Annotated in this window: 52 protein-coding genes and 1 pseudogene (1 of these 53 running past the window's edge); 7 read left to right on the plus strand and 46 right to left on the minus strand. The window is 69.4% G+C overall.

Annotated elements, in window-relative coordinates:
- The 29 genes and pseudogenes from HMPREF3121_RS07900 to aspS form a co-directional block, all read right to left on the minus strand.
- Positions 1-1,959: primosomal protein N' (locus HMPREF3121_RS07900; RefSeq protein WP_141743039.1), on the minus strand; the 1,959-nt coding region annotated here is incomplete at its 3' end.
- A gap of 51 nt (positions 1,960-2,010) precedes the next feature.
- The gene (gene metK, locus HMPREF3121_RS07905; RefSeq protein ID WP_070521934.1) at positions 2,011-3,222 is read right to left on the minus strand and encodes a methionine adenosyltransferase; all 1,212 of its coding nucleotides are present in this window, start codon (positions 3,220-3,222) and stop codon (positions 2,011-2,013) included.
- A gap of 141 nt (positions 3,223-3,363) precedes the next feature.
- Positions 3,364-4,617 carry a bifunctional phosphopantothenoylcysteine decarboxylase/phosphopantothenate--cysteine ligase CoaBC gene (coaBC, locus tag HMPREF3121_RS07910; protein ID WP_070521937.1) on the minus strand — a complete coding sequence of 418 codons (1,254 nt, stop codon included), beginning with the start codon at positions 4,615-4,617 and terminating at the stop codon, positions 3,364-3,366.
- Between the two features lie 27 nt (positions 4,618-4,644).
- Positions 4,645-4,926 carry a DNA-directed RNA polymerase subunit omega gene (gene rpoZ / locus HMPREF3121_RS07915; protein ID WP_035124002.1) on the minus strand — a complete coding sequence of 94 codons (282 nt, stop codon included), beginning with the start codon at positions 4,924-4,926 and terminating at the stop codon, positions 4,645-4,647.
- Between the two features lie 153 nt (positions 4,927-5,079).
- Positions 5,080-5,649, minus strand: a complete 570-nt coding sequence (gene gmk, locus HMPREF3121_RS07920; RefSeq protein WP_070521940.1) for a guanylate kinase — start codon at positions 5,647-5,649, stop codon at positions 5,080-5,082.
- A 5-nt stretch (positions 5,650-5,654) separates the two neighbouring features.
- On the minus strand, positions 5,655-5,978 hold the full coding sequence (gene mihF, locus HMPREF3121_RS07925; protein WP_035123998.1) for an integration host factor, actinobacterial type: 324 nt from the start codon (positions 5,976-5,978) through the stop codon (positions 5,655-5,657).
- A gap of 353 nt (positions 5,979-6,331) precedes the next feature.
- The gene (pyrF, locus tag HMPREF3121_RS07930; protein ID WP_070521943.1) at positions 6,332-7,213 is read right to left on the minus strand and encodes an orotidine-5'-phosphate decarboxylase; all 882 of its coding nucleotides are present in this window, start codon (positions 7,211-7,213) and stop codon (positions 6,332-6,334) included.
- A gap of 7 nt (positions 7,214-7,220) precedes the next feature.
- Positions 7,221-10,562 (minus strand): carbamoyl-phosphate synthase large subunit, encoded by a 3,342-nt coding sequence (carB, locus tag HMPREF3121_RS07935; RefSeq protein ID WP_070521946.1) that lies wholly within the window; start codon positions 10,560-10,562, stop codon positions 7,221-7,223.
- Between the two features lie 3 nt (positions 10,563-10,565).
- Positions 10,566-11,738: a glutamine-hydrolyzing carbamoyl-phosphate synthase small subunit gene (gene carA, locus HMPREF3121_RS07940; protein ID WP_070522065.1), complete on the minus strand. Its 1,173-nt coding sequence runs from the start codon at positions 11,736-11,738 to the stop codon at positions 10,566-10,568.
- Between the two features lie 59 nt (positions 11,739-11,797).
- Positions 11,798-13,180, minus strand: coding sequence for a dihydroorotase (locus HMPREF3121_RS07945; protein WP_070521949.1), 1,383 nt, complete (start codon positions 13,178-13,180; stop codon positions 11,798-11,800).
- On the minus strand, positions 13,177-14,133 hold the full coding sequence (locus tag HMPREF3121_RS07950; protein WP_035123990.1) for an aspartate carbamoyltransferase catalytic subunit: 957 nt from the start codon (positions 14,131-14,133) through the stop codon (positions 13,177-13,179). Before HMPREF3121_RS07950 ends, HMPREF3121_RS07945 begins: the two co-directional genes overlap by 4 nt.
- Positions 14,130-14,729: a bifunctional pyr operon transcriptional regulator/uracil phosphoribosyltransferase PyrR gene (gene pyrR, locus HMPREF3121_RS07955; protein ID WP_070521952.1), complete on the minus strand. Its 600-nt coding sequence runs from the start codon at positions 14,727-14,729 to the stop codon at positions 14,130-14,132. The genes HMPREF3121_RS07950 and pyrR overlap by 4 nt, the downstream gene beginning before the upstream one ends.
- A 121-nt stretch (positions 14,730-14,850) precedes the next feature.
- Complete coding sequence (locus HMPREF3121_RS07960; protein ID WP_070521955.1) at positions 14,851-15,060, minus strand: hypothetical protein; 210 nt, start codon at positions 15,058-15,060, stop codon at positions 14,851-14,853.
- Positions 15,061-15,313: 253 nt separating this feature from the next.
- Entirely contained in the window at positions 15,314-16,195 is an 882-nt protein-coding gene (locus tag HMPREF3121_RS07965) for a PPK2 family polyphosphate kinase (RefSeq protein ID WP_070521958.1), read from the minus strand.
- Positions 16,196-16,303: 108 nt separating this feature from the next.
- Positions 16,304-16,864, minus strand: a pseudogene (gene nusB, locus HMPREF3121_RS07970) (transcription antitermination factor NusB); the annotation flags it as partial.
- An 11-nt stretch (positions 16,865-16,875) separates the two neighbouring features.
- Positions 16,876-17,439 carry an elongation factor P gene (gene efp, locus HMPREF3121_RS07975; protein WP_035123986.1) on the minus strand — a complete coding sequence of 188 codons (564 nt, stop codon included), beginning with the start codon at positions 17,437-17,439 and terminating at the stop codon, positions 16,876-16,878.
- Between the two features lie 92 nt (positions 17,440-17,531).
- Positions 17,532-18,632, minus strand: a complete 1,101-nt coding sequence (locus HMPREF3121_RS07980; RefSeq protein WP_070521961.1) for a M24 family metallopeptidase — start codon at positions 18,630-18,632, stop codon at positions 17,532-17,534.
- A 45-nt stretch (positions 18,633-18,677) separates the two neighbouring features.
- Positions 18,678-19,130: a type II 3-dehydroquinate dehydratase gene (gene aroQ / locus HMPREF3121_RS07985; RefSeq protein WP_070521963.1), complete on the minus strand. Its 453-nt coding sequence runs from the start codon at positions 19,128-19,130 to the stop codon at positions 18,678-18,680.
- Entirely contained in the window at positions 19,127-20,224 is a 1,098-nt protein-coding gene (aroB, locus tag HMPREF3121_RS07990; protein WP_070521968.1) for a 3-dehydroquinate synthase, read from the minus strand. The genes aroQ and aroB overlap by 4 nt, the downstream gene beginning before the upstream one ends.
- A gap of 28 nt (positions 20,225-20,252) precedes the next feature.
- On the minus strand, positions 20,253-20,780 hold the full coding sequence (locus HMPREF3121_RS07995) for a shikimate kinase (RefSeq protein WP_070521971.1): 528 nt from the start codon (positions 20,778-20,780) through the stop codon (positions 20,253-20,255).
- Positions 20,781-20,792: 12 nt separating this feature from the next.
- Positions 20,793-21,986: a chorismate synthase gene (gene aroC / locus HMPREF3121_RS08000; RefSeq protein ID WP_070521974.1), complete on the minus strand. Its 1,194-nt coding sequence runs from the start codon at positions 21,984-21,986 to the stop codon at positions 20,793-20,795.
- 30 nt (positions 21,987-22,016) lie between these two features.
- Positions 22,017-22,466, minus strand: a complete 450-nt coding sequence (locus HMPREF3121_RS08005) for a prepilin peptidase (protein WP_239251274.1) — start codon at positions 22,464-22,466, stop codon at positions 22,017-22,019.
- Between the two features lie 9 nt (positions 22,467-22,475).
- The gene (locus tag HMPREF3121_RS08010; RefSeq protein ID WP_070521977.1) at positions 22,476-23,291 is read right to left on the minus strand and encodes a shikimate dehydrogenase; all 816 of its coding nucleotides are present in this window, start codon (positions 23,289-23,291) and stop codon (positions 22,476-22,478) included.
- Positions 23,288-24,493 carry an endolytic transglycosylase MltG gene (gene mltG, locus HMPREF3121_RS08015; RefSeq protein WP_083291492.1) on the minus strand — a complete coding sequence of 402 codons (1,206 nt, stop codon included), beginning with the start codon at positions 24,491-24,493 and terminating at the stop codon, positions 23,288-23,290. The genes HMPREF3121_RS08010 and mltG overlap by 4 nt, the downstream gene beginning before the upstream one ends.
- Positions 24,494-24,585: 92 nt before the next feature.
- Positions 24,586-25,089, minus strand: coding sequence for a Holliday junction resolvase RuvX (gene ruvX / locus HMPREF3121_RS08020; protein WP_070521980.1), 504 nt, complete (start codon positions 25,087-25,089; stop codon positions 24,586-24,588).
- Between the two features lie 3 nt (positions 25,090-25,092).
- Positions 25,093-27,753 carry an alanine--tRNA ligase gene (alaS, locus tag HMPREF3121_RS08025; RefSeq protein ID WP_070521981.1) on the minus strand — a complete coding sequence of 887 codons (2,661 nt, stop codon included), beginning with the start codon at positions 27,751-27,753 and terminating at the stop codon, positions 25,093-25,095.
- Positions 27,754-27,837: 84 nt separating this feature from the next.
- Positions 27,838-29,247 carry a replication-associated recombination protein A gene (locus HMPREF3121_RS08030; protein ID WP_070521985.1) on the minus strand — a complete coding sequence of 470 codons (1,410 nt, stop codon included), beginning with the start codon at positions 29,245-29,247 and terminating at the stop codon, positions 27,838-27,840.
- 18 nt (positions 29,248-29,265) lie between these two features.
- On the minus strand, positions 29,266-30,471 hold the full coding sequence (locus HMPREF3121_RS08035; protein WP_070521988.1) for a phosphotransferase family protein: 1,206 nt from the start codon (positions 30,469-30,471) through the stop codon (positions 29,266-29,268).
- An 82-nt stretch (positions 30,472-30,553) separates the two neighbouring features.
- On the minus strand, positions 30,554-32,395 hold the full coding sequence (aspS, locus tag HMPREF3121_RS08040) for an aspartate--tRNA ligase (RefSeq protein WP_070521992.1): 1,842 nt from the start codon (positions 32,393-32,395) through the stop codon (positions 30,554-30,556).
- A gap of 203 nt (positions 32,396-32,598) precedes the next feature.
- Here aspS and HMPREF3121_RS08045 point away from each other — a divergent pair, with 203 nt between their 5' ends.
- Positions 32,599-33,477, plus strand: coding sequence for a KPN_02809 family neutral zinc metallopeptidase (locus tag HMPREF3121_RS08045; protein ID WP_070521995.1), 879 nt, complete (start codon positions 32,599-32,601; stop codon positions 33,475-33,477).
- 30 nt (positions 33,478-33,507) lie between these two features.
- Here the strand turns inward: HMPREF3121_RS08045 and HMPREF3121_RS08050 are convergent, their stop codons facing one another.
- The gene (locus tag HMPREF3121_RS08050; RefSeq protein ID WP_083291493.1) at positions 33,508-34,020 is read right to left on the minus strand and encodes a DUF4112 domain-containing protein; all 513 of its coding nucleotides are present in this window, start codon (positions 34,018-34,020) and stop codon (positions 33,508-33,510) included.
- 86 nt (positions 34,021-34,106) lie between these two features.
- On the opposite strand from HMPREF3121_RS08050, the gene HMPREF3121_RS08055 reads away from it, so the two are divergent.
- Positions 34,107-34,859, plus strand: coding sequence for a CBS domain-containing protein (locus tag HMPREF3121_RS08055; protein ID WP_070521998.1), 753 nt, complete (start codon positions 34,107-34,109; stop codon positions 34,857-34,859).
- A gap of 144 nt (positions 34,860-35,003) precedes the next feature.
- On the opposite strand, the gene HMPREF3121_RS08060 is transcribed toward HMPREF3121_RS08055, so the two are convergent.
- Complete coding sequence (locus HMPREF3121_RS08060) at positions 35,004-36,515, minus strand: HNH endonuclease signature motif containing protein (RefSeq protein ID WP_141743040.1); 1,512 nt, start codon at positions 36,513-36,515, stop codon at positions 35,004-35,006.
- 404 nt (positions 36,516-36,919) lie between these two features.
- Here HMPREF3121_RS08060 and HMPREF3121_RS08065 point away from each other — a divergent pair, with 404 nt between their 5' ends.
- Positions 36,920-38,038, plus strand: a complete 1,119-nt coding sequence (locus HMPREF3121_RS08065) for a CE1758 family FMN-dependent luciferase-like monooxygenase (RefSeq protein WP_070522004.1) — start codon at positions 36,920-36,922, stop codon at positions 38,036-38,038.
- Between the two features lie 11 nt (positions 38,039-38,049).
- On the plus strand, positions 38,050-38,709 hold the full coding sequence (locus HMPREF3121_RS08070) for a CE1759 family FMN reductase (protein WP_246816109.1): 660 nt from the start codon (positions 38,050-38,052) through the stop codon (positions 38,707-38,709).
- Here HMPREF3121_RS08070 and hisS read toward each other — a convergent pair.
- Positions 38,630-39,916 carry a histidine--tRNA ligase gene (hisS, locus tag HMPREF3121_RS08075; protein WP_070522010.1) on the minus strand — a complete coding sequence of 429 codons (1,287 nt, stop codon included), beginning with the start codon at positions 39,914-39,916 and terminating at the stop codon, positions 38,630-38,632. The genes HMPREF3121_RS08070 and hisS overlap by 80 nt on opposite strands.
- Before the next feature lie 10 nt (positions 39,917-39,926).
- The gene (locus tag HMPREF3121_RS08080) at positions 39,927-40,610 is read right to left on the minus strand and encodes an MBL fold metallo-hydrolase (RefSeq protein WP_035123955.1); all 684 of its coding nucleotides are present in this window, start codon (positions 40,608-40,610) and stop codon (positions 39,927-39,929) included.
- Positions 40,611-40,902: 292 nt separating this feature from the next.
- Between HMPREF3121_RS08080 and HMPREF3121_RS08085 the strand changes: the two genes are divergently transcribed.
- The gene (locus HMPREF3121_RS08085; RefSeq protein WP_210387257.1) at positions 40,903-41,742 is read left to right on the plus strand and encodes a peptidylprolyl isomerase; all 840 of its coding nucleotides are present in this window, start codon (positions 40,903-40,905) and stop codon (positions 41,740-41,742) included.
- A 112-nt stretch (positions 41,743-41,854) separates the two neighbouring features.
- Here HMPREF3121_RS08085 and HMPREF3121_RS08090 read toward each other — a convergent pair whose 3' ends face one another.
- The 8 genes from HMPREF3121_RS08090 to ruvC form a co-directional block, all read right to left on the minus strand.
- Positions 41,855-44,116, minus strand: coding sequence for a RelA/SpoT family protein (locus tag HMPREF3121_RS08090; protein ID WP_070522016.1), 2,262 nt, complete (start codon positions 44,114-44,116; stop codon positions 41,855-41,857).
- Positions 44,109-44,687, minus strand: coding sequence for an adenine phosphoribosyltransferase (locus tag HMPREF3121_RS08095; RefSeq protein ID WP_070522020.1), 579 nt, complete (start codon positions 44,685-44,687; stop codon positions 44,109-44,111). The genes HMPREF3121_RS08090 and HMPREF3121_RS08095 overlap by 8 nt, the downstream gene beginning before the upstream one ends.
- A gap of 167 nt (positions 44,688-44,854) precedes the next feature.
- Positions 44,855-46,090 (minus strand): protein translocase subunit SecF, encoded by a 1,236-nt coding sequence (gene secF, locus HMPREF3121_RS08100; RefSeq protein WP_070522079.1) that lies wholly within the window; start codon positions 46,088-46,090, stop codon positions 44,855-44,857.
- Positions 46,091-46,092: 2 nt separating this feature from the next.
- Positions 46,093-47,973, minus strand: a complete 1,881-nt coding sequence (gene secD / locus HMPREF3121_RS08105; protein WP_246816110.1) for a protein translocase subunit SecD — start codon at positions 47,971-47,973, stop codon at positions 46,093-46,095.
- Positions 47,974-48,023: 50 nt separating this feature from the next.
- On the minus strand, positions 48,024-48,365 hold the full coding sequence (yajC, locus tag HMPREF3121_RS08110) for a preprotein translocase subunit YajC (protein ID WP_070522022.1): 342 nt from the start codon (positions 48,363-48,365) through the stop codon (positions 48,024-48,026).
- Between the two features lie 91 nt (positions 48,366-48,456).
- Positions 48,457-49,506 carry a Holliday junction branch migration DNA helicase RuvB gene (gene ruvB, locus HMPREF3121_RS08115; protein WP_035123945.1) on the minus strand — a complete coding sequence of 350 codons (1,050 nt, stop codon included), beginning with the start codon at positions 49,504-49,506 and terminating at the stop codon, positions 48,457-48,459.
- 36 nt (positions 49,507-49,542) lie between these two features.
- Positions 49,543-50,178: a Holliday junction branch migration protein RuvA gene (ruvA, locus tag HMPREF3121_RS08120; protein ID WP_070522025.1), complete on the minus strand. Its 636-nt coding sequence runs from the start codon at positions 50,176-50,178 to the stop codon at positions 49,543-49,545.
- A gap of 46 nt (positions 50,179-50,224) precedes the next feature.
- Entirely contained in the window at positions 50,225-50,719 is a 495-nt protein-coding gene (gene ruvC / locus HMPREF3121_RS08125) for a crossover junction endodeoxyribonuclease RuvC (RefSeq protein ID WP_070522082.1), read from the minus strand.
- A 245-nt stretch (positions 50,720-50,964) separates the two neighbouring features.
- Here ruvC and HMPREF3121_RS08130 point away from each other — a divergent pair, with 245 nt between their 5' ends.
- Together HMPREF3121_RS08130 and HMPREF3121_RS08135 are read left to right on the plus strand one after the other, a co-directional pair.
- The gene (locus HMPREF3121_RS08130) at positions 50,965-51,426 is read left to right on the plus strand and encodes a DUF3817 domain-containing protein (protein ID WP_070522028.1); all 462 of its coding nucleotides are present in this window, start codon (positions 50,965-50,967) and stop codon (positions 51,424-51,426) included.
- Between the two features lie 5 nt (positions 51,427-51,431).
- The gene (locus HMPREF3121_RS08135; RefSeq protein ID WP_070522031.1) at positions 51,432-52,349 is read left to right on the plus strand and encodes a phosphotransferase family protein; all 918 of its coding nucleotides are present in this window, start codon (positions 51,432-51,434) and stop codon (positions 52,347-52,349) included.
- A 7-nt stretch (positions 52,350-52,356) separates the two neighbouring features.
- On the opposite strand, the gene HMPREF3121_RS08140 is transcribed toward HMPREF3121_RS08135, so the two are convergent.
- The 5 genes from HMPREF3121_RS08140 to pdxS form a co-directional block, all read right to left on the minus strand.
- Complete coding sequence (locus HMPREF3121_RS08140; protein WP_070522085.1) at positions 52,357-53,118, minus strand: YebC/PmpR family DNA-binding transcriptional regulator; 762 nt, start codon at positions 53,116-53,118, stop codon at positions 52,357-52,359.
- Positions 53,119-53,252: 134 nt separating this feature from the next.
- Positions 53,253-53,870 (minus strand): pyridoxal 5'-phosphate synthase glutaminase subunit PdxT, encoded by a 618-nt coding sequence (gene pdxT, locus HMPREF3121_RS08145; protein WP_239252637.1) that lies wholly within the window; start codon positions 53,868-53,870, stop codon positions 53,253-53,255.
- The gene (locus HMPREF3121_RS08150) at positions 53,863-54,744 is read right to left on the minus strand and encodes an acyl-CoA thioesterase (protein ID WP_070522034.1); all 882 of its coding nucleotides are present in this window, start codon (positions 54,742-54,744) and stop codon (positions 53,863-53,865) included. Before HMPREF3121_RS08150 ends, pdxT begins: the two co-directional genes overlap by 8 nt.
- Before the next feature lie 27 nt (positions 54,745-54,771).
- Positions 54,772-56,820, minus strand: coding sequence for an acyltransferase family protein (locus HMPREF3121_RS08155; RefSeq protein ID WP_070522037.1), 2,049 nt, complete (start codon positions 56,818-56,820; stop codon positions 54,772-54,774).
- A gap of 26 nt (positions 56,821-56,846) precedes the next feature.
- A protein-coding gene (gene pdxS / locus HMPREF3121_RS08160; RefSeq protein ID WP_035123932.1) for a pyridoxal 5'-phosphate synthase lyase subunit PdxS crosses the window boundary here: on the minus strand, positions 56,847-57,671 show its 3' portion. Its footprint extends 78 nt past the window's final position; 825 of the gene's 903 nt are visible here — the last part of the coding sequence; the start codon falls outside the window, past its right edge; it ends in the stop codon at positions 56,847-56,849.

Below are 57,671 nucleotides of genomic sequence, written 5' to 3' on the forward strand. Positions count from 1 at the left end.
GGCCCGCAGCGCCCGGCCGAGCTCCCGGGCCCGCGAGCGCTCCACTCGCACGAGCAGCCGACGCACCGGCGTGCCGGGTTCGATGCCCGCCGGCGGCCGTCCCCCGGGCGGCATGTCGACCGGGCCGAGGATTTCCGCGCCCTCCGGCGGCTCGAAATCTGCCATGAAGCGCTCCACGCCCTCGGCGGTGCCGTCGATCGCCGCCATCCTCGTCGCCGGAGGCAGTCCGGCGGCGTCGCGGTCGGCGAGTTCCCGGGCGGCGGCGCCGGTGACGTCCCACGTGAGCAGGTCGCCCACCACCGGCACGGCGGCGTCGGCGTCGATGACCACGTGTCCGCCCGCGGCCGCCGGCCGCACCAGATGCACCGCCCGCGCCCACGTGGCCATCGCCTCCTCCTGTGCCCGCAGGTCCTGGCGGTTCATCGTCGCCCACGTGTCCAGGATCAGCGCCGCACCGTAACCGCCGGGCACCTTCGGCTCGGCGCCGGGAGTGGCCACGACGATCCGCGCCCCGCCCTTGACTTCGTCGAGGATCCGCTCCCCCGACGACGAGATCACCGGATGCGGCCGGAACGTGCGCCCCAGTTCCTCGGCGGTGCGGTCGGAGCCGATGATCACCGGGCGGATCCTCGTGCCGCCGCAGGAGTGGCATCGGTGCCGCACGTCGACTCGGCCGCACCAACGGCACGTCGGCGGTGCGGCGTCGCCGGCCATGTCGGGCGACGGGCCATGCGGAATCTCCAACGGCCCATTGCAGTGCCGGCACCGTGCGGGCGTCCCGCACCGCGCGCACGCCAACGTGGGCACGTATCCCTTGCGGGGCACCTGGACCAGCACCGGCAGATCGTCGCGCAGCGCCGCGGCGGCGATGCGGAATGCCGCGGCGGGCAACCTGCCGCGGGAGACGTCCTCGGGATCGGCCCCGGTGTCGGCGGTGGCGACGATGTCGGGCATGCGGGCGGTCAACGTCTCCACCGTGGGCACCAGTCCGTGGGCCCACCCGGACTCGACGAGCAACTCCACCTCGGCCGTGCGCGTCGCCGACGCGAGGATCAGCGCGCACCCCTCCAACGCCGAGCGGGTGACCAGCACGTCGCGGGCGTGGATGTACGGGGCGCGGGGATCGACGAGATTGTCGTCGCCGTCGTCGAGGATGACCGCCAACCGCAGATTACGCACCGGCGCATACGCCGCCGACCGAGTGCCCACCACCAGGCGCCCCTGCCCGTGCAGGATGTCCAGGTAACGCCGATACCGCGATTCGGGGCCGAGGCCGGCGGCGAGCGTCGTGATCTGCCGGGGGCTGACCAACTCCCGCAGAGCCGCCTCGACCGCGTCTAGCGCCCGCTGATCCGGCACGACGACGAGCACCCCACCGCCGTCGCGGGCGACCGTCACGGCCAACTCGGCCAACCGCGCGGCCACGTCCTCCCCCGGTGCCGGATGCCACGCCGCCCTGGCGTGGGCCCCGGAGCGCACCGCCCGCACAAAAGACCCTCCGAAGGCGTAGGCGTTCCATGCCGACAGGTCGACGTCGTCAAGCTCCAGCCGCCCCAACTCCTCCCACGACGGCCCCGGACCCGCGCCACGCGCCTTCTCCGCCCGCGCATGCCGCGACGGAACCGCCGAACGGATGATGTCCGACCGCACGCCCGCGTACAGCTCCGCCAGCGAATCGACCAGCGCCGCCAACTGCGGCGGATACACCACCTCCGGCGACACGACGTCCTTGATCGGCGTCAGCGCCCCCTCATGCTCCGCCGACGCCGCCCGCTCCAACACGATGCCGTTGACCAGCTGCCCCGCGAACCGGATGCGCACCCGCGTGCCCGGCAGCGCCTGCGCCGACAACGTCTCCGGCACCGAATAGTCGAAAAGCCGGTCCAGCTGCGGCAACCCCAGCAACGGCAAAACCCGGGCCACCGGCCGGTCGGCCATGGTGTCCCGGGTCGTCGTCATGGCAACCCATCTTAGAGACGGGCCGCCGCGAATGCCCCATCGACGGAGGCGCTACACGCCCGCCGCCGCACGCAGCTCCGTCACACGGTTGACCCGCTCCCACGGCAGGTCCACGTCGGACCGGCCGAAGTGACCGTAGGCCGCGGTCTGCGCGTAAATCGGGCGCTTGAGCTCCAGCTCCCGGATGATCGCCGCCGGACGCAGGTCGAACACCTTGCGGATCGCGTCCTCGATGGTGCGGCGGTCCACGGTGCCCGTGCCGAAGGTCTCCACGTACAGGCCCACCGGATTCGCGCGGCCGATGGCGTAGGCCACCTGCACCTCCACGCGGTCGGCGAGGCCGGCGGCGACGACGTTCTTGGCCACCCAGCGCATGGCGTACGCGGCGGAACGGTCGACCTTCGACGGGTCCTTGCCCGAGAACGCGCCGCCGCCGTGGCGGGCCATGCCGCCGTAGGTGTCGACGATGATCTTGCGGCCGGTCAGGCCGGCGTCGCCCATCGGGCCGCCGACGACGAACGAACCCGACGGGTTGATCAGCAGCGTCAGTTCCGACACGTCGAGGTCCGGCAGGCCCTCGGCGCCGAGCACCGGGTCGATGACCTCGCGGCGCAGGTCCTCCTCCAGCCGGGCATGGGTGACGCCCGGGTTGTGCTGGGTGGAAATGACCACGGTGTCGAGCGCGACCGGCACGTCGTTGTCGTCGTAGCCGACGGTGACCTGGGTCTTGCCGTCCGGGCGCAGGTAGTCGAGGGTGCCGTCCTTGCGCACCTCCGTCAGGCGGCGGGCCAGGCGGTGCGCCAGCGCGATCGGCAGGGGCATCAGTTCGGGGGTCTCGCGCACGGCGTAGCCGAACATGAGGCCCTGGTCGCCGGCGCCGGCGCGGTCGTCGGCCTCGATCTCGCCGCCGGAGCTGCGGGACTCCAGCGACTCGGTGACGCCATCGGCGATCTCCGGGGACTGCTCGCCGATGGACACCGACACGCCGCAGGTGGTGCCGTCGAAGCCCTTCTCCGACGAGTCGAAGCCGATCTCCATGAGGCGACGGCGGACGATGCGCGGGATCTCCACGTAACCGGTGGTGGACACCTCGCCGACGACGTGGACCAGGCCGGTGGTCACGACGGTTTCGACGGCGACGCGGCTGTCCGGGTCGACCTCGAGCAGGGCGTCGAGGATCGCATCGGAGATCGAGTCGCAGATCTTGTCCGGATGCCCCTCGGTGACGGATTCGCTGGAGAACAGGCGAAGGTCGTGAGCCACGGAAAGCCTTCCTAACCGCGCGGTGGTTTCCCGCCGCGCCGGGTTCGTTGTCTGGGTACCTGCCGAATCATAGACCAAGCGGTTCATTCGGTACCGCAGGGGGTACCGGTGACGGGTCGTGTCGCGTGACGACGCCCGTCGTCAAGCCCGAGCGGCCGCAGTGCGGGACACGGCGTCGAGGATGCGCGACGCCACGGCGTGCTTGGAACCGCGCGGCACCTCGTCGACCGAGCCGTCGGCGGAGAGGATCCATCCGACGTTGTCCTCGGCGCCGAAGGTGGCGCCGCCGGAGACGTCGTTGCACATGAGCAGATCGCAGCCCTTGCGGGCGAGCTTCGCGGTGGCATGCTCCAGCGGCGTGGCGGTCGCGTCGCCGGTCTCCGCCGCGAAGCCGACGATGATCGTGTCGGCGTCGAGCTCGCCGTCGGCGCGGCGGCGGACGGTGGCGGCGAGGATGTCGGGGTTTTCCACCAGGTCGATGCGCGACAGGGCGTCGTCGGACGCGCCCTTCTTCAGTTTGGCGTCGGACTCGGAGGCGGGACGGAAATCGGCGACCGCGGCGGCCATGATGACCACGTCCGCCCCCTGCGCCTCCTGCGCCACGGCGGCGTCGAGATCGCGGGCCGAGGTGATCGACCGCAGCGTCACGCCGGGCGGGGTGTCCAGCGCGTCGACGGCGCCGGCGATGAGGGTGACGTCGGCGCCGCGCTGGGCGGCGACGTCGGCCAGGGCGAATCCCTGGCGGCCGGAGGAATGGTTGCCGATGAAGCGCACCGGGTCGATGGCCTCCCGGGTGCCGCCGGCGGTGATGACCACCCGCTTGCCCTCGAGATCGCGGGTGAACGCCGCGGGCTCCTCCACGGCCAGCAGCGCGAACTTGGCGATCTGCTCCGGCTCCGGCAGACGCCCCGGGCCCGTGTCGACGCCGGTGAGCCGGCCGTGCGCGGGATCGAGGACGATGGCGCCGTGGCGGCGCAACGTGGCAACGTTGTCGCGGGTGGCGGGATGGTTCCACATCTCGGTGTGCATGGCCGGCGCGTAGACGACCGGGCACGTGGCCACCAGCAGCGTCGCGGTGAGCAGATCGTCGGCGCGGCCGTGGGCCGCCCGCGACATCAGGTCGGCGGTGGCGGGTGCGACAACGACGAGATCGGCCTCCTGGCCGACGCGCACGTGGCGGACCTCGTCGACGGCGTCGAACACCTGGGTCGACACCGGGTTGCCCGACAGCGCCTCGAAGGTGGCGGCCCCGACGAAGTTCAGGGCCGACGGCGTGGGCACCACGCGAACGGAATGTCCGCGTTCGGTGAAGGCCCGCACGAGGTGGCACGCCTTGTAGGCGGCGATCCCCCCGGACACCCCGACGACGACGTTGAGCCGACCATCACCCGCCATGCCGCTGCCCGCCACGTCTCAGCCCGCCTAGCCCTCGGTGTGCTCGAGCAGGCCCGCGTTGATCTCGCGCAGCGCGATGGACAGCGGCTTCTCGGCCACGCCCGGGGTCACCAGGGGGCCGACGTACTCGAGCATGCCTTCGTCGATCTGCTGGTAGTAGTCGTTGATCTGCCGGGCGCGCTTGGCCGCGAAGATCGCCAGCGCGTACTTCGACGACGCGGTCGTGAGCAGCTCGTCGATCGGCGGGTTGGTGATGCCGACCGGCGGGTCGAAGACGGCTTCGGGGGCGGCGGTGCTGTCCTGGGTCACTGTGACGATCTCCCTGTCCTGGTAGTGAAAGCCTGTATGTGAACCGCATGCGGCGAGAGCATGCGAGCCGGGTCCCGGCGACGGTGTCCGGCGTGTGAAAAACCGGCGGCGGCGTCGGAATGGCGGACCATTCCGGCTCCGACCGCCGGCGGGTCATTTCCCGAGCAGTGCCGCGCTGATCTCCGCGACCGCCCGGTCGACGTCCTCGTTGACGACCCTCTGGTCGAACTCGCCCATCGCGTCCATCTCGGTGCGCGCCGTTTCCAGCCTGCGCTTGATGTGCTCCTCGGATTCCGTGCCGCGGCCGGTGAGCCGCTCCACGAGAACCTCCCAGCTGGGAGGGGCGAGGAAAAGCAAGTGCGCGTCCGGAGAGGACTGCCGGATCGACCGGGCTCCGGCGAGGTCCACCTCGACGAGCACCGGACGGCCGGCGGCGAGGGCCTCCTCCACGGGGCGTCGAGGGGTTCCCGAACGCTGCAGGCCGCCATGGATGTCGGCCCATTCCAGCATCTCGCCGGCGTCGATGCGCCGGTCGAACTCCTCGCGGTCGACGAAGAAGTAGTCACGGCCGTCGACCTCGCCCGGGCGCGGGGCCCGCGTGGTCATGGAAACGCTGAAGTAGAGGTCCGGGACCTCGGCGCGGAGCCGGTCGACGACGGTCGACTTGCCCACGCCGGCGGGTCCGGAAAGAACCACGAGGCGAGAAGCGGAGTCCCCGGACATGGCGATTACTCGGCGGAGAAGCCGAAGCGCTCCAGCAGGGCGCGACGCTGACGGTCGCCGAGGCCGCGCAGACGGCGGGTCTGGGCGATCTCCAGGTCCGTCATGATCTCCTGGGCCTTGACCTTGCCGACCTTCGGCAGGGCCTCGAGAAGGGCGGAGACCTTCATCTTGCCGATGATCTCGTCCTCGTCGGCCAGCTTCAGGACCTCGGGCAGATCGGTCGCACCGCGCTTGAGCTTGTCCTTCAGCTCGGCGCGGACCTTGCGGGCCTGGGCGGCCTTCTCGAGGGCGGCTGCACGCTGCTCGGGGGTCAACTGCGGAAGGGCCACGGGTTCCTCCGTTAAAAAATTAGACGTTTCGGGATGGTCCGGTCATTCGGACCGGAGGTGACCGTACCTCACCAACACGATTTCGTGTCAATGCGCCGCGCGTGTCGTCCGGGTTGGAGACATCACGCGGCCCTTCGTGCGACCGGCGGCTGCTTTCCGACGACCTGCGGAATCTCCCGTGAGGAACCTCCGCGACCGTGTGAGCCGCCGACCGGCGCGACGGCCGATCAACTCCGGCAATCATAGCACCGGTTGTCTCAGCGCAAGAACCGCCGTCCCTGCGCAGCCTCCGCCTAACGGCTGGTGGCTGGGCTGGAACGGCGGTTCGCGACGTTCGGTGTGCGGCGTCTGCGCTACGCGGGATACTCCCCCGCCGCGTCGGCGACGGCGCGCGCGAGCGCCTCGGGGTTCGGCCCATGGCGCAGGATGCCGCGCGAGATGTTCGGCAGCGCCAACCGGGCGCAATCGCCGGCGAGCCTGTTCACGTCCTCCGGGCCCGCGCCCTGGGCGCCGACTCCCGGCATGAGGATCGGCCCGTTCAACTCGTCGAGGCGCGGCGCGCGGTCGAGGGTCGCGCCGACGACGACTCCAACGGGACCGCACTCGTCGCCCGCCGAGATGTGCGGCGCGTTGCGCTCGGCCGCGCGATCGACGATGTCCTGCGACAACGCCACGGACGCGCCGTCGCGGTCGACCACCGCGTCCTGCACCGACCGGCCCTCCGGATTGGAGGTCGCCGCCAGCACGAACACGCCGCGTCCGGTGTCCTCCGCCAGCGACAGGGCCGGTTCGAGGGAACCGAAGCCCAGGTACGGCGACACCGTCACCGCGTCGACGGCCAAGGGGGAACCGTCGGAAAGCCATGCATCGGCGTAAGCCGCCATCGTCGATCCGATGTCGCCGCGTTTGGCGTCGGCCAGCGTCAGGGCACCGCCGTCGGCCAAGTCCGCCAGCGCCCGCTCGAGGATCGCGAAACCCTTCGAGCCGTACGCCTCGTAGAAGGCGACCTGCGGCTTGACCAGCGCGACCGTGCCCGCGAAGGCTTCGACGCAGATGCGGGTGAAGGTCTCCACGCCCGCGGCGTCGACCGTCAACCCCCAGTCGCGCAGCAGCGACGGGTGCGGGTCGATGCCCGCGCACAGGCGTCCACGCTGCTTCGTCGCGGCGACGAGACGCGAACCGAAGCTCGCGCGCCCGGCGCCGGCCGAAGAAGCGGAGGTGGCGTTATCCGGCACCGCGCACCTACTGACCGAGGACGTGCAGGTCCTGGAGGGCCCGCACCTCCATCTCGTTGTTGCGCACCGCGGAAATGCCCTGGACCGCCGCGACGGCGCCCTGGACCGTGGTGACGCACGGGATGTTCATGGCCACCGCCGCCGCGCGGATCTCGTAGCCGTCCGAGCGGACGTCGGCGGAACCGACCGGGGTGTTGATGACCAGGTCGACCTCGCCGCCGCGGATGACGTCGACGATCGTCTTCTCGCCGGCGACCTCCGGGCCATCCTCGGTGAGCTTGTTGACGACCTCGCACTCGATGCCGTTGCGGCGCAGCATGCCCGCCGTGCCGTGGGTGGCCAGGATTCGGAAGCCGAGGCCGGCCAGGCGCTGGATCGGGAAGACCAGCATGCGCTTGTCGCGGTTGGCCAGCGAGACGAACACCGTGCCTTCGGTGGGCAGCTCGCAGTAGGCTCCGGCCTGCGACTTCGCGTACGCCGCACCGAAGTCGCCCGCCAGGCCCATGACCTCGCCGGTGGACTTCATCTCGGGGCTGAGCAGGCTGTCGAGCTCACGGCCGTCCGGGCTGCGGAAGCGGTTGAACGGAAGCACGGCCTCCTTCACCGCGATGGGTGCCTCCGGCGGCAGCGAACCGCCGTCGACGTCGCGCGGCAGCATGCCCTCCTCGCGCAGCTCGGCGATGGTGGCGCCCATCATGACGCGGGACGCGGCCTTCGCCAACGGCACCGAGGTGGCCTTCGACACGAACGGCACCGTGCGGGATGCGCGCGGGTTCGCCTCGATGACGTAAAGGGTGTCGTCGCGCAGGGCGTACTGGACGTTCATCAGGCCCTTGACGCCGATGCCGTGCGCCAGCTTGCGGGTGGACTCGCGGACCAGGTCGATGATGCCCTGGCCCAGCGTCATCGGCGGCAGCGCACAGGCGGAGTCGCCCGAGTGGATGCCGGCCTCCTCGATGTGCTCCATGACTCCGCCCAGGTAGACCTCGTCGCCGTCGCACAGGGCGTCGACGTCGATCTCGATGGCGTTGTCCAGGAACCGGTCGACCAGCACCGGGTGCTCGTCGGAAAGCTCCGTGGCGCGGTTGATGTAGTCCTCCAGCGTGGCCTCGTCGTAGACGATCTCCATGCCGCGGCCGCCCAGGACGTAGGACGGGCGCACCAGCACCGGGTAGCCGATGGAGTCGGCGATGTCGCGCGCCTCCGCGAAGGAGGTGGCGGTGCCGAACTTCGGGGCCGGCAGATCGGCGGCGGCGAGGACCTTGCCGAATTCGCCGCGGTCCTCGGCCAGGTCGATGGCGGCCGGGGTGGTGCCGACGATGGGCACGCCCGCCGCCTCGAGGCGCTGCGCCAGGCCCAGCGGCGTCTGGCCGCCCAGCTGGACGATGACGCCGGCGACGGTGCCCGACTGCGACTCCGCGTGGTAGACCTCCATGACGTCCTCGAACGTCAGCGGCTCGAAGTAGAGGCGGTCGGCGGTGTCGTAGTCCGTGGACACGGTCTCCGGGTTGCAGTTGACCATGACGGTCTCGTAGCCGACGCGGGACAGCTCGAGCGCGGCGTGGACGCAGGAGTAGTCGAACTCGATGCCCTGGCCGATGCGGTTCGGGCCGGAGCCGAGGATGATGACCTTCTCCTTCTCGGTCTGCGGCGTGACCTCGGACTCGGCGGCCGGGTCGAGTTCATAGGCCGAGTAGTGGTACGGGGTCTTTGCCTCGAACTCGGCGGCGCAGGTGTCCACGGTCTTGTAGACCGGGTGGACGCCCAGGCGCCAGCGCAGCAGGCGCACGCCCTCTTCGCCGGCGAGCTCCGGGCGCAGCGCGGCGATCTGGGCGTCGGACAGGCCCCAGTACTTCGCCTCGCGCAGCAGATCCTCGTCGACGACGGAGGCCTCGAGCAGGGCGGTGCGAATGTCCTGCAGGTTTTCCATCTCGGTGATGAACCACGGATCCAGGCCGGAGGCCTCGTGGATCTGGTCGACGGTGGCGCCGAGGCGCTGGGCCAGCTCCACGTCGTAGATGCGGCCCTCGGTCGGGCGCTTGAGGTCCGCCAGCACGGCGTCGACGTCGGTGGCGCGGTCGCCGGCGAAGTACTCGTCGGGCTGGGTCCAGAAGCCGGCGGGCTTGGACTCCAGCGAACGCATGGCCTTGCCGAGCGCGCCGATGTAATTGCGGCCGATGGCCATGGCCTCGCCCACGGACTTCATGGTCGTGGTCAGGGTGTCGTCGGCGCCCGGGAACTTCTCGAAGGCGAAGCGCGGGGCCTTGACGATGACGTAGTCCTGCACCGGCTCGAAGGCCGCCGGGGTCTCGCCGGTGATGTCGTTGGTGATCTCGTCGAGCGTGTAGCCGATGGCCAGCTTCGCGGCGATCTTGGCGATCGGGAAGCCGGTGGCCTTCGACGCCAACGCCGAGGAACGCGACACGCGCGGGTTCATCTCGATGGTGATGAGGCGGCCGTCGCGCGGATTGAGGGCGAACTGGATGTTGCAGCCGCCGGTGGCCACGCCGACCTCGCGGAGGATGGCGATGCCCTGGTCGCGCATGACCTGGTACTCGCGGTCGGTCAGCGTCAGGCCCGGGGCCACGGTGACCGAGTCGCCGGTGTGGACGCCCAGGGCGTCGACGTTTTCGATGCAGCAGATGACCACGACGTTGTCGTCGCCGTCGCGCATGAGCTCGAGCTCGAATTCCTTCCAGCCGAGGATCGACTCCTCGATGAGGACGTTGGCCTCCGGCGAGGCGGCGAGGCCGCCGCCGGCGATGCGCTCCAGGTCCTCCTCGGTGTACGCCAGGCCGGAGCCCAGGCCGCCCATCGTGAAGGAGGGACGGACGACGACGGGCAAGCCCAGTTCCTTGACGGTCTCGTGGACCTCGTCCATGTTGTGGCACACGCGGGAGCGGGCCGACTCGCCGCCGATCTTGGCGACGATGTCCTTGAACATCTGGCGGTCCTCGCCACGCTGGATGGCGGGGATGTCCGCGCCGATCAGCTCGGCGCCGTACTTCTCCAGAATGCCTTCGCGGTCCAGCGCGATGGCGGCGTTGAGCGCGGTCTGGCCGCCGAGGGTGGCCAGCACGGCGTCGATCGGGTGACCCTCCGCGGCTTCCTTGGCGAAGATCTTCTCGATGTAGGACGTCTGGATCGGCTCGATGTAGGTGGCGTCGGCGAACTCGGGGTCCGTCATGATCGTCGCCGGGTTGGAGTTGATCAGCGTGACGCGCAGCCCCTCCTCGCGGAGGACGCGACACGCCTGGGTGCCGGAGTAGTCGAACTCGCAGGCCTGGCCGATGACGATCGGACCGGAACCGATGACCAGGACGTGATTGATGTCGTTGCGGCGAGGCATGTTCTAGTTCTGGCCTTCCTGGTTGTTCGAGCCGGCGCGGTCCATCAGCGCCATGAAGTCGTCGAAGAGGTTGTGGGCGTCATGCGGGCCGGCCGCCGACTCCGGGTGGTACTGCACGGAGAAGGCCATGCCCGACTCGAGCGCGACGCCCTCGACGGTGTCGTCGTTGAGGCAGGTGTGGGTGACGCGGGCCGGGCCCCACGGGGTGTCGAAGCTCTCGCCCGCGGTGCCCTCGAGGGCGAAGCCGTGGTTCTGGGCGGTGATGTAGATGGTGCCGGTGACGTGGTCCTTGACCGGCACGTTGATGCCGCGGTGGCCGAAGCGCATCTTGTAGGTGTTCAGGCCCAGGGCACGGCCGAGGATCTGGTTGCCGAAGCAAATGCCGAACAGCGGCATGCCGTCGTCCAGGGCGTTCTTGGCCACCTGGACCATCGCGTCGGCGGTGGCCGGGTCGCCGGGGCCATTGGAGATGAACACGCCGTCCGGGTCGTGGTCCTTCTTGATCTGCGGGTACGGGGTGTTCGCCGGCACGACGACGACCTTGGCGCCGCGCTTGGCCAGCTCCCGCGGGGTGTTGGCCTTGATGCCGAGGTCATAGGCCACGACGGTCGCCGTCGGCTCGCCCTCGGGTTCGATGACGTAGGTCTCCCCCACCGTGACCTCTTCGGACAGGTTCGCGCCGGCCATCGACGGCTGCGCGCGGACGATCTCCACGAGTTCGTCGACGGGCTTGGCGGCGTCGTCGCCGGAGAAGATGCCCGCTGCGATGGAGCCGTGGTCGCGGATGTGGCGCACGAGGGCGCGGGTGTCGATCTGGCGGATGCCGATGAGGCCCTGCCCGACCATTTCGTCGACCAGCGTCCGCTTGGTGCGCCAGTTCGACGGCGCGCGGGACAGGTCGCGGATGACGTAGCCTGCGGCCCAGATGCGGCCGTCGCGGGACTCGGAGTCCTCGTCGTTCCAGCCGGTGTTGCCGCTCTGCGGCGGCGTGGCGACGATGATCTGCCGGTGGTACGACGGGTCGGTCAGGGTTTCCTGGTAGCCGGTCATGGCGGTGGTGAAGACCGCCTCGCCGAGGGTCGTTCCGGTGGCGCCGAAGCCTCGGCCGCGGAAGACCTTGCCGTCGGCGAGGACCAGGACCGCGGGGGTGTTCTTGTCCGCGGGGGCGTTGCTCACGTGGCTGCCTTTCTCGATGTTCTCCGCATGGAGCATGTCGTCTTTGTGGTGCTTGCCCATCAGGCGTCGGCCTTTCCGTCGAGGGCCGTGACGCGGCCGCGCAACACGGTGGCGGCGACGGAGACGGCCATCTCCATGTCTTCGTAGGGGGTGTTTTCGGCCTTCGACGCCAGGTCGGCGCCGCGGACCGTCCAGGGGCGGCCGGGGTCGACGACCGTGAGGTTCGCGGGCTCGCCGACGGCGATGGGGCGTCCGTGGCCGGGCAGGCGGACGATCTCCGCCGGCCGTTCGCTCATGACCTTCGCCAGCCAGCGCCAGTCGCAGGGCCCGTCGAGGACGAACTCCTTCGCGATGATCGGCAGCGAGGTCTCCAGGCCGAGCATGCCGGGCTTGGCGTGCTCGAATTCGCAGCACTTCTCTTCCGAGCCGTGCGGCGCGTGGTCGGTGGCCACGCAGTCGATGACGCCCTCGATGAGCGCCTCGCGCAGCGCCGCCGCGTCGCGGTCCTCGCGCAGGGGCGGGTTGACGCGGTTGACGCCGTCGAAGGTCTCGAGGCGGGCGTCGGTGAGGATCAGGTGATGCGGGGTGACTTCCGCCGTCAGCGGGATGTCGCGTTCCTTCGCCCACTTGACCAGTTCCACGGTGCCTTCGGTCGACGCGTGGCAGATGTGCATGCGTCCGCCGTAGTCGCGGGCCATGATCGCGTCGCGGGCGACCATGGACTCCTCGGCCACACGCGGCCAGCCGCCCAGCCCCAGGCGGGCGGCGGTCGGCCCCTCGTGGGCGACGGCGCCCTTGGTCAGGCGGGGATCCTCGCAGTGCTGGGCCAGCAGGACGTCCTCGCCGCGGGCGTACTCGATGGCGCGGCGCATGATCTGCGGGTCGTCGACGCACTTGCCGTCGTCGGAGAACATGCGGACCTTGGCCTGCGAGTCGGCCATCATGCCGAACTCCGTCAGGCCCTGGCCCTTGAGTCCCTTGGTGATGGACCCGACCGGGTGGACGTCGCACAGGCCGATGGCCTGGGCCTTGAGCCACACCGACTCGGCGATGGCGGGGTCGTCGGTGACCGGCGCGGTGTTGGCCATGGTGAACACGGCGGTGAAGCCGCCGCGCGCGGCCGCGGCCGAACCGGTCGCCAGGGTTTCGGTGTCCTCGCGGCCCGGCTCGCGCAGGTGGACGTGGATGTCCACGAGCCCGGGCAGCAGGATCAGCGAATCGAAGTCGAGCACCCGTGCGCCCTCGCCGGCCTCGACGTCGGCGCCGATGGCGGCGATGACGCCGTCGCGGATGAGGACCTTGACGTCCTCGCCTTCGCCGTAGGGGCGCACGCCGGTCAGCAGGAGCTCGCCGGGCGCGGCGGCGGCCAGGGGGCCGACGGGCGGGAACGCGGAATCGTCGTGGTGGTTCCCGGTGGTGGTTCCGGTCGTCGTTCCGGTCACTGTGCCGCTCCTTCCGGGGAGAACGAGGTTTCGGCCGTCAGCAGCGTGAACAGCACCGCCATGCGGACGTGTACGCCGTTGGACACCTGCTGCAGCACCGCGGTGCGCGGCAGGTCGGCGACGTGGTCGTTGATTTCCATTCCTCGGAGCATGGGGCCCGGGTGCATGACGACGCAGTCGTCGCGAAGCAGCTTCTCCCGGTCGCGGGACAGGCCGTACCGGGTGGCGTACTCGCGGTGCGACGGGAAGAATCCGCCGTCCATCCGCTCGGCCTGGACGCGCAGCATCATCACCGCGTCGGCGTCGGGCAGTTCCGGCTCCATGCGGTGGGCCACGCGCACCGGCCAGTTCTCCACGCCGAAGGGCAGCAACGTCGGCGGCGCGACGAAGACGACCTCAGCACCCAGCGCCGACAGCAGGTCCGCGTTGGACCGGGCGACGCGCGAGTGCAGGATGTCGCCGACGATGACGACCTTGCGGCCCTCGATGCCGCCGAGTCGCTGGCGCAGCGTCACGGCGTCGAGCAGCGCCTGCGTCGGGTGCTGGTGCTTGCCGTCGCCGGCGTTGATGATCGCCGGCTGCTGACCGTGCTTGCCGGTCCAGTCGGCGATGAGCTTGGCCGCGCCCGACGCCGGGTGGCGCACGACGATGGCGTCGGCGCCGATGGCGTCGAGGGTCAGCGCGGTGTCCTTGAGGCTTTCGCCCTTCTTCACCGACGACGACGACGCCGAAATGTTGATCACGTCGGCGCTCATCCACTTGCCCGCGGTTTCGAACGACGCGCGGGTGCGGGTCGAGTTCTCGTAGAAGCAGGTGAAGATGGTGCGGCCGCGCAGCGTCGGCAGCTTCTTGATCTCGCGGCCCGCCAGGGCCTCCCGGAAACGGTCGGCCTCGTCCATGAGGCCCACGATCTCGTCCTTGGACAGATCGGCGATGCTCAGCAGATGCTTCACGACGCCCGCGTCCTGCTCAGGATCACCGCGTCGCGGCCGTCGATGTCCTCGACGAGGACCCGGACGTCCTCGTGGCGGGCGGTCGGCAGGTTCTTGCCCACGTAGTCGGCGCGGATCGGCAGCTGGCGATGGCCGCGGTCGACCAGCACGGCCAGCTGGATGATGTCCGGGCGCCCGATGTCGTTGAGGGCGTCGAGCGCGGCCCGGATGGTGCGTCCCGAAAACAGCACGTCGTCGACGAGCACCACGATCGTGCCGTCGATGCCGGCGTCGGGGATCCGCGTCGGCTGCAGCGCGCGATGCGGGCGGTTCCGCAGATCGTCGCGGAACAGCGTGATGTCCAGGGAGCCGGTCTCCGGCTTCACCCCGGAGTACTCCTCGATGCGCTCGGCCAGCCGTTCGGCCAGGGGCACGCCGCCCGACGGGATGCCCAGCAGCACCACCCTCGGCGCGCTCGATCCGTCCAACGCGGTCTTTTCGATGATCTGGTGCGCGATGCGCGCGACGGTCCGACCGACCTCGTCGGCGTTCAGCAGTTCCGTCGTATCTGCGGAAGTGCCGTCGACCGGGGTCGCCGGGTTCGTGTTGTCGCTCATCGTGACCTCCTTCCCCGCCTCTCCGTGCGGTCCGTTAAAGGATGTCCCGTGATTGCCCACGGTTACGGCTGCGATCCTACCAGCCGCCCCGGGCCAAACCGTCCAGCCCCCGGCCCCTGAATCAGGGCGCGCCGAAGGAAACCGCCATGAGCGGCACCATGACGATGATGGGCCACAGGATGGCCACGGCGGCCAGCACGATCAGCCACGTCTTGCGCAGCCAAAGCGCACCGGCCAGTCCGACGATGTTGAGCGCCCACGCCCACGGGTTGGCGAACATGTCGGCCATGTTCCCGACCGTCTGCACCACGATGGAGGCGACGAGCAACAAGGCTACGCAAACTACGAGCCAAACTGGTATATCTCCGGATGGTTTGAACTTAATAGCCATCATTTCACACTCGTCAGCTTTGCAATTCAGTGCCACTGGCAACTCTTAACTGACAACTCTTATGAGTGGCCCAGAACAAGATAGCCTCAGCGGCGACTTTGCCCGACCATCCCACACCTGGGGCATATCGGGCCCGATCGACTTCAGCTGCCAAAGGGTGGTCTTAGCGCTTTTGCAACCGGTCAGAAGCGCACTACTTCGTCGCCTCGAGCTTCTTCTTGGCGTCCTCGACGTCGAAATCGGCGGTCGGCCACTCGAGCTCCAGCCCGCGCAGGGTGTCGAGCAACAGGCCCTTGACCACGAGGCGCGAGTACCACTTGCGGTTGGCGGGCACGCAGTACCAGGGGTTGGTCTCCGTCGACGTGCGGCGCAGCGCTTCGTCGTACGCCGCCTGGTAGTCGTCCCACAGGGCGCGGTCGGCAATGTCGCCGACGTCGAACTTCCAATGCTTGTCGTCGCGGTCCAAGCGCTCCATCAGGCGCTCGTACTGCTCGTCGGGGTCGATGTGCAGCATGACCTTGATCAAGTGGACGCCCTGCGCCGCGAGCTCGTTTTCGAACTCGACGATCCGGTCGTAGCGCCCCTCGATCTCGTCGAGCGGGGTGAGTTCCTTGACCTTTTCCACCAGCACGGCTTCGTAGTGCGACCGGTCCCACACGCCGATGCGCCCGGGTTTGGGCATGCGGATGCGCGAGCGGTAGAGGAAATCGCGCTGCTTTTCCTCCTCGGTCGGCCTCCCGAACGAGAACACCTCGACCCCCTGCGGATCGACGCCCTTGAGCACGTGGCGGACGACGCCGCCCTTGCCGGAGGTGTCCATGCCCTGCAGCACGATGATGATCGTCGGCGCCGTCCCGTCCCCGCTGCGCGACGCGGCGTACATCCGCTCCTGCAGGTCGGCGATTTCCTCGTCGTGGTCGTCGAACTGGTCGGCGGCGATCTCCTTTCCCTTCCCGTTGTTCGGCAGACCCGGGGTGGAGTCGGCGTCGACATGCGAAAGCCGCCACCCCTCCCCGACCTTCAGCGCGTGCGCGTCGTCCAGGGTGAAGTGGCGGTGCTTTCGTTTTTTGCCCATGGGGCAATGCTAGTTCGGTTGCGTCTCCGCGGTGTCGTCCCCGGTGTCCGCGGGCTTGCTTGACGACGAGCCGGCCTCGACGACCTCGACCCCGGGGTCCGGCATGGTCGGGGTGCCCGGCACGATCGGAGCGGCGTCCGCGGGGGCGGAGGTCACCCGCACCGCCGCGGCCGCCATGCGGGCCTGGTCGGCGATGTCGGCCTCGGCGTCGAGCACCGCGTTGATGTACGGCGGCGCGACGTCGGTGGAGTACTCGCTGGCCAGCTCCACGCCCTCGACGACGGCCACGCGCGGCGGCACCTCGGGGTTGTGGAACAGCTCCCACGTGCCCACGCGCAGGATCGCGCGGTCGACGGCGGGCAGACGGCGCAGGGGCCACTCCGGCGCCAGGTACGACGCGATGGTGGAGTCGATTCCGACCATCTCCAGGGCCACGCCGCGGACGATCTCCTCGGCGTACTCGGCGATGGGGGCGACGCCGGACTCGTCGTCGCGGGCCAGCTCCAGACGCTCGTCGATGAGCGCGGCGGGGTCGACGCCCCGCTGCTCGGCCTCGAACAGCAGATCCACGGCGCGGCGGCGGGCACGGTACCGCGCGCCGCGGCGCTTGTAGTTGACTTCCTTGCCGGAATCCTTGGCGGGGGTCTTTCCGGAATTGTTGTCGGTCATCGATCCCGCGATCAGTTGTTCACGCGCGACAGGTAGGAACCGTCGCGGGTGTCGATCTTCAGCACGTCGCCGGTCTCGATGAACAGCGGGACCTGGACCTCGGCGCCGGTCTCCAGGGTGGCGGGCTTGGTGCCGCCGGTGGAACGGTCGCCCTGCAGGCCCGGGTCGGTCTGGGCGACGGTGAGGTCGACGGACACCGGCAGCTCGGCGAACAGCGGCTCGCCCTCGTGGAAGGAGACCTGCACGGTGGTGTTCTCCAGCAGGAAGCGGGCCGGGTCGCCCAACAGGTGCGGGGCGAGGTTGATCTGGTCGTAGGTCTTCTCGTCCATGAGGACGTAGTCCTCGCCGTCGCGGTACAGGAAGGTCATGTCGCGGCGGTCGACGGTGGCGGTGTCGACCTTGACGCCGGCGTTGAAGGTCTTGTCGGTGACCTTGCCGGTCACGACGTCCTTGAGCTTCGTGCGCACGAACGCGGGGCCCTTGCCCGGCTTGACGTGCTGGAACTCGACGATCTGCTGCAGCTTGTTGTCGATCTTCAGCACGAGGCCGTTCTTGAAGTCGGAGGTGTTTGCCACGAATAGCTCCTGTTGGGTAGACGACGGGTCTGACCGATATACGATACCCCCGCCGCCGCCGGGACGCTAAAGGGGCGCGCCGGTCGACTCGGTCACACGGTCTTGGGCAGCGGGGTGATGATCTCCGGTTCACCGTCGGTGACGATGACCGTGTCCTCGATGCGCACGCCGCCGTACCCTGGCACGTAGATGCCGGGTTCGATGGTGAGCGTCATGCCGGCGGCCAGGGTTTCCTTCGACCGGGTCGACGCGAACGGGGCTTCGTGGACGTCGAGGCCGATGCCGTGGCCGGTGGAGTGCACGAAGTACTCGCCGTGCCCGGCTGCGGCGATGACCTCGCGGCAGGCCCGGTCGACGTCGGCCAGCGGGGTGCCCGGGCGCGCGGCGGCCACGCCGGCGAGTTGGGCGCGCAGCACGGTGGAGTAGATCTCCATGGCGAAGTCCTCCGCTGCCTCCGGGCCGCCCACGACGAGGGTGCGCGTCATGTCCGAGTGGTAGCCGTTCTTGGCCGCCCCGAAGTCGATGGTGAGCAGGTCGCCGTCGCACAGCTCCCGGTCCTCGGCTCCGGCGTGCGGCTTCGCGGAGTTCGGTCCCGACGCGACGATGGTCTCGAACGCGATGCCGTCCGCCCCGCCGACGCGCATGCGGTGCTCCAGGTCGGCGGCGATGGCGCGCTCCGTGGTGCCGGCGGCGATGATGCCGGATTCCACCAGCCCCTCGAAGGCCCGCACGGCGATGTCGGCGACGTCGCGCAGCGCCTCCAGCTCCGCGTCGTCCTTGACGGCGCGGAGCTTTTCGACGAGGTCGACGGTCTCCGTCAACTCCGCTCCCGCGGCCGGATCGAGTGCCGCGGCAATGCGGTGCATCGACGCGACGGACACGTGCGCCGCCTCGAAGCCGAGCCGGGTGACGCCCGCGGCACCGGCCCGACCGGCCAACTCGACGGCGCAATTGCGCGACAGGTGCAGCTCCAGATCCGGCGCCTCGATGCCGATCTGCGTGGTGTACCGGCCGTCGGTCGACACCATCGCCGAGCCGTCGGCGTGGACCAGGACCGCACCGTTGGAGCCGGTGAAACCCGTCAACCAGCGCACGTGCGGCGGATGGTCGACGACGATGGCGTCGCAGCCGACGTGCTCGAGCTGCTCGGCCAGGCGGGCCCGGCGGTCGGCGTAATCGATGGTGGCGGTCATCGGACGGCTCCTGATGGTTGGTTGCTGCCAGGTACGTGATGGCGGCTACGGGGTGGCGGTTGCCGCGATTCGTCGTAAAGCCAAACCGTACCCGTCCGTGCCGCAGCCCACGATGATTCCGGCGGCCAGGGGCGACAGCAGCGACGTGTGCCGGAATTCTTCGCGCGCGTGGACGTTGGAGATGTGGACCTCGTGGAAGCCCGCGCCGTCGGCGACCTCGGCGAGCGCGTCGCGCAGCACCACCGACGTGTGGGTCAAGCCGCCCGGGTTTATGATCACCGGCCAGCCGTTGTCCGCGGCCTCGTGCACCCAGTCGATGAGCTCGCCTTCGTGATTGGACTGGCGACAATCGACGGAGACTCCGAGCTCGGCGGCCAGGGACTCCAGGCCGGCGACGACGTCGGCGAGAGTCGTCGACCCGTACACCTCAGGCTGACGCTTGCCCAGGCGGTTGAGGTTCGGGCCGTTGAGCACCAGGACGGTCGGGGCGGACGTCATCGCGCCGACTCCTCGTCCGCGGGCTTGCCGGCCGCAACCAACGCCGCGTACGCCTCGCGCAGCTGCTCCTCCGACGGCCCCTCCAAACGCGTGGTCTGTCCCGGCGCCGTGAGCACCACGAACCGGATCGTGCCGCGGCGGTTCTTCTTGTCGCGGGTCATGCCGGCGAACAACTCGTCGAAACGGTCGCCCTCGTACGTGGTCGGCAGGCCGATGGACTCCAGGATCGTGCGGTGACGCTCGACCAGCTCGGCGTCGATGAAGCCGGCGATGCGGGCGAGCTCGGCGACGTAGACCATGCCCACGGCGACGGCGTGGCCGTGGCGCCAGCGGTAGTCCTCGTAGCGCTCGATGGCGTGGCCGAAGGTGTGGCCGTAGTTGAGCGTCTCGCGCAGGCCGGACTCCTTCAGGTCCTCCCCCACGACATGTGCTTTAACGCGGATCGCCCGCTCGATGAGCTCCGGCAGTGCGCCGTCGACGTCCAGGCACGCCGCCGGGTCGGCCTCGTACAGGTCGAGGATCGCGGTGTCCGAGATGAAGCCGGCCTTGATGATCTCCGCCGAGCCGGCCACCAGCTCCGCCTTCGGCAGGGTGCGCAGGAAATCGAGGTCGACGAACACGCCCGACGGTTCGTGGAACGCGCCGACGAGGTTCTTGCCCGCCGCGGTGTTGATGCCGGTCTTGCCGCCCACGGCCGCATCGACCATGGCCAGCAGCGTCGTGGGCACCTGGTAGACCTTGATGCCGCGCATCCACGCCGCCGCGACGTACCCGCCGAGGTCCGTGGCCGCACCGCCGCCGACGGCGACGATGGCGTCGGCCCGGCCGAGTCCCCGCTCGCCGAGCACGTCCCAGCATCGGCCCGCGGATTCCAACGTCTTGCCGGCTTCGGCGTCGGCGATCTCCAACGCGAAAGCGGAGACCCCCTTGGCGGCCAGAGCCTCGACGATGCGGTTTGCGGCCGGGGCGACGCTGCCCTGGTGGATGACGCAGACGTTGGCGGCCTGGCCCGCGGCGTCGGCGATCTGCGCCGTGAGGCCGGAGCCGACCAGAACTTCGTAGGGGGCGGGTCCGTTGACGGGGATGATGGTCACGGTTCGCGGGGTCCTTTCGGGGAAAGCGTCAGTCTCGTTCGTCGCCGTCGGCGGCATCCAGGTAGCCGAGGATCTCGGCGACCACGCGCTGCGGCGAACTGGAATCGGAGCGCGCCTTGAAGCTGGCGACCTCCTCGTACAGCGGGCGCCGGAACTCGTACAGGACGCGGTAGTGCTCCGCCGGATCGTCGGCGTCGAGCACCGGGCGGCCGGTTTCGCCGGAGGTGCGGCGCACGCCCTCCTCCACGCTGACCTCGAGGTAGATGACGTCGTGGTCGGCCAGGCGGTCGCGCGTGGCCTCCGACAACACCGCACCGCCGCCGAGCGAGACGATCCCCGGGCGCTGCAGCGCCTCGGCGACGACCTCCTCCTCGATCTCGCGGAAGCGCGGCTCGCCGAGCTTGGTGAATACGTTGCCGCAGGTGTCGCCCTCCCGTTCCTCGATGAGGTGGTCGGTGTCGGTCAGCGGCTCGTGCAGGGCCCGGGACAGGCGGCGGCCGATCGTCGATTTTCCGGCGCCGGGCGGGCCGACGAGGACTAAGCGGGGAGTTGCCATCGTTGCCGAAACCTACTCCCAGTCCAGACGGTCCGCGACCTGGGCGAGGTAACCGTCGACGTTGCGGCGCAGCTCGACCAGCGAGTCGCCGCCGAACTTCTCGGTGACCGCGCGCGCCAGGGTCAGGGCGACCATGGATTCGGCGACGACGCCGCCGGCGGGCACCGCGCACACGTCGGAGCGCTGGTGGATCGCCGTGGCGGCCTTGCCGGAGGCCATGTCCACGGTCTTCAGGGCGCGCGGGACGGTGGAGATCGGCTTCAGGGCGGCGCGCACCACCAGCGGCTGGCCGTTGGTCATGCCGCCCTCCAGGCCGCCGGCGCGGTTGGTCAGGCGGTCCACGCCGGCGCCGCCGTCGACGCGGACCATCTCGTCGTGGGCCTGCGTGCCACGGCGGCGCGCCTCCTCGAAGCCGTCGCCGATTTCGACGCCCTTGACGGACTGAATGCCCATCAGCGCCGACGCCAGCTGCGCGTCCAGGCGCGCGTCACCGGACACGTGCGAGCCGAGCCCGATGGGCAGGCCGTGGACGACGACCTCGACGATGCCGCCGAGGGTGTCGCCCTGCTTCTTCGCGGCCTCGATCTCGGCGACCATCGACTCCTCGGCCTCCTTCGAGAAGGCGCGCACGGGAGAGGCGTCGATGGCGTCGCGGTCGGCGATCGTCGGCAGCTCGCCCTCGTACGGCTCGGAGGCGCCGATGGAGATGACGTGGCTGACGACCTCGACGCCCAGCGCCTCGCGCAGGATCGACCGGGCGACGGTGCCGGCGGCGACGCGGGCGGCGGTTTCACGCGCCGAGGACCGCTCGAGGATGTTGCGGGCGTCGGTGTGGTCGTACTTGAGCATGCCGTTGAAGTCGGCGTGGCCCGGTCGCGGGCGGGTCAGGGTGGCGCCGCGGGCGGTGTCGAGCTCGGCGGGGTCGACCGGGTCGGCGCTCATGACGGTGGTCCACTTGGGCCATTCGGTGTTGCCGATCATGATGGCCACCGGCGAGCCGAGCGTGCGGCCGTGGCGGACGCCGCCGAGCAGGGTGACCTCGTCGGCCTCGAACTTCATGCGGGCGCCGCGGCCGTAGCCGAGGCGTCGCCGCGCGAGCTGCCGGGAGATCTCCTCCCGGGTGACGGGGATGTCGGCGGGGGCGCCCTCGACCATGGCGACGAGCGCCTGCCCGTGCGATTCTCCTGCGGTGGTCCATCGAAGCATGCGCACATCATCTCATGTCCGTAACGGACGTCACGTCATTGGTCCCCCGAGCGCGGCCCCCGCGCAGGCGATCAGCATCGACGGGCCGTGTGGCAGGGCTGTTCTCCGGGTGGCGACGCCCGCCGCCGCGGTGAGCGTACCGGCGGCGACCATGGCCAGCAGCGTCCCCGGCATCCCGGCCAGCCAGCCGGTGAGGCCGCCCAGCGTGAGCGCCAGTTTCACGTCGCCGCCGCCCATCACCCCCGGCTTGACGACGCCCACCGCCGCGTACCCGCCCGACCAGATCAGGGCGCCCGCGGCGAATGAGGCGAATGAGTCGTCGTAAAGCGAGGCAAGCGCCGCCACGGGCACCGCCGGAAGCGTCAGCCGATCCGGCAGCCGACGCGACGACAGGTCATGCCACGACAACCACGCGGCCCAGACCACGTACGCGCACGCGCACGCCAGCCACGCGACGTTCCCCCACCCCATGCACCCCATGCGGGGAAGTTAACCGGAAAACGCGGCCTCGCGCATGGCGGCCTCCGGAGCCGGACGGCCGGTGAACTGCTCGAACTGGCCCAACGCCTGATGCAGCAGCATGGTCAGGCCGCCCAGGGCGACGTGACCGGCGCGGTCCGCGGCCTCCACCAGCGGCGTCGGCCACGGATCGTAGATGACGTCGAGAATGCGCGGCGCACGCGCCAGCGGTCCGGCGTAGCTTTCCAACGCCTCGGATGGAACGGTGGAGACCAGCACATCGGCCGCGCCGGCGACGTCGGCGAGGTTCGGCGCCGTGAACGGCACCCACGTGAAGCCGACGCCGAGTTGGGCGGCCAACGGCTCGAGCGCGTAAACCCGCTCCGAGCGGGCCACCGCCGACACGTGCGTGACCCCGGCCTGCGCCAGAGCCCACAACGCCGGGCGGGCCGTACCGCCCGCGCCGACGAGCACCGCGCGGCCGTCCGGCAAACCCGTCGCCCCCAACTCGCGCAGGGCGCCCGTGACGCCGTCGCAGTCGGTGTTGTCCGCCCGCCACCCGTCGGCGGTGCGCACCAACGTGTTGGCCGAACCGATGGCGCGGGCGCGGTCGGTGGCCACGTCGGCGAACTCCAGCGCCGCGAACTTGCCCGGCATCGTCACAGAAAAACCGGCGTAGGACTCGTCGGCCTCCCCCACGATGCGCGGCAGGTCCTCCGCCGTGCACCGGAACCGGCCGTATTCCCAGTCGTCCAGCCCCAGCGCCGCATACCCGGCGTTGTGGATCAGCGGCGACCGGGAATGCTCCACCGGATCACCCAGGACGGCGGCGCGATGGGCGATCATCGGTTCGAGTCCAGGACGCCGTTGTCGATGGACTCCCGGATCGCCGCCTGGTGCTCCTCGAACGTCGTCGTGAACACCGTACGGCCGTCCTTGTCCACCGTGACGAAGTACAGCCACGGGCCATCGGCCGGGTTCTCCATCGCAGTGATCGCCTCGATGGACGGCGACGCGATCGGCGTCTCCGGCAGACCGTCCTTGGCGTAGGTGTTCCACGCCGTCTCGCGGGCGCGGTCCTCGTCGGTGGTGGCGACCTCCTGGTCCGGCAGGTCGTAGTTGACCGTCGAGTCGAACTGCATGCGCATCGGCTCGTCCAGGCGGTTGAGGATCACCCGGGCGACCTTGTCGAAGTCGCCGTCCGGCGCCTCCATCTGGATCAGCGACGCGGCGGTGATGAGCTCGTACGGCGACAGGCCCACCCGCGCCGCCGACTCCTCCAGGCCGGTCTGCTCGTAACGGGCCGCCGACTCCTTCACCAGCGTCGACAGCACCTCGCCGGCGGAGGCCTGCGGGTTGAACTGGTGCACGCCCGGCGTGATCAGGCCCTCGATGCGGCGCGGGTCGTCACCACGGGCGCCGACCTCCGCCGTGGCCCACTCGGGAACGCTCAGCTTCGCCAGGTCCATCGTGCCGGCCGCCTGCTTCAGCTCGTCGACCGTGATGCACTCGTCGTCGCCCATGCACGACGCCTCCGAAATGAGGGTGAAGATGCCCTTGCGCACGTCATCCGAGGCGACGATGTGGGTGTCGGCCAGGCGCGTGCCGGTGGGGATGTCCACCGTGCCGGCCTGGTTGGTCGGATCGAGCAACGCGTCGACCGCGGCGGCCGCCGACATCTTCTTCTCCAGGCGGTAGAACCCGGGCTGCAGCTCACCCGAACGGTCGTGGTTGTTCGCCGCGGAAATGAACGCGCCCTCGGTGGCGACGACGCCCATCTCGGTCAGCTCCGACGACAAATCGGACAGCGACGACCCCTGCGCGACCTCGACGACCACGGTTTCGCCGTTGCCCTCGCCGGTGAAGTCCCCCGCTACCCCACCGCGCATCCACAGGAAGCCGACGCCGGCGAGGATGATCACGCTCAACAACACCGAGACGACGTTGATGGCCACCGCCGTCTGCCGACGGCGAACTCGGGGGCGCCGACCCCGCGCGGGCTTCGGTGCCTTCGTGTTCCGGGTGGCCGACTTCGGGCCAGTGCTCATCTCGGTCTCCTCGGGGGACGGGGATCCGACCGCAGGCGGTGGTCGGCGCAATCTTGTTGATTCTCCCCCATATCGGCGACGATTGTCACATTTCAGTCACGAGTGTCGCGCAAAAAATCACGCCGCTGATCCAGCCACGACTGCAGAATCTCCACCGCTGCCGCCTGATCGATGACGCCGCGACCGGCCTTGACGTCGCGTCCGGCCTGGTGAAGCCGGGCTTGCGCCATCACGGTGGTCATGCGCTCATCCGCCAAACGGATGCAGACCCCCTCCCCCAAACGGCGGCGCAGCCGGAACGCGACATCCCCCGCTTTGCGGGCGGACGTGCCGGGCGTGCCGTCAAGCATGAGGGGCAGACCGATGACGATCTCCACCACGTCGAGTTCTTCGGCCAGTTCCACCAGGCGGTCGATGTCCGCCCCGTCGGGGCCCCGGCGACCGGTGTCCCGTGCGATGGTTTCCACGGGGGTGGCCAAAAGACCGTCCGGATCGGACATCGCCACGCCGACGCGCACGTCCCCGACGTCGATGCCGAGCCGCCGTCCGCGGCCCGGGTCATCGGCCCCCGGACGGTCGATCTCGAGCTTCGCCACGATCTAGCCCAGCGAGTCCGCGATGGCGGCCAGACCGGACTCGATGCCGGAGGGCTCGGAACCGGAGCCCTGCGCCAGCTGCGGCTTGCCGCCGCCCCGGCCGCCGATTCGCTCGCCGAGCAGCTTCACCAGATCACCGGCCTTGTGACCGTCCTGGACGGCCGAATCGGTGACGGCGACGGCGAACGGCGCCTTGCCGTCGCACTCCGCGGCCAGGGCGATGATCGCCGCACGGTCGTTGAGACGGCCGCGCAGATCGTTGGCCAGCACGCGAATGTCCTTGGCCTGCGTTCCGGCCGGCAGCTGCAGGCCGAGGTACGTCACGTCGCCGATGACCCGCGCCTTGTCCAGATGCGACTGCGCGTCGGCAAGCAAACGCGCCGCCTGCAGATCCGCGACCTGCTTCTCCGCCGCCTTCAGACGATCGACCAGCGAGGCGATGCGATCCGGCAACTCCGCCGACGGAACCTTGAACTCCGCGGCCAGGCGCTCCGCCAGCATCCGCTCGGTGGACAGGTACCGGAAGGAATCCATGCCCGAGTAGGCCTCGATGCGGCGCGCGCCCGAACCGACCGACGACTCGCCCAGCACCGCCACCGGACCGATCTGCGAGGTGTGTTCGGTGTGCGTGCCACCGCACAGCTCGATGGAGAACGGGCCGCCGATCTCGACGACGCGGACCTCGTTGCCGTAATTCTCGCCGAACAGCGCCATCGCGCCCATCTTCTTGGCCTCGTCGAGCGTGGTCTCGATGGTGTTGACCGCGAAGTCGGAGTCGACGGCCTCGTTGGTGATCGTGGAGATCTCCGCCAGCTGCTCCGGCGTCAGCTGCTCGGTGTAGTTGAAGTCGAAGCGCAGGTAGCCCGGGCGGTTGAGCGAACCGGCCTGCACGGCCGTGGGACCCAGCACCTCGCGCAGGGCCGCGTGGATGAGGTGCGTCGCCGTGTGCGCCTGGCGGGCACCGTGGCGCCACGCCTCGTCGACCTCGGCGCGGATGGTCTGGCCCAGCTCCACGCCACCGGCGGTGACCTTCGACTTGTGCACCCACAGCTTCTTGCCGATCTTCTGCACGTCCTCGACTTCGAGGATCGTGCCTTCGGCGACCAGGCGACCGCGGTCGGCGGTCTGGCCGCCGGCCTCCGCGTAGAGCGGCGACACGTCCAGGATGACCTCGACGTCGTCACCCTCGTGGGCCTGCGTGACGGACTGGCCGTCGATGACCAGGCCGAGGATCGTCGCGTCGGCGGTCAGCTCGGTGAAGCCGACGAACTCGGTGGGGTTGTTGTCCACCCAGTCGCGGTAGACCGACACGTCGGCGTGGCCGTGCTTCTTGGCCAGGTTGTCGGCCTTGGCGCGGGCGCGCTGCTCGCTCATGGCGGCTTCGAACCCGTCGACGTCGACCTCCAGGCCGGCTTCGGCGGCCATCTCCAGCGTCAGGTCGATGGGGAAACCGTAGGTGTCGTGGAGGGTGAACGCCTCCTGGCCGGAGAACGTCGTCGTCCCCTCCTGCTTGAGGGCGGCGGCGGCCTCGTCGAAGCGGTGGGTGCCGGACTCGAGGGTCTTCAGGAACGCGCGCTCCTCGGCGACGGCGGTGCGGATGATGCGCTCGCGGGCCTCGGCGATCTCCGGGTACGACGGCGTCATGGTGTCCATGATGACGTTCATGAACCGCTCCATCGTCTCGCCGGTCGCGCCGAGCAGGCGGGCGGAACGGATGATGCGGCGCAGCAGGCGGCGCAGGATGTAGCCGCGGCCCTCGTTGGAGGGGGTGACGCCGTCGAGGATGAGCATCATGCCGGTGCGGGAGTGGTCGGCGATGACGCGGAAGCGGATGGCGTCCTGGCCGCCGCCCTCGTACTTCGCGCCGGTGATCTCCTCGGCGGCGTCGATGACGGGGCGCAGCAAGTCGGTTTCGTAGACGTTGTCGACGCCCTGCAGCAGGCAGGCGACGCGCTCGACGCCCATGCCCGTGTCGATGTTCTTCTTCGGCAGGTCGCCGAGGATTTCGAAGGAGTCCTTGCCGGTGCCCTGGCCGCGCTCCTTCTCCATGAAGACCAGGTTCCAGATCTCCAGGTAACGGGTGTCGTCGGCGGCGGGTCCGCCCTCGGCGCCGTGCTCGGGGCCGCGGTCGTAGTAGATCTCGGAGCAGGGGCCGCACGGGCCGGGCACGCCCATGGACCAGTAGTTGTCGGCCATGCCGAGGCGCTGGATCCGTTCGGCGGGCACGCCGATCTTCTTCTCCCAGATTTCCGCGGCCTCGTCGTCGTCGAGGTAGACGGTGACCCACAGGCGCTCGGGGTCGAGGCCGTAGCCGCCGTCGGCGACCGGGTTGGTCAGCAGCGCCCATGCATGGCTGATGGCGCCTTCCTTGAAGTACTGGCCGAAGGAGAAGTTGCCGGCCATCTGGAAGAAGGTGTTGTGGCGGGTGGTGATGCCCACTTCCTCGATGTCGAGGGTGCGCACGCACTTCTGGATCGACGTCGCGGTGCCGTTGGGGAACGGCGGGTTCTGTTCGCCGAGGAAGTAGGGCTTGAAGGGCACCATGCCGGCGTTGACGAAGAGGAGGTCCGGGTCCTCGAGGATGAGCGAGGCGCTGGGGACCTCGGCGTGCCCCGCGTTCACGAAGTGGTCGATGAAGCGCTTCCGGATCTCATGGGTCTGCACGGCAGTCGGGTTCCTCTGTGACGACGATGGTGGGTGCCGCCGGGTGGCGGCGATAGCCGTGCCAGCATACCCCCTCGCCCGGAGTTACTCCGTCTTCCCCCGGGTCGTGCCCCGGTTGTTGCCCCGCACGATGCCGCGCAGCGTGGCGAGGTGGTCGCCCATCGCACGTTCCCGGCCGTGCGTGCCGGGCCGGTAGTATTCGGCGTCGACGAGCGGGTCCGGCGGGTATTGCTGCTTGACGACGCCTTTCGGGTCGTCGTGCGGGTATTGGTAGTCCACGGCGTTGCCCAATGCCCGGGCGCCGCTGTAGTGGCCGTCGCGCAGGTGCGGGGGAACGGCGCCGTATTTTCCGGCGCGGACGTCCTTGAGGGCGGCATCGATGGCGGAGATGACCGAGTTCGACTTCGGTGCGGTGGCCAGATGGATGACGGCCTGGGCCAGCGGCAGGCGGCCTTCGGGCAGGCCGATGAGCTGGACGGCCTCGGCGGCGGCGACGGCGACTTGGAGGGAGGTCGGGTCGGCCATGCCGATGTCTTCGCTGGCCAGGATGATGATGCGCCGGGCGATGAACCGGGGGTCCTCCCCGCCTTCGATCATGCGGGCCAGGTAGTGCAGCGCGGCGTCGACATCGGAGCCGCGGACGGACTTGATGAAGGCGCTGGTGACGTCGTAGTGCTGGTCGCCGTCGCGGTCGTAGCGCACCACCGCCCGGTTGACGGAGGCCTGCACGGTTTCCTCGTCGAGTTCACCGCCGTCGGGCACGGCCTCGGCGGCGGCCTCGAGGTAGGTCAGGGAGCGGCGGGCGTCGCCGCCGGCGAGCGCCACCAGCTGGTGCAGGGCGTCGTCGGTGATGGTGATGCGCCCGCCCAGGCCCCGTTCGTCGACGGCGGCGCGGCGGATGACTTCGGCGACGTCGTCGTCGGTCAGGGGCTCCAACTGCAGCAGCAGCGACCGGCTGAGCAGCGGCGAGACGACGGAGAAGCTCGGGTTTTCGGTCGTCGCGGCGACGAGCAGCACCGTGCGGTTCTCCACCGCCCCCAGCAGAGCGTCCTGCTGGGTCTTGGAGAATCGGTGCACCTCGTCGATGAACAGCACCGTCTGCACGCCCTCGCGGACGAGATGATTGCGGGCCCGTTCGATGACGGCGCGGACTTCCTTCACGCCGGCGTTGAGCGCCGACAGCGCCTCGAAACGCCGGCCCGTCGACGCGGAGATGAGGCTCGCCAGGGTCGTTTTGCCGGTGCCGGGCGGCCCGAAGAGGATGACCGACGTGTCTCCCCCGCCCTCGACCAGCCGGCGCAGCGGCGCCCCTTCGCCGAGCAGGTGCTTCTGCCCCACCACCTCATCGAGGGCGCGCGGACGCATCCGCACCGCCAGCGGCGCATGCGCCCCGGGATGGAAGTAATCGTCGGCATTGACTCCATCGGCTGAACCGGCTGCACCGGCTGAACCGCCTGCCCCCGGGTCGTCGAAAAGCCCCGGCTCGCCCGCCATGCCGGCCTCCCTTTCCGTTTACTCCGCGACGAACTCGATGATCGCGCGCGCGAAGTCGCCGACCTCGCCGGCCCGCGGGTCCTCGCAGCCGGCCGAGAACGATTCCAGGGCGCGGGCCGTGGCCAGCAGATCGCGGCGTTCCAACGCTCCGCCGCCCAACTCCTCGCCCCGTCCCGCCAACGGCTCGTCGCGTTCGCCCTCCGGAGTTTCCGCACCGGCGGTCAGCGCCGCCTGCGGCGAACCGAAGTGGAGGATGGTGACGGTGATGAGCGTCCAGCCGAGCAGCGCCGTCATCAGGCGCGTGCGCAGGTGCTGTTCGCCGACCACCTCCGGCCACGGCAGGCGGACCTCTTCGACCCAGGAGCGGATGAAGACGTCGGTTTCCTCCGGCGTCGGCGGTTCGGTGAACACGTGCAGCGGGAACCCGGCGATGACGCTGGCGACGTCGAAGGTGGCGTCGCGGAAGCCCGCCCACTCGTAGTCGAGGAAGGACACGCGACTGGCCATGAGGATGTTGTCGGGCGCCAGGTCGAACGGCGTGAACGCGCGGTGGTGGCCCGAGGAGATCCGACGGGCGGCGTCTCCGGCCAGGCGACGTACCCCGTCGGTGACGGGCAGACCCGCGTTTTCGAGGCGCTCCATGCCGACCCCGATGGCCCGGACGATACCGCGGTCGCGCTCGCCGGACACGTCCTCGTCGCCCCGGTGCCGCGACCACATGCGCGACATCAGGGTGTTGAAGCCGTCCTCGCGCTCCGCCGTGCCCGCGTGCATCCGCCCCAGCGCGGCACCCAACGACCGCAGCGCCCGCGGACGCGTGTCGGCGTCGCCGGTTTCGAGGACTTCGGCCAACGTCGGCGCGTCACCGGCGTCGGACAGCACGATGATCCGCTCCGCCACGTCATGCGCCAGCAACTCGGGGCCGGGGCGGACGTCCTCGGGCAGCGACGTGGCGAACTGGTACGCCACGATCTCCCGCAGCAGCGCCGGGTCGGCGCCGGCGGCCGAGGATTCCGGCATGCGCTTGACGACGAGCGACCGCACCGGCAAAAACGGGTTCGGAGACACGCGGAGCCGCACGACCATCGCCCGGCTCGAACCGCCGAGGTCTTCCGGGTCGGTCAGCTCCGGCCGTCCGCCGAAACGGGACGCCAGCAGCTCACCGGCCGTCGCGATGATGTCCGCGACGTCGTGCTCGTTGCTCTGATTGTCGTGGGCTTCCATGATCTCCTCGGGCTCGCGCCCGCCGTCGTCGTATGTGCTCCGGCGTTCCCCGGCCCGCGTGTGGCCGGGTTCCGCCGAGGGCCTACTGCTTGGTGTCCTGCGGCTGCTTCTTGCCCTGCTGGTTCTGGCCCTGCTCCTGCTTCTTGTCCGCCTTCGGCTTGAAGTCGATGCCGGACTCCTTGCGCTGCTGGGCGGTCACCGGCGCCGGGGCGTCGGTCAGCGGGTCGACGCCGCCGCCGGACTTCGGGAAGGCGATGGTCTCGCGGATCGACTCCACGCCCGCCAGCAGCGAGACGATGCGGTCCCAGCCGAACGCGATGCCGCCGTGCGGCGGGGCGCCGAAGGCGAAGGCGTCGAGCAGGAAGCCGAACTTCTCGTGGGCCTCCTCGTCGGAGATGCCCATGACCTCGAACACGCGCTTCTGCACGTCCTGGCGGTGGATGCGGATGGAGCCGCCGCCGATCTCGTTGCCGTTGCACACGATGTCGTACGCGTAGGCCAGCGCCTCGCCCGGCTCCTTGTCGAAGGTGTCCAGGTGCTCCGGCTTCGGCGACGTGAACGCGTGGTGCACGGCGGTCCAGGCGGAGTGGCCCAGGGCGACGTCACCGGAGGCGGCGGCGTCGGCGGCGGGCTCGAACATCGGGGCGTCGACGACCCAGGTGAAGGCCCAGTCGCCTTCCTTGATCAGGCCCAGCTTCTCGGCGATGGCGCCGCGGGCCGCGCCCAACAGCGCACGCGCCGACTTGGTGTCGCCGGCGGCGAAGAAGATGCAGTCGCCCGGCTTCGCGCCGACGTGGGCGGCGATGCCCTCGCGCTCGGCGTCGGTGATGTTCTTGGCCACCGGGCCGGCCAGCTCCCCGTCCTCGCCGACGAGGATGTACGCCAGGCCCTTGGCGCCGCGCTGCTTGGCCCACTCCTGCCACGCGTCGAGCTGACGACGCGGCTGGGAGGCCCCGCCGTCCATCACGACGGCACCGACGTACTCGTTCTTGAACACGCGGAAGGTCGTGTCCTTGAAGAACTCGGTGCAGTCGGTCAGCTGGATGTCGAAGCGCAGGTCCGGCTTGTCGGAGCCGTACTTCTCCATCGCCTCGCGGTAGGTCATCCGCGGGATCGGGGTGGTGATCTCGTAGCCGCCCTCGCGCCACACGGCGGTGAGGATCTCCTCGGCCAGGGCGATGACGTCGTCCTGCTCGACGAAGCTCATCTCGACGTCGAGCTGGGTGAACTCCGGCTGACGGTCGGCGCGGAAGTCCTCGTCGCGGTAGCAGCGGGCGATCTGGTAGTAGCGCTCCATGCCGCCGACCATCAGCAGCTGCTTGAACAGCTGGGGCGACTGCGGCAGGGCGTAGAACGAACCCGGCTTCAGGCGGGCCGGAACCAGGAAGTCGCGGGCGCCCTCCGGGGTGGAGCGCGTCAGCGTCGGAGTTTCGATCTCGGTGAAGTCGTGCGAGTCCAGCACCTTGCGGGCCGCGCGGTTCATCGCGGCACGCAGGCGCATGATCTTCGCCGGACCCTCGCGACGCAGGTCCAGGTAGCGGTACTTCAGTCGGGTTTCCTCGCCGACCTCGTTGGCGCTCGACGCGTCGTCGAGCTGGAACGGCAGGGCCGCCGACTCGTTGAGGATCTCCAGCTCGGTGACGTTGAGCTCGACGTCACCCGACGCCAGGTTCGGGTTCTCCGACCCCTCCGGCCGCTTCTCGACGACGCCCGTCACCCGCACGCAGTACTCGCTGCGCAGGTGATGGGCGCGTTCGGCGACCTCGCTTTCGCGGAAAACGACCTGGGCCAGGCCCGAACGGTCGCGCAGGTCGATGAAGATGACGCCACCGTGGTCGCGGCGGCGGGCCACCCAACCCGTGAGGGTGACGGTCTGTCCGGCCTGGTCGGCGCGGAGCTCGCCGGCGAGATGCGTACGCAGCACTATTGGGGTCCTTCCAAAGCTTTGCCTGTAAGAGTTAACCGAGATCGTGCGCCCGTCCGGGCGCGCGTCGATGGCAGTCTACCCGCCGCACCGGATGAGTCCGGGGGCCGGGCCGTCGTAAAGCCCGAAGAACCCCGAAGAGTCCCGAACAGGTGCCGCACCTTCGTCGCTCGCGTCGGCGTCGCGGCTGGCATACTCGGTTCATGACGTTCCGTTCCGATTTCCAGAAGAGCGGCGACCGAGCTCGCCGCGGCGGTGGCGGTGGCCGCGGCGGCATCGCCATCGGCGGCGGCCTCGGCGGCCTGCTCCTCGTCGGCCTTTTCCTCATCCTCGGCGGCGACCCCTCGCAGCTGCAGCAGCCCTCTCAGCCGAGCGGCGGCCAATCGCAGAACGCGCAGGGCGGATTCGAGCACTGCCAGACCGGCGCGGACGCCAACGAACACCTGGACTGCCGCATCGAGTTCACCGGCATCTCCGTCGACCGCGTGTGGGCCGAACAGCTGCCCGCCCAGGCCGGCATCGAGTACCAGGCGCCCGGCATCGAGATCTTCTCCGGCTCCACCCGGTCCGGCTGCGGCTACGCGTCGGCGTCGACCGGCCCGTTCTACTGCCCCGCCGACGAATACTCCTACTACGACGTCTCCTTCTTCGACCAGCTCGAACGCATGGGCGGCGGCGGTGGGCCGCTGGCCCAGCAGTACGTCGTGGCGCACGAGTTCGCCCACCACATCCAGAAGCTCGAGGGCACCCTCGGCCGCTCCAACTACAACGAGCCCGGCCCGGATTCCGACGCCGTGAAGATCGAGCTGCAGGCCGACTGCTACGCCGGCATCTGGGCGCACTACGCCGACAAGGGCCCCGACGCGATCCTCGAGCCGCTCACCGAGCAGCAAGTCGCCGACGCCCTGAAGACCGCCCGCGCCATCGGCGACGACACCATCCAGGGCCACCAGGGCGGCGAGATCCGCCCCGACTTGTGGACCCACGGTTCCTCCGAGCAGCGCGCCGACGCTTTCATGACCGGCTACCAGACCGGCAAGATGGCCCGCTGCGACACCCTCGAGCGGGGCGTGTACAGGTAGTCGCCGGCCATATGGCGCTGCGAGTCCGGATCAGTACCCCGCCTGTATGAGCGCGATGAGGCCCCAGACCGCGCCGATCGCGAGCGCGACGATGAGCACCACGAGCACGACCAGCAGGATCGCCGCGCCGATCAGATAGCGTTTCGACGACTTCGCCGTCCCGGCGGGGTCGTCGATTACTTTGAGCATCAGCCGCTCGTTGCGGATGTTGGCCCGGAAAAAGAAATCGAACGCGTCGCCTGCAACGGGAATGGCACCGATGACCATGTCGAGCAGCAGGTTCAACGCCATTCGCAGCAGGACGACGAACGGCACCCGATAGCGGATGCCGTCGATGACCAGCCCCGTGGCCGCGACGGCTCCGGCGGCGTCGCCAAGCCCCGGGACGAGTCCCACGAGCGGATCCAGCCCCACGCGGCGATTGGTTCCGGGGATCGTGAACAGGTCGTCCATGACGTGCGCGATCAACCGCGACGTTCGATTGAGCGACCGAGGCTGCTCCGCCCCGCCGCGTCGGTTCCGATCCGGTTCATTCGCGTTCATGCCCACCAGCGTAGGTCAGCGTAGGTTCATGCCCTCCCGCCTGAGTCCCATGCCCGCCCCACCTGAGCGTCGGTAGCCTGGGCGCCATGACCGATGCATCTCCGGGTGGCAATGCCACGGCGTTTCTCGCCGCGTTCAACGATATCGAGGCTCATCTACGCCGTGATCTGCGGGCAAAGCCGTCGGACGGGTTCAAGTGGATGGTCAACCTCAGCCACCGGAAGCATCGACTTTCCGACGCACAGCGTTCCGCCCTCATGGCTTTTTCCGACCTTCGCAACGCGATCAGCCACGGCGAATACCGGGATGGCCGCCCCATCGCGGATCCGCTGCCGGAGACGGTGGCGGATGCGGAACGTCTGGCGCGCAACCTCATCGATCCCCCGCTGGTTCTCGACGTGTTGCCCCAGCGCCGGCCCGTGACAGTCACGCCGGAGGACTCGGTGGAGAAGGTGTTCGAGGTTTTGGCCGAGTCGACGTACTCGCAGTTTCCCGTGTACGACGGCGGCGTCGACCGCGGCACGTGCACGTCGTTGCTGACGACGGACGCGATCGCCATCTGGGTCGCCCACGATTACGGCGACGATGGCCGACTGGAGGCCAAGACCGTCGCCGACGTCCTCTGTTGGGCCGGTTCGCGGGACATGCCGTACTTCATGCCCCGCAACTCCACCGTCCAGGACGCCGTGACCGCCTTGACCATCCCCGGCGACGACGGCCTCGTTCCGCGTGCGCTCATCATCACCGAGCACGGCAAACCCGACCAGAAGCCGTTGCGCGTCGTGGGCGGCGCCGACCTGCCGATCCTGTGGGCCGAAGTGCAGATCGGGTCGTATTAGGCGGGACGCATTATCCGAGTCGTGTTGGCCGGCAGATCGATCACCCCGGCCCCCCCCACGCCTCCATTTTCACCCCATCCCCCTCTGCCCTTCACCCCCTCTGCCCTTCACCCCCCGCGAACCGAATCATCCCAGCGAACCGAATCATCCCAGAAATCCGAAGGGCGGGACGTCGGGGTACTTCCTCAGCTTTTCTTCGCGGGACAGGTGCGCGTCGGGGTGGGTGGCGTTGGGTCCGTAGAGCTCCTGGTACTTCTCTTCGTCGGCACGCAGGCGCTCGTCGGTCACGCGCAACGCTTCCTCGGTGATCCGTCGGGCCTCCTCTTCGGCAGCGATGCGGCGCTCGTTGAATTCCCGCAGCACGGCGGTCTTGCGCGTCAATCGGGCGTCGAAGGTCTGCCGACCGAATCCGGCCAGCGGTCCTTCCGGCATCGTGGTGAACGTGTGCTTGCCGTCGCGGCTGGTCCACACCTCGGTCCCGTCCGGGTGGGCGTCGACGTCCCACAGTCTCGCGGTCTTCAGGTTGTGGTGGCGTCGGCAAAGCTTGTGCAGGTTGGCGGTGTTCGTCGGCCCTCCCGACGCAGGATCCTCCGCGTCGTAGGGCATGACGTGGTCGTCGTCGGCCTTGTGCGCGGGGCAACTGCACCCCGGGAACCGGCAGATGCCGTCCCTGCCTTCGATGAACGCGTCCATGGCGTCGGTGGGCACGTACCCGTCGGTCGAGCCGTTGGACGACAGGCGCAGGTGGGTCGCCCGCTTCGTCCATTCTTCGGTGGCGACCGCCGACAGCCACCCGACGCCGGACATCCATGCCCGATCGCCGTCGAACGCACGGAAGACGTTGAACACCACGTCGACCCGGGTTTTCGACCGGATCAGGTGCAGCAGCGCGTCGGTGCGCGAACATCGGTGCGCCCGGGCGACGGCGTCGAGGCTGTCGAGGACTTCCCGGCCTTCGTCGGCACGCAACGTGACCTTGAAACTGGTGTGGTTGGGCGACCGCTCGTCGACGCTGAACGCCGGGTCCTCCGCCGGGTCCGGAGGCTTGGAGTCATCCGGCGGGTCGGGTGGCCGGACAGCGGGTTCGAGCACCTCGACGATGTGGCACAACTGTTTCGACAGCGAGCGCCAGCCCACCAACGCCTGGTTGGGCCGCTTCGGCGCGAGATACCGCAGTAGGCGGTCGCAAAACGCGTCGAGATGCTCGTCGGAGAGGCAATACACGGCCGTGGCGATGGCCTTCATGTGCGACATCGGCAAAAACGGCCTTTCCTCGAGCAACTCCGCCAGCCGCGGGAGCCGTTCCAGGGCGATGCCGAGGTCGCAGTAGGCGAAACCCTCTGTCCGGGTGACGCCCAATCGCGGATGGAGGGTGGCCAGGTGGTGCTCGACGTCGGCCAACGACTCGGGGCAGGCGGCCGCGGCGATGATCAGATCACGGGCGTTGCGGTCGAGGCCGGCGGCGCACAACGGGTCGTCGGCGTTCTCGTGGGCGTAGCGCAGCTCGGGAAACTCGAACGGCGCGTCGTCGTCATGCTTGTCGCCATGATGCGTGCCGTCCTGCTGTTTGCCGTCCTCTTGTTTGGCGTGCTGCTGGTCGCCGGGTCGATGCTCGTCGTCGTGGTGGGCCGGGTCGGTGTGCGCGGTGTCCGCCATGTCATGTTCCAGATCGTCGTGGGCATATCGCGGTTTACGTGTCAGGGTGTGCTGATCGGCGTAGGCGCCGACGCGAATCAGCACCGCAATCGAATACGTGAACCAATGGGCTTGTCGACGAACTCCCCCAATTCCCCACATTGCGGGAGGTGACGGCAACCAACTTCCCCCGCCGTCACCTCCAACATTACCCGCAATCGCACACGCGTGCGACCCGAAGGGGCCGGCAATTTCAAACCCCTTGCAGGCGACACCATTTCGACCTATTGGTGACGTGTCATATATCGAGGATGGTGCGAGAAGAGCGAGAGCATCCCGGAGTCGACGACGCTCGAAGAACTCCCCCGCCCTCACCGCCGCACACCCTCCACCACCCGCACAAAACCGGACCACGGGAGCACGCGATGCAGTTCGGCATCTTCACCATCGGCGACGTCACCACCGACCCGACCGACGGCACGACCCCCACCGAGCATGAGCGCATCAACGCGATGACGCGGATCGCGCTGAAGGCGGAGGAAGTCGGGCTCGACGTATTCGCGACCGGAGAGCACCATAATCCGCCGTTCGTGCCCTCCTCCCCGACGACGCACCTCGGCTACATCGCGGCGAAGACCGAAAAGCTGCTGCTGTCGACGGCCACGACGCTGATCACCACCAACGATCCGGTCAAGATCGCCGAGGACTACGCCTTCCTGCAGCATCTCTCCGGCGGCCGCGTCGACCTGATGATGGGCCGCGGCAACACCGCGCCGGTCTACCCGTGGTTCGGCAAGGACATTCGGCAGGGCATCCCGCTGGCGGTGGAGAACTACCACCTGCTGCGCCGCCTGTGGCGCGAACGTCCGGTCAACTGGTCGGGCGAGTTCCGCACTCCGCTGCAGGGCTACGTCTCCACGCCGTGGCCGCTGGACGACACGCCGCCATTCGTGTGGCACGGATCCATCCGGTCGGTGCAGATCGCGGAGCAGGCGGCGTTCTACGGCGACGGCTTCTTCCACAACAACATCTTCTGGAACCGGGAGCACACGGCGAAGATGGTCGACATCTACCGCCGCCGCTACGAAAAGTACGGCCACGGCCGGGCGGATCAGGCCATCGTCGGCCTGGGCGGGCAGGTCTTCATCGGCGACACGGAAGAAGCGGCGAAGAAGTTCTTCCGCCCCTACTTCGACGACGCCCCGGTCTACGGCCACGGGCCGTCGTTGGAGGAGTTCACGGAGATGACGCCGCTGACGGTCGGTACCGTCGAGCAGGTCATCGAGCGCACCATGGAGTTCGCGGATTGGGTGGGCGACTATCAGCGTCAGCTGTTCCTCATCGACCATGCCGGCCTGCCGCTGGAGGTGGTCCTGAAGCAGATCGAGATCCTGGGCACGCAGGTCGTTCCGGAGTTGCGCCGTCGCATGGAGGCCCGCCGCCCCGAGCACGTGCCCTCGGACCCGCCGACCCACGCCACTCTCGCGCTCGTCCGCGACCATCCGCACCACAGGGTGCAGCCGGGCCGCGTCGAGGACATGTGAATCCGGCGGACGTGACTGTCATCGAGGTCCGGGATCTCGCCCGCGATCTCGCCGACGCATTCACGGTCGGCGGCCTGTCGTCCAAGTCCCTGGACGAGGCGCGCCGCACGGTCGCCGCAGCCGATGCCGTGATCGCGGTGTCGCCGGTGTTCAAGGCCTCGTATTCGGGCCTGTTCAAGATGTTCGTCGATTCGCTTGACGACGACGCACTGCGGTCGGTGCCCACCGTCCTCGGCGCGACCGCCGGCACCGCCCGACATTCGCTGGCAGTCGACCACGCCATGCGTCCGCTGTTTTCCTACATGGGGGCCATGGTCGCGCCGACCGGCGTCTTCGCGGCGACGGACGACTGCGGGGCGGCGACGTTCACCGGTGGTGACGGTGTCGCTCCCCTGGCTTCCCGAGTGTCCCGCGCCGCCGGCGAGCTCGCCGACCTCATGGTGGCGCACCGCGTCGGGGGGGGCTGGCCGCCGGCGCGACCCGGCGGTCGGGCTCCGGCGTCGAGGAGCCGTCGGGCCCGTCCTTCGGCGATCTGCTCAAGGAGCACTTGGAGTAGCGGGATTCAAGCGCCCGCCATCACACCAGGCTTCGTCAGCCCAGGCGCCGCCGCAGTTCCGCGACGACGTCGTCAAGCGCAACCGCATGCTGTTCGTGCGCGGACAAGTCCTTGAGCTGGACTTCGCCCGCCGCGAGCTCGGACTCGCCGAGCACCAGGGCGAAACGCGCGCCGGCCCGGTCGGCGCCCTTCATCGCACCCTTCAAACCGCGGCCGCCGTAGGACATGTCGGCGCTGATCTCCGCGGCACGAAGCTTGCCGACGAGCACCGCCATCGCACGAGACGCCTCCTCGCCGAGGGGCACGCCGTAGACGTCGACGCGGCGTTCGTCGCCGAAGATCTTGCCCTCGGTCTCCAGGGCCAGCAACGCGCGGTCGACGCCGAGGCCGAAACCGATGCCCGACATTTCCTGGCCGCCGAGCTGGGCCATCAGGCCGTCGTAGCGACCGCCGCCGCCGATGCCCGACTGGGCGCCGAGGCCATCGTGGACGAACTCGAAGCAGGTCTTGGTGTAGTAGTCCAGGCCGCGGACCATGCGCGGGTTGATCACGTACTCGACGCCCATGTCGTCGAGCAGGCCGGTGACCGTCTCGAAGTGGGTGCGGCACTCCGCCGACAGGTGGTCGAGCATCAGCGGCGCGTCGGCGGTCATCTCCTTGACCTCCGGGCGCTTGTCGTCCAGCACGCGCAGCGGGTTGATCTCGGCGCGGCGACGGGTCTCCTCGTCCAGCGGCAGGCCGAACAGGAAGTCCTGGAGCTTGCGGCGGTACTCCGGGCGGCAGGACGAATCGCCCAGCGAGGTCAGCTCAAGACGGTGGCCGGTCAGGCCAATGCCCCGGAAGGAAGCGTCGGCCAGCGCCACGACCTCGGCGTCCAGGGCCGGATCGTCGACGCCGATGGCCTCGACGCCGACCTGCTGCAGCTGACGGTAACGGCCGGCCTGGGGGCGCTCGTAGCGGAAGAACGGCCCGGCGTACGACAGCTTCACCGGAAGCTGGCCGCGATCCAGGTTGTGCTCGATGACGGCGCGCATGACGCCGGCGGTGCCCTCCGGACGCAGGGTCACCGAACGCTCGCCGCGGTCGGCGAAGGTGTACATCTCCTTCGACACCACGTCGGTGGACTCGCCCACGCCCCGGGCGAACAGGCCGGTGTCCTCGAAGACGGGCAGCTCGATGTGCTCGTACCCGGCCAGGCGGGCACGGTGCTGCAGGTACCCCCGCACGGCCTCGAACGCACGGGACTGCGGCGGAACGTAGTCCGGCACGCCCTTCGGCGCGGTGAAGGGACGGAACTTGGTCTTCTTCTGCTGCTCGGTCACCCGGACAACCTTACTTCACCTGCGCGAGGAACGGATTGTGGGCCTTCTCCTGGCCGATCGTCGACGTCGGTCCGTGGCCCGGCAGGATGGTCAGGTGGTCGTCGAGCGGCAGGACGCGGTTCTTCAGGGAATCCATCATGTCCTGCGGGTCGGCGCCCGGCAGGTCCGTGCGGCCGATCGACCCGGCGAACAGCACGTCGCCGGAGAACACGATCTCGTCGCCGCCGTCGAAGGCGCGCAGCATGACGCATCCCGGCGAGTGGCCGGGGGCGTGGATGACCTCGAAGGCAAGGCCGGCGAACTTGACCTCGTCGCCGTCGTCGAGGTCGTGGATGTCGGTCGGCGGGACCATCTCGGCGACGTTGAACATCTTGCCCAGGCTCAGGCCCGCGCCGATGAGCGGGTTGTCCAGCATGAAGCGGTCGTGCGGGTTGATGTACACCGGGATCCCCCACTCTCGGGCCACGTCGCCGACGTCGCGGGTGTGGTCGATGTGGCCGTGGGTCAGCAGCACCGCCTCCGGCTTGAGGTTGCGCTCCTCGCACTCCTTCTTCAGCCGACCCAGTGCGTCCATGCCCGGGTCGATGATGACCACGGGGGTCGGGCCGTCGGCGGCGTCGCCGTCCATCGAGTGGCCGGTGGCGACGTAGCAGTTGGTCTCGAGCGGTCCGGAGGGGAAACCGATGATCTCCATGGGGCTCCAATCTGAGAGGAATCGGCGGCGGGGCATGCGCCGACCGCGCACGGTGTCGCACGGTGTCGCGCGGAGTCGCGGGGTGTTTCGTCGAACATACTACTTTGCCCGGACGCGGCTTCATCGTCGCGCCCGTTCCACGTCCGTACCACTCCCGTTCCACGCCCCGCCCCCGAATCGCCGCCCCGGCTCCGACGCCGCGAATCCGCCGCAGGGCATAATGTTGTGCTGGACGTCGCGCCGGATATGCGGGATGCCACGCCAGACCCGTCCACGATCGAAAGAGGTAACCGTGCAGGGCAATGAACAACGACGCCGCGAGGCGATGAAGCACCTCGAGCGAGAGCTCGGCCGCCGCGAGCGCGCGGAAAAGGCCAAGCCGCTGGGCGTCGTGGTCGCCACCCTGGCCATCCTGCTCGTCCTGGTCGGCGGCATTTGGTTCCTCACGACGATGGACGGCGACGATACCGACGTCACGGCCGAAGAGACGGAGACGTCGACCCCGGAGCTGGAGCCGTTGGCGATGGCCCGCGCCGAGGCGCTGCCCGACACCGTCACCTGCGAGTACCCGGCCGGGGGCGGCGAGGCGGCGAAGGAGGTCTCCACGCCGAAGACCGATGACGTTCCCGCCACCGGCACCGTCACCGTGACGCTGAAGACGAATCACGGCGACATTCCCATGCAGCTCGACCGTTCCCTGTCCCCCTGCGCCGTCAACGCCATCGAGCACCTGGCCAAGGAGGGCTACTACGACGACACGGTCTGCCACCGCATGACCTCCGGCGGACTCAACGTCCTGCAGTGCGGCGACCCGTCGGGCTCCGGCGCCGGCGGCCCGGGCTTCACCTTCGCCGACGAGTACCCGGTCGACGAGGCCGGCGCCGCGTCCGACGGCGTCATCTACCCGGAGGGCTCCATCGCGATGGCCAACTCCGGCCCGGACACCAACGGTTCGCAGTTCTTCCTCAACTACGCCGACGGTCAGCTCCAGCCGTCTTACTCGGTTCTGGGCGCCATGACCCCCGAGGGCCTCGACGTGGTCAAGGGCATCTCGGAGAAGGGCATCGAGGGCGGCCAGCTCGACGGTAAGCCGGCCGAGGAAGTCCGCATCGAGTCCGCGACGGTCTCCTAGGATCTCGCAGGACCCCGCAGGCCCCCGCCGCTTCGGCTTGACGACGGCCACCGGCCCCGCACACCACTGTGCGGGGCCGGTTTTCGTCGTCAAGCACTAGCCGGTCAAGCAACTAGCCGCCGCTGGTGACGCGGAAGACGTCGAACACGCCCTCCACCCCGCGCAGCAGCGAGATGATGTAGCCGAGCTGCTTGATGTCCGACACTTCGAACGTGAAGCGCATGACGGCGACGCGGTCCTCCGCCGTATGCGACGACGTCGCGATGATGGGCACCTTCTGGTCGCTGATGGACCGGGTGATCTCCGTGAGCAGGCCATGACGGTCGAGCGCCTCGATCTGCACCGTGACCGTGAACACCGCGCCCGTGGAATCGCTCGCCCACTCGACGTCGATGAGGCGCTCCGGCTCCTCCTTCAGCTTCGCGGCGTTCGTGCAGTCCGTGCGGTGGACGCTGACGCCGCCGCCGCGGGTGACGAAACCGAAGATCTCGTCGCCCGGCACCGGGGTGCAGCACTTGGCCAGCTTCGCCATCATGTCCGCCGACCCCGCGACGAGGACGCCCGCACCGTCGGCGCGGCGGCGCTTCTGCGGGGCCTGCAGCTTCGACAGCGGGGTACGCGCCGCCAACTGGTCCTCGGCGTCGTCCTTGCTGGAAAACTGCGCCATGAGGCGGTTGGTGACGTGCTTGGCGCCGATCGCGCCCTCGCCGATGGCCGTGTAGAGCGCGTCGACGTCGGCGTAGTTGAGCTCCGTGGCGATCTGCTTCATCGACTGCGGCGTGAACAGGCGGTGCATCGGCAGACCGCCGCGCTGGACCTCGGCGGCCAACGCGTCGCGGCCGGCCTCCAGCGCCTCCTCGCGGCGTTCCTTCGCGAACCACTGGCGGATCTTCGCCTTGGCCCGCGGCGACTTCACGAACGACGCCCAATCCTTCGACGGGCCCGAATGCTGGTCCTTCGACGTGAAGACCTCGACGCGGTCGCCCGTCTTCAGCGTCGACTCCAGCGCCACGAGCTTGCCGTTGACCTTCGCGCCGATGCAGCGGTGTCCGATCTCCGTGTGCACCGCGTAGGCGAAGTCCACGGGTGTGGCGTCCATCGGCAGCGTCATGACGTCGCCCTTGGGCGTGAACACGAAGATCTCGTTGGAGGCCAGGTCGTAGCGCAGCGAATCGAGGAACTCGTTGGGGTCGGCGGCCTCGCGCTGCCAGTCGAGCAGCTGGCGCATCCACGCCATCTGGTCGACCTCGGCGGCGTCGCCCTTGTGCGACCCCTTCGTCTCCTTGTACCGCCAGTGGGCGGCGATGCCGTACTCGGCGTTGTAGTGCATCTCGTGGGTGCGGATCTGCACCTCCAGGGCGTTGCCGCCCGGGCCGATCACCGTCGTGTGCAACGACTGGTACACGCCGAAGCGGGGGGCCGAGATGTAGTCCTTGAAGCGGCCCGGCATCGGCTGGTACAGCGAGTGGACCGCGCCCATCGCGGCATAGCAGTCCTTGGTCGTATCCACGAGCACGCGGATGCCCACCAAGTCGAAGATCTCGTCGAAGTCGTGGCCCCGGACGATCATCTTCTGATAGATCGACCAGTAGTGCTTCGGGCGGCCCATCACCGTGGCGTCGATGTGGGCGGCGCGCAGGTCCGCGGTGATCTCGTCGGAGACCTGCTTCAGATACTGGTCGCGCTGCGGCGCGCGGTCGGCGACCAGGCGCACGATCTCGTCGTACTTCTTCGGGTACAAGATGGCGAAGGACAGGTCCTCCAGCTCCCACTTCACGCTCGCCATGCCCAGGCGGTGCGCCAGCGGGGCGATGACCTCGAGAGTCTCGCGGGCCTTCTTCTCCTGTTTCTCCGGCGGCAGGAAACGCATGGTGCGCATGTTGTGCAGCCGGTCGCAGACCTTGATCACCAGCACCCGCGGATCCTGGCTCATGGCCACGACCATCTTGCGCACGGTCTCGCCCTCGGCGGCCGAACCCAACGCGACCTTGTCCAGCTTCGTGACGCCGTCGACCAGGCGCGCGACCTCGGGGCCGAAATCGTCGGTGAGCTCTTCGAGGGAATAGTCGGTGTCCTCCACCGTGTCGTGGAGCAGCGCCGCGACCAGCGTGGTGGTGTCCATGCCGATCTCCGCGGCGATGGTGGCCACCGCCAGCGGGTGCGTGATGTACGGCTCCCCCGACTTGCGTTTGACGCCCGCGTGCAGCCGTTCAGCCGTGTCGTAGGCCTTCTGCAGCTGCGACAGGTCCGCGCGGGGATGGACCTCCCGGTGGATGGCCACGAGCGGGTCGAGGACGGGATTGACCTTCGTGCGCGCGCCCGTCAGGCTCCGGGCGAGGCGTGCGCCGTAGCGGCGCGGCGAACGATCAGCCATCCTCCGCCCCGCTCCGCGCCTCGACGCCACCGGCCGGCGGGTTGTTCACCACGTACAGGGGCAGGTCGGACAGCCTGTCGCGACCGCCGAGACCCTGGACCTCGAGGACGGCGCACAGACCCGTCACTTCGGCGCCGCACTTCTCCAGCAGCGACCGCGCCGCGGCCATGGTGCCGCCGGTGGCCAGCACATCGTCGACGAGTACGACGCGCTTGCCTTCGAGGTCCAGACCCGAGGCCGGGACCTCCAGCGCCGCCGACCCGTACTCCAGGTCATAGGACTCGGTGTGCACCGGCGGCGGCAGCTTGCCCTTCTTGCGCACCGCCAACACGCCGAGGCCCATGCTGTCCGCCACCGCCGAGCCGATGAGGAAACCGCGGGCGTCGAGACCGCCGATCACGTCGGCGCCGAATCCCCTGCACGCCTCCGCCACCTCATCGACGATGAGGCGGAACCCCTCGGGATCCGCGAGCACCGGACTCAGGTCCTCGAAAAGGACGCCGTCGGAAGGGAAATCGGGCACCAGACGAATCAGGTCGGCCAGTGCGGCCCGCGCGTTTTCATAGGCCACGGGGATCCTCGCTTTCGGGTGAACGGACGCGTGACGCGACCACGGGAAACCTTGGGGCGTTGTCGCGACAACGTTACCCCCATCTTTCCACGCGATGTGCGGCTCCAACGCATTGGCCCGTCCGGCGAGCGATCGCTCACCGGACGGGCCTCATGCTGCCGGGGATGTCAGCGCCCCGGGCGCCACGTCGCCGGGCGGGGGGCGTCTCCCCCGTCATCGTCTCCCCCGTCGATCTCGGAGGAACGCGGCGCCGTCGCCGACTTCGTCACCGTCGGGGTGGCCACCGACCTGCGCGCCGGAGCGGCGTCCGACGACTCGTCGTCACGCACCGCCGGAGCCGTGCCCGCGGCGCGCGCCTCGGCCACCTTGGCGTCATGCTCGGCGTACTCCTTCTGCCGGCGCTTGAGCGACACCAGGAACGGCGCCGCCAGGAAGATCGACGAGAACGTGCCCTGGACGATGCCGATGACCTGCACCAGCGCCAGGTCCTTCAACGTGCCCACGCCCAGCAGGCCGACCGCGATGACCATCAGGGCCAGCAGCGGCAGCAGCGACGACACCGTGGTGTTGATCGAGCGCATGATCGTCTGGTTCACCGCCAGGTTCACCTGCTCCGCGTACGTGCGGCGGGTGCTCTGCCGGAAACCGGCGGTGTTCTCGCGGACCTTGTCGAACACGACGACGGTGTCGTACAGCGAGAACGACAGCACCGTCAGCAGGCCGATGACGGTGGCCGGGGTGACCTCGAAACCGACCAGCGCGTAAATGCCGGAGATGACGATGCCGTCGACGACGAGGGCGCCGATCGCGGCGATGGCCATGTCCCGTTCGAAGCGGATGGCGATGTAGGCGAACACCAGCGCCAGGAAGACCGCCATCGCCAGGATCATGCGCTCGGTGACGGAACCGCCCCAGGATTCCGAGACGGTCGAATCGCCGATGGCGTCGGGCGTGGCCTCGCCGTTGGCGTCGACCGGATGGAACTCCTCGTACAGCGCCAAGCGGGCGTCGTTGATGGCGTCCTCGCCGAGACGCTCGGAGGTGATCTCCAACACGCGGGCGTCGCCGGCGCCGATGATCTGCACCAGCTTCGGCTCGACGCCGGTGGCGTCCTCGAAGACCTCCGTCGCCTGTTCCTCGGTGACGTTGGCCGGCGGCATGGTCATGCGGGTGCCGCCCTCGAAATCGATGCCGAGGGCGAACCCGCGGATGGCCATCGCGGCAATGCACACCAGAAGGACCACGGCGGTGATGCCGTACCAGGTGCGGCGCTTGCCGACGATGTCGATGCCGCCCGAACCCGTGTACAGGCGCGTGAAGAACCCGCGCTCGGCGACGGCCCGGTCGAGCTCGTCGACGGCGACGGTGGAATCGGTGCGTGCGGTGTCGCGGTTGTCCGACATGATCACTTCGCCTCCTGCGGCTCGGTGCGGGCGGTGCCCGCGTTACGACGATTGACGCCACGGTCCGAGGCCAGCTTCATCACGGAGCCGAACCCGTTCATCGACGGCTTCGCCAGCGACGGGAACTTCCGCGTCGCCAGGATCACCAGCGGCGCGGTGACCACGAAGGCGGTGATGATGTCGAAGATCGTGGACAGGCCCAGCGTGAACGCGAAGCCGCGGACGTCGCCGACGGCGAGGATGTACAGCACGACCGCCGCGATGACCGAGACGAAGTTGCCCGCCAGGATCGTTCCCCTGGCGCTGCGCCAAGCATGCGGCACCGAGGAGCGGAACGTCCGGCCGGTGCGCAGCTCGTCCTTGATGCGCTCGAAGAAAACGATGAACGAGTCGGCCGTGGTGCCGATGGAGATGATGATGCCCGCGATGCCGGCCAGATCCAGCGAGTAGCCGATCCACCGGCCCAGCAGCACGAGGACGCCGTAGATCATCGCGCCGGAAGCGGCCATCGACACCAGCGAGATCACGCCGAGGCCCCGGTACAGCGCCAGGGCGTAGACCACGATGAGGCCGATGCCGACCAGGCCGGCGATGACGCCGGCGGTCAGCGACGCCGAACCCATCGTCGCCGGGATGGTGGTGGCGGTGCCGCCCGGTTCACCGTCCTCGCCGGCGAAGCTCAGCGGCAGGGCGCCGTAGCGCAGGTTGTTGGCCAGCGTCTGGGCTTCGTCGATGGTGAAGTCGCCGGTGATGCGGGTGGCCTGGCCGACCGGCGTGGCGTCGCGGATCACGGGGGCGGAGATGACCTCGGAGTCGAGCACGATGGCCACCCGCTGCTGCAGGTAGTCCGTGGTCAACTGGGTCCAGGTGCGGGCGCCGGCGTCGTCGCGACCGGACTTGAAGCTGAAGGACACCTGGACCTCGCCGGACTGCTGGTCGTAGCCGCCGTTGATCGGGGCGTCGGTGTCGATGTCGTCGCCGGACAGGCGCTTGCCGTTCTCCTCGTCGGTTTCGCCGATCAGCAGCGGCACCTGGTCGAGGTAGATCACGGCGCCCGGGTTGTCCGGGTCGCACGTCAGCAGCGGCTTGGCGGGATCGTCCGCGCCGGCCAGGGGGTCGGCGGCGTCGGGATCGTCGCAACGCATGAGGCCCTGGGCGGCGAAAAGCTCCGTCGGGTCGGACGACTGGCGCGAGGCCAGCAGCACGTCCCGGACCTGCTCGCGGCGCTCGGCGGCCTCGATGGAGTTGGCCGGTTCCTCGGCGGCCGGGGCGGTGACCTTTCCGGGCTCGCCGACTTCGAACTGCAGCTCTTCGGGCAGCGGCTCGTCGGGGTTCTGCTCCTCGAACATCTCCTTGGTTCGCTCGAGGTCGGCGCTGAGCGATTCGTGCAGCTCGGCCAGCGCGTCGTTGGCTTCCTCGGGGGTGAGCAGGCCGACGGAGACCCAGTCGTTGGCCATCTCGAGGGTGGTGTCGGTCAGCGCGGCCGGGTCGGGCGCCTGCATCTGGGCGACCGGCCGGAAGAACAGCTGGGACGTCTGGCCGAGTGCGCGGGCCTCCTGCGAGTCCTCGCCGGGCACGGTGATGACGAGCGTGTCGCCGTCGGTGACGACCTGGGCGCCGGTGACGCCCATGCCGTTGACGCGGTTTTCGAGGATGCGGCGGGCCTGGGCGAGCTGGTCCTGCGTGGGCTTTTCGCCCTGCGGGACCAGGGTGACGCGGGTGCCGCCCTGCAGGTCGATGCCGAGCTTCGGCGTTGCCTCACGGTTTCCGGTGAAGAACACCAGGACGTAGGTCAGCACGAGCAAGGCGACGAACAGCAGCAGCGACCACTGCGGCCATTTCGCGCGGAAGCCGCGGTTGGCGCCGCGGGATGAGCTTGCCAAGGGGAACTCCTGGGTTGGTGCGGTGTCTTGGGGCGCGGGCGCGGTGCGCCTTAGGCGTTGTCGCCGTCGACGTCGGCGGGCTTGCCCGAATCGGCGGAATCGGCGGACGTGGCGTCGGCGGCCTGCTTGGCCTCTTCCTCGTTGACGTTGCGGACGATGGCGGCGCGCTCCCAGCGGGTCACGACGCCGTTGGCGATTTCGAGGTCGACGGTCGTCTCATCCACGGCGACGACGATGCCGTGCTGGCCGGAACCGGTGAGCACCTCCGCACCCGGGGCGAGACGCGCCTGCATTTCGCGGATCTGGCGGAGCTGCTTGTTCTGGCGGAAGGTCGACCACACCGGCAGCGCCAGCAGGATGACCATGAGAATGATGAGAAGAATCGGGTCCATGAGCGGAGAGTCTAACGGTTGGCCCCTGCACCGCAGCGAACCCCGGGCCCGGTGAGACGCGGCTCACGTTCCGATACGGCGTTCCGAGTCCTCAGCGCAGGCCGATCGCGCTTTCCGGCGGCTCCAGGCCGAGGTGGCGCCACGCCGTCGTGGTGGCCACCCGACCACGGGAGGTGCGGGCGATCATGCCGGCGCGGACCAGGTAGGGTTCGCAGACTTCTTCCACGGTGCCGGGTTCTTCGCCGACGGCCAGGGCCAGGGAGTTGACGCCGACCGGGCCGCCGCCATGTCCCCGCACCAACGCATCGAGCACCGCCCGGTCGAGTCGGTCGAGGCCGAGTTCGTCGACATCGAAGACGAGCAGGGCGGCGCGCGCGGCCCCGATGTCGATGACTCCCCCGGCGTGGACGTCGGCGAAGTCGCGGACCCGGCGCAGCAGCCGGTTGGCGATGCGCGGCGTCCCGCGCGACCGGGAGGCGATCTCGACGGCGGCCTCCGGGCTGATCTCCACGCCGAGGATGCCCGCGGCTCGGGTGACCACCTGCGTCAGATCCGGGACGTCGTAGAACTCCATCTGCGCCGTGAAGCCGAAGCGGTCGCGCAGCGGACCGGTGAGCATCCCCGACCGGGTCGTCGCAGCGACGAGCGTGAACGGCGGTATCTCCAGCGGAATGGACGTGGCGCCGGGGCCCTTGCCGACGATGACGTCGATGCGGAAGTCCTCCATCGCCATGTAGAGCATTTCCTCGGCGGGCCGCGCGATGCGGTGGATCTCGTCGATGAACAAGACGTCGCCCTCCATGAGGTTCGACAGCATCGCCGCCAGGTCGCCGGCGCGCTCGAGCGCCGGGCCCGAGGTCATGCGCAGCGAGGTGCCGAGCTCCTGGGCGATGATCATCGCCATCGTCGTCTTGCCCAAGCCGGGCGGACCCGACAGGAGGATGTGGTCGGGCGTCACTCCGCGGCCCCGGGCGCCGCCGAGGACGAGCTCGAGCTGGCTGCGGACCTTCGGCTGGCCGATGAACTCGTCGAGCGACTTGGGGCGCAGGCTGACTTCGGCGTCGACTTCCGCCGATTGGGCGCGCGCGTCGACGTCGCGCGGTCCCGTGAGGTTGAACTCGGTGCGCTCCACATCAGACATGTTCAGTCATCCTATTCCCCGGCGATGGTCCCCGGCTCAGCCGCCCAATTCCTTCAGCGCCGCCCGCAGTGCGGCCGACGTGTCCAGCGTCGGATCCGCGGCGAGCACGTCCGCCACCGCGGCGGACGCTTCCTGCTCCCGGAAGCCCAGACCGGTGAGCGCGCCGACGACCTGGTCGGCGTCCGCGACCGGTGCCTTCGCGTTGGAGCCGGGACGGGTGCCCGCCGCAGCTGCATCCTCGGTCGGCGCACCGGTCCCGGCGGGAGCGGCGAACGGCGCGACCTTGTCCTTCAATTCGACGAGCATGCGCTCGGCCATCCGCTTGCCCACTCCGCTGGCCGCCTGGAGGCGCTTGGAGTCTCCGGCGGCCACGGCCCCCGCAACGTCGGTGGGGTCGAGCACCTGCAGCACCGCCATTGCAAGGCGGGGCCCAAGGCCCGACACCGTCTGCAGCAGCTCGAACATCTCGCGTTCCTGCGACGAGGCGAAACCGTACAGCGTCATCGCGTCCTCGCGCACCACCAGCGTGGTGAGCAGGAAACCCTCCTCGCCGCGGGTCAACGTCGCCCCGGTCCGGGCCGTGACCGTGACCAGATGGCCGACTCCCCCGCACTCGATGACGACGTGGGCCGCGCCCATGTCGATGACGGTGCCGCGCACCGATGCGATCACTGCATTGCCTCCATCACTGTCTTGCCTCCGTCACTGCCTGTCACCGTCACTGCAGAGCCTCCTTCGCCCGCGCCAGCAGCGGCGCACGCCAACAATGGCAGATGGCCAACGCCAGGGCGTCGGCGGCGTCGGCCGGCTTCGGAGGTTCGGACAGCCCGAGAATCCTGGTGACCATCGTGGTCATCTGGGCCTTGTCGGCGCGCCCGTTGCCGGTCAGCGCCTTCTTGACCTCCGACGGCGTGTACATGTGCACCGGCAGCCCGCGACGGGCGGCGGCGAGCATGAGCACGCCCACACCATGCGCGGTCTGCATGACGGTGGACACGTTGCCGCGCTCGAAGATCCGCTCGATGGCCACGACGTCGGGTTCGTAGCGGTCCATCCACTCTTCCGCGGCGTTCGACAGCCGCAGCAGGCGATCCGGCAGCTCGATGTCCGAGGGCGTGCGGGCCACGCCCACGGCGATGGGCGTCACCGCGCGACCCCGGCCGCCGTCGGCGACCGACAAACCGCACCGGGTCAGTCCCGGATCGACTCCCATCACCCGAATGGTCACCGCACCCTCCTCGTTATCCGCCAGTTCCCGTCGATCTTCGCCGGCGCCCGCCGCTGCACGCACCGACCATTTGATTCGCCCCATTCATACCACACCATCCGAACAAGTGTGCGTTCGCCTTGCGGCAATCGTCGTCAAGCATGCGCCGACGCGCGCAGGGGGCAATCGAAAGTGGGAGCGGCGCAACGTCATTGGTCACGACCGGGGGCGAGCACGTAACTTTTTCAACCATGGACACGCCCATATCCCTGTACCGCAAGCTCGCGTTGGCGGAGATGATCACCTGGACCATCCTCATCGTCGGCATCCTCCTGAAGAACTTCGCCGACATGCCGCTGGCCACCACCATCGGCGGCTCGATCCACGGCTTCGTGTTCCTGTCCTACGCGGCGGTGACAATTCTGGTGTGGGCCAACCAGCGCTGGTCCTTCGGTCGCGGCGTGCTCGGCCTGGCCTCGGCGATCATCCCCTACATGACCGTGCCGTTCGAAACCTCCACCGAGCGCGCCGGCAAGCTCGACGGCCCGTGGCGATTCCGCGACACCGACGAGACCCCGGCCACCCTGCCCGAGAAGGTCCTCGCCCCCGTCGTGCGTCACCCGGCCGCGGCCGCCGTGGCGATCATCGTCGCCGTGGCCGTCGTCTTCGCCCTCCTGCTCAACGCGGGCCCGCCGACCGAATGGTTCAACTGACCCACGTGAATCTCCCCGCCTCTGGGCCGGACGTCCTCGACGCGGCCCGCACCGCATTCCCCGAGTTGTCGTGGCAGCACGCCGATTTCCCCGAACAGGGCCTCGACCATCACGTCGCGGTCTTGTCCGGGGTTTCCGGCGTTCCGGGCGAGGATTCGCCCCTTCCCGCAGTCGTCGCCCGCCTGGCCATCGCCCCGGGCGTCGTTGGCCGCGCCGACGTCGAGGCCCGGGTGCTCGCCGACGTCGACCGACGCGCCCCGGCTGCAGTGCCGCGTTCACTGGCAACCGACGGCGACAGCCTGACCCTGGCGAGGCACGTTCCCGGCGAGCCGCTGACCGATACGGTCTGGGCAGAGCTTGACGACGCCGCCCGCACGGTTGCAGCGGCCCACCTCGCGGGCACGCTCGACGCGCTCCACGGCCGTGACGTCAATGATCCCGAGCTCTCCGACGTCAGGGCTTCCTGGTTTCCGGTCAAGCACTCCAAGTTGACGCGGGCCGTCGTCAAGCATCTGCTGCCGATCCTCGACCGCCCCGACGCGGACACGACGCGCGCCATCCTCGCCGAGGCGGAGACGACGTTCATCGACGATCCCGTCGCCCCGCGGCTCATTCACGGCGACCTGCACGAAACCCACCTGCGGTGGGCCGACGGCCGCCTGGGCGTCATCGATTTCTCCGACATGACGCTCGCCGACCCCGCCATCGACGTCGCCCACCTGGCGGGCATCTCCCCCGATTTCCACGCACGGGTCCTCTCCGACCTGGCAGCCGCCGACCGCGACCTGGAACGCCGCGCCGCCGCCTACTCCCGCTGGGACGCGGTGTTCCTCCTCATCGACCACCTCACCACCGGACGCACCCCGGAAACGACGGCGCGCGCCCTGTTCGGACGCGCGCTGGAGTCGATGCGGGGCAGCTGAGCCGTGATCAGTCGTCGAGCTGAGCCAGAACCTCGTCGGAGATGTCCGCGTTGGAGTAGACGTTCTGCACGTCGTCGGAATCCTCCAGGGCGTCGACGAGGCGCAGGAACTTCCGCGCACCCTCGACGTCCAGGGCGACCTCGGTGGCCGCGCGGTAATCCTGCTCCGCCGTGTCGTACTCGATGCCGGCATCGACCAAAGCGGTGCGCACCGACATCAGGTCGGTGAAGGCGCTGACCACCTCGAAGTTCTCGCCGAGGTCGTTGACCTCCTCCGCGCCCGCGTCGAGAACCGCCAGGAGCAGGTCATCCTCGGTCAGCTCATCCCCTTCGCCCTTGGGCACGACGATGACGCCCTTGCGCTCGAACAGGTACGACACCGAACCCGAGTCGCCCATGTTGCCGTTCTGCTTGTTGAACGTCGAGCGGACGTCCGACGCCGCACGGTTGCGGTTGTCCGTCAGGCACTCGACGATGACGGCCACGCCACCCGGGGCGTAGCCCTCGTAGACGATGGTCTCCCAGTCCGCGCCGCCGGCTTCCTCGCCGGAGCCGCGCTTGCGGGCACGCTCGATGTTGTCGTTGGGAACCGAGGCCTTCTTGGCCTTGCGGATCATGTCGTCCAGCGTCGGGTTCGCCGAGGGGTCACCACCGCCGGTGCGCGCCGCGACCTCGATGTTCTTGACCAGCTTGGCAAATTCCTTGCCTCGCTTGGCATCGTTGGCCGCCTTCTTGTGCTTGGTGGTCGCCCACTTGGAATGGCCCGCCATCTGCTGGTCCAAACTCCCTTTTTGTCTCGAGGATGCCGATCGCCCCTCGACCGGGAACGACCGGTCCGCCGGACCCTTTCCGGCGGTCGTGGCGATTATACGGCAACGACGGCCCCGGGCGGTGACGTGCCGGGCTACGCCACGTCCAGGCCCGCGCACTCCCTCAGGAAAAGACGGTGCACCCGCACGTCGCCGTCGACCTCCGGATGGAAACTCGTGGCCATCACGGCACCATCGCGCACCGCGACGATCGCGCCTGCCGCCGTACCCTCCGGCACCGTCGCCAGCACCTCGACGCCCGCGCCGACGGACTCCACCCAGGGGGCGCGGATGAACGTCGCCGGAACCGGCCCGTCGATGCCCGCGAACGCCAGATCCGTCTCGAAGGAATCGACCTGGCGGCCGAAGGCGTTGCGGCGCACGGTCACGTCGAGGGCGCCGAGGCGCACCGCATCGTCGCGCGTGTCCAGCACCGTCGACGCCAGCAGGATCATGCCGGCGCAGGTGCCGAACGCCGGAAGGCCCCCGCACAAGGCGTCGGAAAGCGGCTCGAGCAGGCCGTTGAACCGCATGAGCTTCGACATCGTCGTCGACTCGCCGCCCGGCAGGATGATCGCCGACAGTCCGTCGAGATGCTCGGGAAGGCGCACCTTGCGGTGGGCGACGCCAAGATCGTCCAGTACCCGCTCATGCTCGACGACGCCGCCCTGCAACGCGAGCACGCCGACGACGGGCCGTCCCGCCTCAGTCAATGTTTTCGCCCAGCTTCGTCTGAGACGCCGGCGTGAACGGCACCGGCTCCACACCCGGAGGCAGGTGGCGCGTCAGGCCCTCCTGCGTGACCACCGCGACGAGATCCCCGGCGCGGTTGAAGATCCGCCCATGCGTCAACGCGCGGCCGGCGTGCGCCGACGGGGAAATCTGGTCGTAGAGCAACCACTCGTCGGCCCGGAACGGACGCAGGAACCACATCGCGTGGTCCAGACTGGCCTCCTGCAGCTTCACGTCCGGGTGCGGCACCTTCGCCGAAGACAGCAACGTCATGTCCGACATGTACGCCAGCGTGGACACGTGGAACGTCTCGTCATCGGGCAGGCGCTCCTTCGACCGGAACCACACCACCTGCTGCGACGGCGTGTACGGGTTGCACGTGTACTGGTCCTGCGGGATGACGCGGATGTCCCAGTCCGACCACTCGGCGAACAGCAGGCGCCGGGCCCGCGACATATTCGACGTGTCCACCACGACGTCCTCGGGCGCCGGCACGTCGCGCATGGTGTCGGAGTGCTCGATGCCCGTGTCGCCGCGACGGTGGAAGCTGGCCTGCATCATGAAGATCGTCCGCCCGTCCTGGACCGCGCGCACGTGGCGGTGGACGAAGGAACGGCCGTCGCGGATGCGGTCGACGAGGTACGTCGTCGGAATGTGCGGGCGGCCGGGGCCCACGAAGTAGGCGTGCAGCGAATGGACGGCGAACTCGGAGTCCACCGTCCGCGTCGCCGCGGCCAGCGCCTGCCCGGCGACCTGGCCGCCGAAGGTGCGCTGGAGAACCGATTCGATGACGGGACCGCGGAAGATGTCGCGGTCGATGCGCTCGAGGTCGAGTACTTCGCGGATGTCAGGCATGGTGTCCAGTATCCCCGATCGCCCCCGTCAGCGCGCAGCGGCCCCCGCCTGCGCCAGCGCGGCGTCGATTTCCTCGCCCAGCAGCGGGGCGAGCGATCGGGCGTAGGCGTTGGTCATGTGGTCTCGGTCGCGGTAGACGACGATGTTGCCGATGACCGGCGAACACCAGTCGAACGGGCAGAACCAGTCGGCGGTGTCCGCGGACCAGGCCGTCGGCCATTGCGAAAGAACCCGGTCGGCGGGGTTTTCCGGCTCATACATCCGCGACCGGGGCACGGCGCAGTTGGCCCAGTCGTCCTGCTTGCGCATGCACCGGTTGGGGTAGAACGGCTTGCCGTTCTCGTCGACGAGGCGGGGGTTGTCGCGCAGCCCGAGGAACGGGATGCCGTGGTCGGCCAACTCGGCCCAGAAGTCGTCGGCGCCGACGACGACCTGTTCGACTTCGTCGCGTCGCCCGCGCGACGAGGTGGTGCTCACGGAGACGACGAGATCCGGATCGAGCTCGATGAGCCGGTCGATCGCGCCGCGCGACCACGTCACGCAGTCGCGCTCGACGAACCAGGACGTCCGCAGGGTCAGCGGGCACGCCTCGCGCAGCATCGTCACCACGCGGAAGCCCCGTTCCAGGCCGAGCATGTGCAACGGTTCGACGTAGGTGTCGGCGTGGGAATGGCCGACGATGGCCACCGTCATCTCCGCGTCGACGTCGCCGTAGACGCAGTCGGGGTACTCGTCGGTCGGCGCGTCCATCTTCACCAGGCACCCGTCGCGCCAGGATCGGGTGCCGATGTGTTCGGGCAGTTCCGGGTACGGCTCCGCCGCGGGCACTTCGATGCTGCCGTCGGCGGCCATCGCCCCGGGGTAGACGGCCGGATCCAACTCGCGGGAGTCGATGCGGTCGAGGTGGGCGATCCACGCCGTGTTGGCGAACAGTCCCGCCACGACGAGTGCGCCGATGACGGCCGTCGCGGCGACTTTCGGTCCGCGGCGCGGCGTCGGCTCCGGGGTTTCGGGGGTGTCGGCGGTGCGGCGCGGCCCCTGCTCCTGGAGGGGCTTTTCGACGTAGTTGTGGGTCGCATCGGCCAGCAGGAGCGACAGGCCGATGACCACGAGGCCCAACCAGACCGGCACGTCCCAATTGCCGGTTGCATGGGCGATGAGGATCAGCAACGGCCAGTGCCACAGGTAGAGCGGATAGGCGACGCGGCCCAGCCACTGCATGGGCGCAGACCGCAGGACGTCGCCGGTGCGGCCCGATCCGTCGGACAGGATGATCAGCGCGGCGCCGCCGATGGGCAGCAGCGACAGCGGCCCGGGAAACGCGGTGGTGTCGCGGATGACGAATCCGGTGGCCACCATCATGGCGACGCCGACGAAGGAGGCGGCCCCGCACAGTGACGCCGGCACGCGCAGCTTGTGGCCGTAGACGGCGAGTACGCCGCCGAGGGTCATCTGCCACAACCGCGTCCACGTCGAGTAGTAGTCGTCCATCCCGCCGTACAGTCCGCCGCGCGACGCCCACGCGAAGGAGGCGATCGTGACGACGACGAGCAACGGTCCCACGAGCCGGCGGCGGAAGAAGGGCCACGCGACGCACAGCGACCCGACCAGGATGGCCATGAGGTAGAACTGGCCCTGCACCGACATCGACCACAGGTGCTGCAGCGGACTCGGCGCCGTCGTCGCAGCGGCATACGCCGCCTCCTGGTCGATGAGCTCCCAGTTGAGCACGTAGGTCAGCGCCGCCCGCACCTGCCGGGTCAGCTGTTCCGATATCCAGTCGGGGGCGAACATGACCAGGATCAGCGCCGAACCGGCCATCGCCGTCACCAGCGACGGCACGAGGCGGCGGATGGTCCGCAACAGGGGCCACAGCGGGTTGGCCAACGCCCCCGGGCGGCCCGCGTAGCGGATCTGCGAGCCGAGGAAGAAATACCCGGCCAGCATGAGGAACACGTCCACGCCGCCGGACACCCGGCCGACGAAGACGTGGAAGACGACCACGAGCGCGATGGCGAGACCGCGCACACCATCCAGGTCACTGCGGCGCGCGGCCGGTGCTCCCCCGTTCACCATCTCGCCCTCCGTGCCCGTGGTCGGTGTTACCAGCCGCGCTCGGCGAGGCGGTGCGGCTGGGGGATCTCGTCGACGTTGATGCCCACCATGGCCTCGCCGAGTCCGCGCGAGACGTCGGCGATGACCTTCGGGTCGTCGTAGTGCTGGGTGGCCTGGACGATCGCCTTGGCGCGGTCGGCGGGGTTGCCGGACTTGAAGATGCCGGAACCGACGAACACGCCCTCGGCGCCGAGCTGCATCATCATCGCGGCGTCGGCCGGGGTGGCGATGCCGCCGGCGGTGAACAGGACCACCGGCAGCTTACCGGTCTCGGCGACCTCGCGGACGAGCTCGTACGGGGCCTGCAGCTCCTTGGCCGCGACGTACAGCTCGTCGGGGGCCATCGACTTCAGGCGGTTGATCTCGGCGCGGATGGTGCGCATGTGGGTCACCGCGTTGGACACGTCGCCGGTGCCGGCCTCGCCCTTGGAGCGGATCATGGCCGCGCCCTCGTTGATGCGGCGCAGGGCCTCTCCCAGGTTCGTGGCGCCGCAGACGAACGGCACGGTGAAGTCGAACTTGTCGATGTGGTTGGCGTAATCGGCGGGGGTGAGAACCTCCGACTCGTCGATGAAGTCGACGCCCAGGGACTGGAGCACCTGCGCCTCGACGAAGTGGCCGATGCGGGCCTTCGCCATCACGGGGATGGACACGGCCTCGATGATGCCCTCGATCATGTCCGGATCCGACATGCGGGACACGCCGCCCTCGGCGCGGATGTCGGCGGGAACGCGCTCGAGCGCCATGACGGCGGTGGCGCCGGCGTCCTCGGCGATCTTCGCCTGCTCCGGGGTGACGACGTCCATGATGAC

The sequence above is a fragment of the Corynebacterium sp. HMSC11E11 genome (assembly GCF_001807025.1).
GTDB classification, from domain to species: domain Bacteria; phylum Actinomycetota; class Actinomycetes; order Mycobacteriales; family Mycobacteriaceae; genus Corynebacterium; species Corynebacterium freneyi.

Excerpts from the sequence above, each read along its gene's own strand:
- HMPREF3121_RS08155 (WP_070522037.1), bottom strand. The coding sequence starts at position 56,820 with ATGGTGAACGGGGGAGCACCGGCCGCGCGCCGCAGTGACCTGGATGGT.
- pyrR (WP_070521952.1), bottom strand. The coding sequence starts at position 14,729 with ATGAGCGACAACACGAACCCGGCGACCCCGGTCGACGGCACTTCCGCA.
- yajC (WP_070522022.1), bottom strand. The coding sequence starts at position 48,365 with ATGGACCCGATTCTTCTCATCATTCTCATGGTCATCCTGCTGGCGCTG.
- HMPREF3121_RS07980 (WP_070521961.1), bottom strand. The coding sequence starts at position 18,632 with ATGACCGCCACCATCGATTACGCCGACCGCCGGGCCCGCCTGGCCGAG.
- aroQ (WP_070521963.1), bottom strand. The coding sequence starts at position 19,130 with ATGACGTCCGCCCCGACCGTCCTGGTGCTCAACGGCCCGAACCTCAAC.
- HMPREF3121_RS08055 (WP_070521998.1), top strand. The coding sequence starts at position 34,107 with ATGACCGATGCATCTCCGGGTGGCAATGCCACGGCGTTTCTCGCCGCG.
- HMPREF3121_RS08130 (WP_070522028.1), top strand. The coding sequence starts at position 50,965 with ATGGACACGCCCATATCCCTGTACCGCAAGCTCGCGTTGGCGGAGATG.
- ruvB (WP_035123945.1), bottom strand. The coding sequence starts at position 49,506 with ATGTCTGATGTGGAGCGCACCGAGTTCAACCTCACGGGACCGCGCGAC.
- HMPREF3121_RS08090 (WP_070522016.1), bottom strand. The coding sequence starts at position 44,116 with ATGGCTGATCGTTCGCCGCGCCGCTACGGCGCACGCCTCGCCCGGAGC.
- HMPREF3121_RS08065 (WP_070522004.1), top strand. The coding sequence starts at position 36,920 with ATGCAGTTCGGCATCTTCACCATCGGCGACGTCACCACCGACCCGACC.
- coaBC (WP_070521937.1), bottom strand. The coding sequence starts at position 4,617 with ATGGCGGGTGATGGTCGGCTCAACGTCGTCGTCGGGGTGTCCGGGGGG.
- carB (WP_070521946.1), bottom strand. The coding sequence starts at position 10,562 with ATGCCTCGCCGCAACGACATCAATCACGTCCTGGTCATCGGTTCCGGT.
- HMPREF3121_RS08060 (WP_141743040.1), bottom strand. The coding sequence starts at position 36,515 with ATGGCGGACACCGCGCACACCGACCCGGCCCACCACGACGACGAGCAT.
- aroC (WP_070521974.1), bottom strand. The coding sequence starts at position 21,986 with ATGCTTCGATGGACCACCGCAGGAGAATCGCACGGGCAGGCGCTCGTC.
- HMPREF3121_RS08150 (WP_070522034.1), bottom strand. The coding sequence starts at position 54,744 with ATGCCTGACATCCGCGAAGTACTCGACCTCGAGCGCATCGACCGCGAC.
- HMPREF3121_RS08050 (WP_083291493.1), bottom strand. The coding sequence starts at position 34,020 with ATGAACGCGAATGAACCGGATCGGAACCGACGCGGCGGGGCGGAGCAG.
- HMPREF3121_RS07995 (WP_070521971.1), bottom strand. The coding sequence starts at position 20,780 with ATGGCAACTCCCCGCTTAGTCCTCGTCGGCCCGCCCGGCGCCGGAAAA.
- secF (WP_070522079.1), bottom strand. The coding sequence starts at position 46,090 with ATGTCGGACAACCGCGACACCGCACGCACCGATTCCACCGTCGCCGTC.
- HMPREF3121_RS08140 (WP_070522085.1), bottom strand. The coding sequence starts at position 53,118 with ATGGCGGGCCATTCCAAGTGGGCGACCACCAAGCACAAGAAGGCGGCC.
- HMPREF3121_RS08045 (WP_070521995.1), top strand. The coding sequence starts at position 32,599 with ATGACGTTCCGTTCCGATTTCCAGAAGAGCGGCGACCGAGCTCGCCGC.
- HMPREF3121_RS08035 (WP_070521988.1), bottom strand. The coding sequence starts at position 30,471 with ATGGAAGCCCACGACAATCAGAGCAACGAGCACGACGTCGCGGACATC.
- gmk (WP_070521940.1), bottom strand. The coding sequence starts at position 5,649 with ATGTCCGGGGACTCCGCTTCTCGCCTCGTGGTTCTTTCCGGACCCGCC.
- HMPREF3121_RS07965 (WP_070521958.1), bottom strand. The coding sequence starts at position 16,195 with ATGGGCAAAAAACGAAAGCACCGCCACTTCACCCTGGACGACGCGCAC.
- HMPREF3121_RS08005 (WP_239251274.1), bottom strand. The coding sequence starts at position 22,466 with ATGGGGTGCATGGGGTGGGGGAACGTCGCGTGGCTGGCGTGCGCGTGC.
- HMPREF3121_RS08030 (WP_070521985.1), bottom strand. The coding sequence starts at position 29,247 with ATGGCGGGCGAGCCGGGGCTTTTCGACGACCCGGGGGCAGGCGGTTCA.
- ruvC (WP_070522082.1), bottom strand. The coding sequence starts at position 50,719 with ATGGGAGTCGATCCGGGACTGACCCGGTGCGGTTTGTCGGTCGCCGAC.
- HMPREF3121_RS08080 (WP_035123955.1), bottom strand. The coding sequence starts at position 40,610 with ATGGAGATCATCGGTTTCCCCTCCGGACCGCTCGAGACCAACTGCTAC.
- mltG (WP_083291492.1), bottom strand. The coding sequence starts at position 24,493 with ATGAGCACTGGCCCGAAGTCGGCCACCCGGAACACGAAGGCACCGAAG.
- HMPREF3121_RS08010 (WP_070521977.1), bottom strand. The coding sequence starts at position 23,291 with ATGATCGCCCATCGCGCCGCCGTCCTGGGTGATCCGGTGGAGCATTCC.